The organism is Streptomyces sp. NPDC001380 (assembly GCF_042895785.1).
In the GTDB taxonomy this organism is placed as follows: domain Bacteria; phylum Actinomycetota; class Actinomycetes; order Streptomycetales; family Streptomycetaceae; genus Peterkaempfera.
Genome location: NZ_JBIAWP010000026.1, coordinates 1 through 56,261, shown reverse-complemented (window position 1 = coordinate 56,261; position 56,261 = coordinate 1). Strand labels below are relative to the sequence as shown.

At 74.6% G+C, this 56,261-nt stretch carries 52 protein-coding genes, 1 tRNA gene and 1 pseudogene (1 of these 54 running past the window's edge); 13 read left to right on the top strand and 41 right to left on the bottom strand.

All coding sequences use genetic code 11. From position 1 onward, the window contains the following. From ACFY07_RS25135 to purD, 4 genes are all read right to left on the bottom strand, one after another. Window positions 1-1,664 carry the 5' portion of a peptidoglycan-binding protein gene (locus ACFY07_RS25135; protein ID WP_390871829.1) on the bottom strand. The gene continues 28 nt to the left of window position 1, outside the view, so only the first 1,664 of its 1,692 coding nucleotides appear in the window; its start codon is at window positions 1,662-1,664; the stop codon falls past the left edge of the window. Between the two features lie 154 nt (window positions 1,665-1,818). Then, the gene (locus ACFY07_RS25130; protein ID WP_390871828.1) at window positions 1,819-3,372 is read right to left on the bottom strand and encodes a N,N-dimethylformamidase beta subunit family domain-containing protein; all 1,554 of its coding nucleotides are present in this window, start codon (window positions 3,370-3,372) and stop codon (window positions 1,819-1,821) included. Window positions 3,373-3,657: 285 nt separating this feature from the next. After that, entirely contained in the window at window positions 3,658-5,448 is a 1,791-nt protein-coding gene (locus ACFY07_RS25125; protein WP_390871827.1) for a hypothetical protein, read from the bottom strand. 506 nt (window positions 5,449-5,954) lie between these two features. Beyond that, window positions 5,955-7,247 carry a phosphoribosylamine--glycine ligase gene (gene purD / locus ACFY07_RS25120; RefSeq protein WP_390871826.1) on the bottom strand — a complete coding sequence of 431 codons (1,293 nt, stop codon included), beginning with the start codon at window positions 7,245-7,247 and terminating at the stop codon, window positions 5,955-5,957. A gap of 277 nt (window positions 7,248-7,524) precedes the next feature. Between purD and ACFY07_RS25115 the strand changes: the two genes are divergently transcribed. After that, window positions 7,525-8,313 carry an SLATT domain-containing protein gene (locus ACFY07_RS25115; protein ID WP_390871825.1) on the top strand — a complete coding sequence of 263 codons (789 nt, stop codon included), beginning with the start codon at window positions 7,525-7,527 and terminating at the stop codon, window positions 8,311-8,313. 49 nt (window positions 8,314-8,362) lie between these two features. On the opposite strand, the gene ACFY07_RS25110 is transcribed toward ACFY07_RS25115, so the two are convergent. From ACFY07_RS25110 to ACFY07_RS25090, 5 genes are all read right to left on the bottom strand, one after another. Further along, window positions 8,363-9,010, bottom strand: a complete 648-nt coding sequence (locus ACFY07_RS25110; RefSeq protein ID WP_230746468.1) for a hypothetical protein — start codon at window positions 9,008-9,010, stop codon at window positions 8,363-8,365. Between the two features lie 130 nt (window positions 9,011-9,140). Then, window positions 9,141-9,983 carry a GntR family transcriptional regulator gene (locus tag ACFY07_RS25105; RefSeq protein ID WP_390871824.1) on the bottom strand — a complete coding sequence of 281 codons (843 nt, stop codon included), beginning with the start codon at window positions 9,981-9,983 and terminating at the stop codon, window positions 9,141-9,143. Window positions 9,984-10,333: 350 nt separating this feature from the next. Beyond that, window positions 10,334-11,689: an aspartate aminotransferase family protein gene (locus ACFY07_RS25100; protein ID WP_390871823.1), complete on the bottom strand. Its 1,356-nt coding sequence runs from the start codon at window positions 11,687-11,689 to the stop codon at window positions 10,334-10,336. A gap of 130 nt (window positions 11,690-11,819) precedes the next feature. Further along, window positions 11,820-12,422 carry a GNAT family N-acetyltransferase gene (locus tag ACFY07_RS25095; RefSeq protein WP_390871822.1) on the bottom strand — a complete coding sequence of 201 codons (603 nt, stop codon included), beginning with the start codon at window positions 12,420-12,422 and terminating at the stop codon, window positions 11,820-11,822. Window positions 12,423-12,674: 252 nt separating this feature from the next. After that, on the bottom strand, window positions 12,675-13,958 hold the full coding sequence (locus ACFY07_RS25090; protein WP_230746462.1) for an adenylosuccinate synthase: 1,284 nt from the start codon (window positions 13,956-13,958) through the stop codon (window positions 12,675-12,677). 134 nt (window positions 13,959-14,092) lie between these two features. On the opposite strand from ACFY07_RS25090, the gene ACFY07_RS25085 reads away from it, so the two are divergent. Continuing rightward, window positions 14,093-15,172 (top strand): diacylglycerol kinase, encoded by a 1,080-nt coding sequence (locus ACFY07_RS25085; protein WP_390871821.1) that lies wholly within the window; start codon window positions 14,093-14,095, stop codon window positions 15,170-15,172. A 113-nt stretch (window positions 15,173-15,285) separates the two neighbouring features. Here ACFY07_RS25085 and ACFY07_RS25080 read toward each other — a convergent pair whose 3' ends face one another. From ACFY07_RS25080 to fbaA, 5 genes are all read right to left on the bottom strand, one after another. Next, window positions 15,286-16,512 carry a cytochrome P450 gene (locus tag ACFY07_RS25080; RefSeq protein ID WP_390871820.1) on the bottom strand — a complete coding sequence of 409 codons (1,227 nt, stop codon included), beginning with the start codon at window positions 16,510-16,512 and terminating at the stop codon, window positions 15,286-15,288. Further along, window positions 16,509-17,486: an alpha/beta hydrolase gene (locus ACFY07_RS25075; protein WP_390871819.1), complete on the bottom strand. Its 978-nt coding sequence runs from the start codon at window positions 17,484-17,486 to the stop codon at window positions 16,509-16,511. Before ACFY07_RS25075 ends, ACFY07_RS25080 begins: the two co-directional genes overlap by 4 nt. Continuing rightward, window positions 17,479-18,381, bottom strand: a complete 903-nt coding sequence (locus ACFY07_RS25070; protein WP_390871818.1) for a tryptophan 2,3-dioxygenase — start codon at window positions 18,379-18,381, stop codon at window positions 17,479-17,481. Before ACFY07_RS25070 ends, ACFY07_RS25075 begins: the two co-directional genes overlap by 8 nt. Window positions 18,382-18,462: 81 nt before the next feature. Continuing rightward, window positions 18,463-18,876 (bottom strand): DUF3151 domain-containing protein, encoded by a 414-nt coding sequence (locus ACFY07_RS25065; RefSeq protein WP_390871817.1) that lies wholly within the window; start codon window positions 18,874-18,876, stop codon window positions 18,463-18,465. An 86-nt stretch (window positions 18,877-18,962) separates the two neighbouring features. Then, window positions 18,963-19,991 carry a class II fructose-bisphosphate aldolase gene (gene fbaA / locus ACFY07_RS25060; protein WP_390871844.1) on the bottom strand — a complete coding sequence of 343 codons (1,029 nt, stop codon included), beginning with the start codon at window positions 19,989-19,991 and terminating at the stop codon, window positions 18,963-18,965. Window positions 19,992-20,229: 238 nt separating this feature from the next. On the opposite strand from fbaA, the gene ACFY07_RS25055 reads away from it, so the two are divergent. After that, window positions 20,230-20,967, top strand: a complete 738-nt coding sequence (locus ACFY07_RS25055) for a DedA family protein (RefSeq protein WP_230746441.1) — start codon at window positions 20,230-20,232, stop codon at window positions 20,965-20,967. A gap of 191 nt (window positions 20,968-21,158) precedes the next feature. On the opposite strand, the gene pyrE is transcribed toward ACFY07_RS25055, so the two are convergent. The 9 genes from pyrE to ACFY07_RS25010 form a co-directional block, all read right to left on the bottom strand. Continuing rightward, window positions 21,159-21,698, bottom strand: coding sequence for an orotate phosphoribosyltransferase (pyrE, locus tag ACFY07_RS25050; RefSeq protein WP_230746438.1), 540 nt, complete (start codon window positions 21,696-21,698; stop codon window positions 21,159-21,161). A gap of 35 nt (window positions 21,699-21,733) precedes the next feature. Next, a complete protein-coding gene (locus ACFY07_RS25045; RefSeq protein WP_390871816.1) occupies window positions 21,734-22,609 on the bottom strand; it encodes an aldose 1-epimerase in 876 nt (291 codons plus the stop codon). A gap of 148 nt (window positions 22,610-22,757) precedes the next feature. Next, window positions 22,758-23,825, bottom strand: a complete 1,068-nt coding sequence (locus ACFY07_RS25040) for a hypothetical protein (RefSeq protein ID WP_390871815.1) — start codon at window positions 23,823-23,825, stop codon at window positions 22,758-22,760. Window positions 23,826-24,064: 239 nt separating this feature from the next. Further along, entirely contained in the window at window positions 24,065-25,642 is a 1,578-nt protein-coding gene (locus ACFY07_RS25035; protein ID WP_390871814.1) for a fused MFS/spermidine synthase, read from the bottom strand. Window positions 25,643-25,734: 92 nt separating this feature from the next. Next, the gene (locus tag ACFY07_RS25030) at window positions 25,735-26,259 is read right to left on the bottom strand and encodes a DUF2617 family protein (RefSeq protein WP_390871813.1); all 525 of its coding nucleotides are present in this window, start codon (window positions 26,257-26,259) and stop codon (window positions 25,735-25,737) included. 133 nt (window positions 26,260-26,392) lie between these two features. Beyond that, window positions 26,393-26,641, bottom strand: a complete 249-nt coding sequence (locus ACFY07_RS25025) for a hypothetical protein (RefSeq protein ID WP_390871812.1) — start codon at window positions 26,639-26,641, stop codon at window positions 26,393-26,395. 158 nt (window positions 26,642-26,799) lie between these two features. Further along, window positions 26,800-27,348 (bottom strand): YbjN domain-containing protein, encoded by a 549-nt coding sequence (locus tag ACFY07_RS25020; protein WP_230746427.1) that lies wholly within the window; start codon window positions 27,346-27,348, stop codon window positions 26,800-26,802. 345 nt (window positions 27,349-27,693) lie between these two features. Continuing rightward, window positions 27,694-30,318, bottom strand: a complete 2,625-nt coding sequence (clpB, locus tag ACFY07_RS25015; RefSeq protein WP_390871811.1) for an ATP-dependent chaperone ClpB — start codon at window positions 30,316-30,318, stop codon at window positions 27,694-27,696. A gap of 387 nt (window positions 30,319-30,705) precedes the next feature. Further along, window positions 30,706-31,296 (bottom strand): hypothetical protein, encoded by a 591-nt coding sequence (locus ACFY07_RS25010; protein ID WP_230746418.1) that lies wholly within the window; start codon window positions 31,294-31,296, stop codon window positions 30,706-30,708. Between the two features lie 720 nt (window positions 31,297-32,016). On the opposite strand from ACFY07_RS25010, the gene ACFY07_RS25005 reads away from it, so the two are divergent. Next, a complete protein-coding gene (locus tag ACFY07_RS25005; RefSeq protein ID WP_390871810.1) occupies window positions 32,017-32,208 on the top strand; it encodes a hypothetical protein in 192 nt (63 codons plus the stop codon). Between the two features lie 46 nt (window positions 32,209-32,254). Here ACFY07_RS25005 and ACFY07_RS25000 read toward each other — a convergent pair whose 3' ends face one another. Beyond that, window positions 32,255-33,301: a helix-turn-helix domain-containing protein gene (locus ACFY07_RS25000; RefSeq protein WP_390871809.1), complete on the bottom strand. Its 1,047-nt coding sequence runs from the start codon at window positions 33,299-33,301 to the stop codon at window positions 32,255-32,257. 116 nt (window positions 33,302-33,417) lie between these two features. Here ACFY07_RS25000 and ACFY07_RS24995 point away from each other — a divergent pair, with 116 nt between their 5' ends. Further along, window positions 33,418-34,434 (top strand): LuxR C-terminal-related transcriptional regulator, encoded by a 1,017-nt coding sequence (locus ACFY07_RS24995; RefSeq protein ID WP_390871807.1) that lies wholly within the window; start codon window positions 33,418-33,420, stop codon window positions 34,432-34,434. A 134-nt stretch (window positions 34,435-34,568) separates the two neighbouring features. On the opposite strand, the gene ACFY07_RS24990 is transcribed toward ACFY07_RS24995, so the two are convergent. The 4 genes from ACFY07_RS24990 to dnaK all read right to left on the bottom strand — a co-directional run bounded on the left by ACFY07_RS24990 (window position 34,569) and on the right by dnaK (window position 38,873). After that, complete coding sequence (locus tag ACFY07_RS24990; protein WP_390871805.1) at window positions 34,569-35,087, bottom strand: heat shock protein transcriptional repressor HspR; 519 nt, start codon at window positions 35,085-35,087, stop codon at window positions 34,569-34,571. 4 nt (window positions 35,088-35,091) lie between these two features. Then, the gene (gene dnaJ, locus ACFY07_RS24985; protein ID WP_230746402.1) at window positions 35,092-36,258 is read right to left on the bottom strand and encodes a molecular chaperone DnaJ; all 1,167 of its coding nucleotides are present in this window, start codon (window positions 36,256-36,258) and stop codon (window positions 35,092-35,094) included. Window positions 36,259-36,387: 129 nt separating this feature from the next. Continuing rightward, entirely contained in the window at window positions 36,388-37,029 is a 642-nt protein-coding gene (grpE, locus tag ACFY07_RS24980; RefSeq protein ID WP_230746392.1) for a nucleotide exchange factor GrpE, read from the bottom strand. Next, window positions 37,026-38,873, bottom strand: a complete 1,848-nt coding sequence (dnaK, locus tag ACFY07_RS24975) for a molecular chaperone DnaK (RefSeq protein WP_230746390.1) — start codon at window positions 38,871-38,873, stop codon at window positions 37,026-37,028. Before dnaK ends, grpE begins: the two co-directional genes overlap by 4 nt. Window positions 38,874-39,274: 401 nt before the next feature. Here dnaK and ACFY07_RS24970 point away from each other — a divergent pair. The 4 genes and pseudogenes from ACFY07_RS24970 to ACFY07_RS24955 all read left to right on the top strand — a co-directional run. Then, window positions 39,275-41,494: pseudogene (locus ACFY07_RS24970) on the top strand (heterodisulfide reductase-related iron-sulfur binding cluster); the annotation flags it as partial. Between the two features lie 561 nt (window positions 41,495-42,055). Next, complete coding sequence (locus ACFY07_RS24965) at window positions 42,056-43,027, top strand: Yip1 family protein (protein ID WP_390871802.1); 972 nt, start codon at window positions 42,056-42,058, stop codon at window positions 43,025-43,027. A gap of 266 nt (window positions 43,028-43,293) precedes the next feature. Next, a complete protein-coding gene (locus tag ACFY07_RS24960) occupies window positions 43,294-44,223 on the top strand; it encodes a metal-dependent hydrolase (protein WP_390871800.1) in 930 nt (309 codons plus the stop codon). 221 nt (window positions 44,224-44,444) lie between these two features. Beyond that, on the top strand, window positions 44,445-44,900 hold the full coding sequence (locus ACFY07_RS24955; RefSeq protein WP_390871798.1) for a hypothetical protein: 456 nt from the start codon (window positions 44,445-44,447) through the stop codon (window positions 44,898-44,900). A gap of 12 nt (window positions 44,901-44,912) precedes the next feature. On the opposite strand, the gene dcd is transcribed toward ACFY07_RS24955, so the two are convergent. Then, entirely contained in the window at window positions 44,913-45,488 is a 576-nt protein-coding gene (gene dcd, locus ACFY07_RS24950; RefSeq protein WP_390871796.1) for a dCTP deaminase, read from the bottom strand. Window positions 45,489-45,559: 71 nt separating this feature from the next. Then, window positions 45,560-45,781 carry a hypothetical protein gene (locus ACFY07_RS24945; protein ID WP_230746379.1) on the bottom strand — a complete coding sequence of 74 codons (222 nt, stop codon included), beginning with the start codon at window positions 45,779-45,781 and terminating at the stop codon, window positions 45,560-45,562. A 294-nt stretch (window positions 45,782-46,075) separates the two neighbouring features. Between ACFY07_RS24945 and ACFY07_RS24940 the strand changes: the two genes are divergently transcribed. Then, window positions 46,076-46,149: transfer RNA gene (locus tag ACFY07_RS24940), tRNA-Gly, on the top strand. A gap of 63 nt (window positions 46,150-46,212) precedes the next feature. Here the strand turns inward: ACFY07_RS24940 and ACFY07_RS24935 are convergent. From ACFY07_RS24935 to ACFY07_RS24890, 10 genes are all read right to left on the bottom strand, one after another. After that, complete coding sequence (locus ACFY07_RS24935; RefSeq protein ID WP_390871794.1) at window positions 46,213-47,376, bottom strand: tyrosine-type recombinase/integrase; 1,164 nt, start codon at window positions 47,374-47,376, stop codon at window positions 46,213-46,215. Continuing rightward, entirely contained in the window at window positions 47,376-47,588 is a 213-nt protein-coding gene (locus ACFY07_RS24930; protein WP_230746375.1) for an excisionase family DNA-binding protein, read from the bottom strand. Before ACFY07_RS24930 ends, ACFY07_RS24935 begins: the two co-directional genes overlap by 1 nt. Beyond that, window positions 47,581-48,945: a replication initiator gene (locus ACFY07_RS24925; protein ID WP_390871792.1), complete on the bottom strand. Its 1,365-nt coding sequence runs from the start codon at window positions 48,943-48,945 to the stop codon at window positions 47,581-47,583. The genes ACFY07_RS24930 and ACFY07_RS24925 overlap by 8 nt, the downstream gene beginning before the upstream one ends. Next, window positions 48,945-49,220 carry a SpdD protein gene (locus ACFY07_RS24920; protein WP_390871790.1) on the bottom strand — a complete coding sequence of 92 codons (276 nt, stop codon included), beginning with the start codon at window positions 49,218-49,220 and terminating at the stop codon, window positions 48,945-48,947. The genes ACFY07_RS24925 and ACFY07_RS24920 overlap by 1 nt, the downstream gene beginning before the upstream one ends. Window positions 49,221-49,240: 20 nt before the next feature. Next, window positions 49,241-49,435, bottom strand: a complete 195-nt coding sequence (locus tag ACFY07_RS24915) for a hypothetical protein (RefSeq protein WP_230746371.1) — start codon at window positions 49,433-49,435, stop codon at window positions 49,241-49,243. Window positions 49,436-49,451: 16 nt separating this feature from the next. Then, entirely contained in the window at window positions 49,452-49,640 is a 189-nt protein-coding gene (locus ACFY07_RS24910) for a mobile element transfer protein (RefSeq protein WP_230746369.1), read from the bottom strand. Between the two features lie 14 nt (window positions 49,641-49,654). Beyond that, on the bottom strand, window positions 49,655-50,311 hold the full coding sequence (locus tag ACFY07_RS24905; protein WP_390871788.1) for a DUF2637 domain-containing protein: 657 nt from the start codon (window positions 50,309-50,311) through the stop codon (window positions 49,655-49,657). A gap of 89 nt (window positions 50,312-50,400) precedes the next feature. Further along, window positions 50,401-51,777: an FtsK/SpoIIIE domain-containing protein gene (locus ACFY07_RS24900; protein WP_390871786.1), complete on the bottom strand. Its 1,377-nt coding sequence runs from the start codon at window positions 51,775-51,777 to the stop codon at window positions 50,401-50,403. Window positions 51,778-51,782: 5 nt separating this feature from the next. Then, window positions 51,783-52,133 (bottom strand): hypothetical protein, encoded by a 351-nt coding sequence (locus tag ACFY07_RS24895; protein WP_390871785.1) that lies wholly within the window; start codon window positions 52,131-52,133, stop codon window positions 51,783-51,785. Between the two features lie 217 nt (window positions 52,134-52,350). Then, on the bottom strand, window positions 52,351-53,139 hold the full coding sequence (locus ACFY07_RS24890) for a GntR family transcriptional regulator (RefSeq protein WP_390871783.1): 789 nt from the start codon (window positions 53,137-53,139) through the stop codon (window positions 52,351-52,353). Between the two features lie 108 nt (window positions 53,140-53,247). Here ACFY07_RS24890 and ACFY07_RS24885 point away from each other — a divergent pair, with 108 nt between their 5' ends. Both ACFY07_RS24885 and ACFY07_RS24880 read left to right on the top strand, forming a co-directional pair. Further along, complete coding sequence (locus ACFY07_RS24885) at window positions 53,248-53,655, top strand: NUDIX hydrolase (protein ID WP_230746532.1); 408 nt, start codon at window positions 53,248-53,250, stop codon at window positions 53,653-53,655. A gap of 50 nt (window positions 53,656-53,705) precedes the next feature. Then, window positions 53,706-54,152 (top strand): ATP-binding protein, encoded by a 447-nt coding sequence (locus ACFY07_RS24880; protein WP_390871781.1) that lies wholly within the window; start codon window positions 53,706-53,708, stop codon window positions 54,150-54,152. 576 nt (window positions 54,153-54,728) lie between these two features. Here the strand turns inward: ACFY07_RS24880 and ACFY07_RS24875 are convergent. Continuing rightward, window positions 54,729-55,385 carry a DUF3800 domain-containing protein gene (locus tag ACFY07_RS24875; RefSeq protein ID WP_390871780.1) on the bottom strand — a complete coding sequence of 219 codons (657 nt, stop codon included), beginning with the start codon at window positions 55,383-55,385 and terminating at the stop codon, window positions 54,729-54,731. 143 nt (window positions 55,386-55,528) lie between these two features. On the opposite strand from ACFY07_RS24875, the gene ACFY07_RS24870 reads away from it, so the two are divergent. Beyond that, window positions 55,529-56,122: a hypothetical protein gene (locus ACFY07_RS24870; RefSeq protein WP_390871778.1), complete on the top strand. Its 594-nt coding sequence runs from the start codon at window positions 55,529-55,531 to the stop codon at window positions 56,120-56,122. Window positions 56,123-56,261: the final 139 nt, after the last annotated feature.

Below are 56,261 nucleotides of genomic sequence, written 5' to 3'. Positions count from 1 at the left end.
GGTCGGGCCGCCGGGGTCCCCGGCGTGAGGACGGCCGCGGGCGGCCCCGGCCGCCGGCCCGCCGAGGCCGGTCCCGGGGCCGCCGGGGAAGGGGCCGGGAACGGCGCGGCCGTGGCGGGGCCGGTGCCCGTCCGGTCCGCCCCGTCCAGGACCACCCGGTCCCCCTCCCGCACCGCGCCGTCGTCGAGGGGCCGGATCTCGGTCCAGCCGCCGCCGGAGGCGCCGGGGACGACCTCCACGGTGCGCTCCCGGTGCTTCCGGTACACCGTCACCACCGCGCGCCCGTCGCCGCCGGTGCGGATCGCCGGTGCGGGCACCGCCAGCACGCTGCCGCGGGACGGCGGGGCCTGGACCGACAGGAGGACCTGCTGGGCCTCCATGCCCGGGTCCAGTTGGTGGTCGGGGCGCACCACGACCGGGCAGGCGGCGGGGTCCGCCGCGGGCGCGACCCGGCCGGAGTCCTGCACGGGGCGGCCCGGTACCGCCCCCTGCCGCATCGACCCGTCCTGGGCCGGGCCGTCCTGCGCCGACCCGTCCTGGGCCGAGCCGTCCTGGGCCGCGACGGCCGCCTGCTGCCGGACCGGCACGTCCGCCACCGACACGACGGTGCCCCCGGCGCTGACCCGGCCGGCCTCGGAGACGATCCGCACCGGCTGGCCCGGCCGGACCACTGCCCGCTGGTAGGCGGGGAGCCCCCCGCAGACGACCATGCCGTCCGCGGAGACGGTCATGGCGCTGCCGGTGACCAGTCCGCCGACCGCCACCGGGACCGCGTCCACCACGGCCGGGAAGCCCTGGAGGTACTGCACCTCGGAGACGGGCAGCAGGGGCCCGTCCGCCGCCTTCTCCGCCGTCAGCAGGCCCCGGGCGTCCGCGAGGTCGGCGTCGGCGCTCCTGACCCGGCGCCGCGCCTCGGCGACCGCCTGGCCGGCGGCCGTCCGGTCCGCCGCGGAGGCGCCGCCGGGCAGGGCGGCCCTGCGGTCGCGGGCGTCGGCCAGCGCGTCCGCGGCGTCCTGGCGCGCCCGGCGGGCGGCGGCCACCGCGTTGCGGACCTCCGCGAGCCGGGTGTCGCCGTCCGGGCGGGCGGGCAGCGGGGTGTAGCCGCGGGAGGCGTAGAAGGCGGTGAGCGCGGCCGCGGTGCCGGGGCCGAACACGCCCGCGCGGTCCCGGCCGGTGCGGAGGCCGAGGCCGCGCAGGGCCTTCTGCAGCTGGGTGACGTCCGCGCCGCGGTCGCCCGGGCGCAGGTCGCGGTAGGCGGGCAGGGCGCCGGGCAGCGCGAAGACGGGGCGGCCGGAGATCTCCACCAGCACCCGTCCGGCGGCGACCGTCTGGCCCGTCCGCACCGGGAGCCCGGTGACCACCGCCCGGACGGCTCCTCCGGCCCCCGGGGCGGGCGCCGTCACCTGGACGGTCTGAGCCGTGGTCACCGTGCCGCGGACCAGCACCGAACCGTCCAGCGCCCGCCGCTCCACCCGGGCGGTCGGCACGTCCGGCCGCGGGTCGCCGACCGTGAGCCAGGCCGCCCCCGCGCCGCCCGCCAGCAGGACCGCGCCGGCCAGCAGGCCCGCCAGCACCTGGTGCTCGGAGACCCACCGCCACCGCGACGGCGGGGTCCCGCCGCGCACCGGTCCGGACGCCGTCTCCTGATCGTCACTGCCGGACATGCACGGCCCCTCTCCGTTCCGCGAGCGTCTGCCGCGGGCGGACGGGACCGGACCAATCCGGCATACCGTCATATTCCGCCCACCTCAGGTGGATATCACCCGGGCCGGGCTTTCCCGGGCACCCACGCCGGGCCGCGGCGGACGGCCCGCCGGGTCACCCCCGTTTGCAGATCCGGTCCAGCAGGTTGGCGGTGGCGCGCTGGATGCGGTCGTCGGTGTGGCCGGGGCGGTCCAGCGCCGGGGACCAGGCGAAGGTGCCGGAGGCGAAGACCCAGGCGCCGCTCGGCGCCCGGTAGAGCGAGGTCTCGTGGTGGCGGCGCACGCCGGCCGCGTCCGTGTACGGGGAGTGGGCCAGCAGGACGCGCTCGGAGTGCTCGGGCAGGGCGACCCGGGGGAAGTACCGGTCCGCCTCCCCGGCCACCAGGTCCGGCACCGGGTCCTCCTCCCGCAGCCCGGTGCCCTCCCAGAGCCAGTGGTGCGCGTTGCGCACGACCAGCGGGGCGGGCTCGGGGACCCGCCCGGCGTACTGGACGCCCAGCAGCCCCTGCTCCGGCTCGCCGGCGTCCCGCCACAGCGCGGTGCGGGCGCCGGCCGGCCCCTGGAAGGGGACGCCCGGGCCGGGGCGGCGGCGCTTGCGGCAGCTGACCAGCCGGTCGGGCTCCCCGGCCGGGGAGGGCGACAGCTCGACCCGCCAGTACATGGTGTTGGCCGAGAGGAAGACCAGCGAGGTGCCCGCGTCCCGGGCCCGCTCCGCGGCCCGCCGCATGGGCGCGGACCAGTACTCGTCGTGGCCCGGGAAGACCAGGCCGCGGTAGCGGGCGGGGTCGACCGCGCCGGCGTGCAGGTCGGTGGCGGTGGCGTACGCGAGGTCGTAGCCGTAGCGCTCCGCCCAGCGCACGAAGTCGTAGGCGTGGCCGACGTGCAGCGGCAGGCCGGCCCCGGCGTACGGGCGGTCGAAGGAGACGGTCACCGCGGCGTCCTGCTCGCCGAGCAGCCTGCCCTCCTCGTCCCAGGCGTGGTACAGGCTGGCGCCGGTGTGCCCGTCCTCCGGGAAGAGGTTGTAGGCCTGCCAGGTGACGTCCGGGAGGAGCAGCAGCAGGTCGGCGGGGCGGTCGTCGCGGACGGTGAAGGGGATGTGGGTGCGGTCCAGGCTGTCGACGGTGGTGAGGACCGCGACGTACGCGCCCGGCTGCCAGTGCGTGGGGATGTGCAGCCGCCAGGAGAGCCACCAGTGGTGGCAGGAGACCGTGCGCCCCGCCACCAGCGGGGCCGGCTGCCGCAGGCCGCTGACGCCGGGCCCGGAGGTCATGTGGCGGGCGCCGTCGCCGCCGTAGTGCCCGATGCGGTAGACGTCGACGGTGAACTCGCGGGGCGGGTCGACGGTCACCCGGAGGTCCACGGAGCCGCCGGGGCGGACCGTCCCGGCGGAGGCGAAGCCCTTGATCCGGCAGTCCACGTCGTCGGAGTTGCGGGGCGCGCCCCCCGGCCCGGCGCGGTCGGGCACCCGCCTGGTCCCGGGCAGCAGCTGCTGCCCGGGGGCGGCGAGGTCGACGTACCAGGGGAGCACGGTCCCGGCGGCGTCGGGGCCGGAGCCCTCGACGTAGGTGTCGGCGCCGCGCAGCCAGGGCAGCGGGCCCAGCCCGAAGGGGTCGGTCACGGCGTGCGCGAGCGCACCCGACTCCCAGCGGCGGATCTGATCCGTCCCCACGGTGTCCCTCCTGCCCCGACGCGGACGCGGGAGAGTGCGGCGGCCGTCCGGACCGCCCGCGCCCGGCGCACGTCCAGCACATCACATCCTGCCACCGTTGCGTCACCCCGTGTGGGTACGAATATGACAAATGTTCTTGCCGATCATCCTCGGCGGGCCCTCCGGGAGGGCGTCCTCGGGGGCGTCCCCGGCCGGTGGCACCGCGGGCGCCGCCGCCGGGGCGGGTGGCGCACGGGCGCACACGCCGCCGGACGGACGCCCGGAAGGACGGACGCCGGGCGGACGTCAGGCGAGCCGGACCGGCTTCTCCAGCCGCACACCGACGGCGTCCAGCCAGTCGCGCAGCGGGCCGTCGTCGCCCTGCTCGACCGCGCGGACGACGGGGGCGGCCAGGTCGGTCCGGCGGGTGCCTCGGACCAGCAGCGCCGGGCCGTCCAGCCAGTCGAGGCCGGGCACGGCGCCGGCGGTGTCCACGGCGGCGCAACACACCATCGCGGCCACGTGGTCGGCGAGGAGGTCCCGCCCGGTGCGCGGCGGCACCGGCAGGAGCGCCTGGCCGGGCTCGGGCTGCCCCGCGGGCTCCCAGGCCCCGGACGGTCCGCCGGACCCGCCGGGCTCACCGGACCCGCCCGCCCCGTCGGACGCGCGGCCCGGCCGGGGGGCCAGCTCGGCGGCCAGCCGGTCGGCGTCGCCGGCCCGCAGCCGCTCCAGCACCCGGGCCAGCGTCGGGCCGGTGCCGGCCGCGGCGTCGTCCCGGGCGCCCCGGCCGCCCCGGGCCCCCGGGCCGGTCCCGGGGCGGGTCCGCCGCGGCGGGCGCCGGACGGCGTCCGGCCCCCGGCCCGGACCGGCCGGGCCCCCGGGGGCGGTGCGGTCGACGGCGGCGTGCAGGGCGGCGGCCTGGGAGCGCCAGATGCGGTCGACCACCGCCGCCGGGTACTCCTCCCAGCCGACCCGGCCCCAGCCGCGGGCGCCCTTCCCCGCGTCGCGGGGGACGCCGTGGAAGAGGCGGGCGGCGAGCAGCGAGACGGCCTCGTCGACGGATCCGGGCTCCTCCAGCAGGTCGCAGGCGGGGCGGTCGCCGAGGCGCCGCTCGAAGCCCTCGGCGAGCCGGTCGCGGCGGGAGAGCTCGGTCAGCGCGGCGACCACCCCGGCGTTCAGGTGGGTGGGGAGGCAGGCGATGCGCCAGGCGGGCAGGGCCACGCGGGTCAGCAGGCGGTCCCACCCCGCGTAGGCGAGGCCGACCTGCTCCTGGGCCGCGATGCGCAGCCCGTAGTCGACGGCGAGGGCCTGTTCCGAGGCCCAGGCGGCCACCGCCCGCTCCAGCTCGGCCGCGTGGCCGCGGCAGGCGCGCAGCAGGGTGCGGGTGATCCGGTCGAGGACCGCCAGGGCGGCCCGGTGCAGCAGGCGCAGGAGGGAGGGGGTGCCGGAGGGCGGTCCGCCGCGGCCGCGGCGGACGGTGGCGGAGGCGGCGTCCAGGCCGCGGACGAAGCGGCGGGCGGCGGCGATGTCCGGGTCGGCGGAGGCGGCGGTACCCGCCACCACGGGGGCGAGGAGGGCGCGCAGCTCGGGGACGCGCATCCACCACAGGAAGGGCGAGCCTATGACGAGCACCGGGGCGGGGGGCTCCGGGCGGCGGCCGGGCAGGTGCGGCAGCGGGGGGCCGGGCGCGGGGGTGCCGGCGTCCTCCAGCCAGCTGTCGCAGTCGGGGGTGAGGGCGATCGCGGACGGGGCCGGCACCTCCATCCGGGCGGCGAGGTCGCGGATCAGCCGGTGGAGTTCGGGTGCCTCGCGCTCGCGGACCGCCACCGAGGGGGTCTGCGGGGGCCGGGCGCGGGTGAGGACCGCGGCCACGGCGGCGCCCAGCAGCAGGGTCGCGGCGGCCACGGCGCAGGCGGCCCAGCGGGCCGCGTCCCAGGCCGCCGCGTCGGGCGACCCGGGGGCGCCGAGCCTGCCGGTCGCCCGCCCGGCGAGAAGGACGACGGCGACGGCCGCAGGGAGCGCGGCGGCCGCCACGGCCAGGCCGCGGACCCGCAGGACCGCATGGGCACGGGCTCGCGCCGCGTCGACACCTGCCACCTTCCGTCACACCCCCTGCCGCCGCCTCACCCGTCCGCCGGTCCTGCTCCGACGGCGGGCGCTGCGACCCGGTCCGAAGAGTCCGAGAATCCACAGTGGAACGGTGGAGAACCGCTGCGATCCGGTCATGGACCGGACGCTCTCCGCAGCGCCTCTGTCACGTCTGACGTGCGTGCACGGGCCGCCGTTCCGGGTTCCGCCTCCTTCCCCCGAAAGAGGCGGCTGGTCCCGAACCGCAGCATCCCCCTGCGCGGCCCCGGTCACCCGGCGGGACTCCCCCCGGTACGACGAGCCGGATCCGCGGTCCTGGGCACCATACGGCCACCTCCCTTCCGGCGTCAGCCGGATACCGCCCGCTTCACCCGAAGGACTGGCCGGGCGGCGCCGTTCGGCACCGGGCCGCCCCACGGCGGCGGACCCGGAAAACAGTCCGGGGCCTTGGGTCCGGTGAGGTGAGGGCACCGCCCGCACGCCACCGGGCCCGAGGCCCCGGACCGCCGCTCCGCCTACCGCGCGCCGTCGTCCTGCCTGCCGTCCCGGCCGGTGTCCTGCCCGCCGGCGGCCCTCAGCGCGATGTCGGTGCGGTGGTGGGAGCCGGCCAGCCGGATCCGCGCCACCGCGTCGTACGCCCGTCGGCGGGCCAGGGCGAGGTCCTCCCCGACCGCGGTGACCGACAGGACGCGGCCGCCGGCCGACAGGACCGCGCCGTCCTCGCCGAGCCGGGTGCCGGCGTGCAGCACGTAGGCGGTGCCGTCGGCCGCCTCGGCCTCGGCCAGGCCCTCGACCGGGTCGCCGGAGCGCGGGGAGGCCGGGTAGCCCTCGGCGGCGACCACCACGGTGACGGCGGCGCCGTCGCTCCAGCGCAGCGGCTCCAGCTCGTCGAGCCGGCCCGTGGCGGCGGCGAGCAGCAGGCCGGCCAGCGGGGTGCGCAGGCGGGCCAGGACCACCTGGGTCTCCGGGTCGCCGAAGCGCGCGTTGAACTCGATGACCCGCACGCCGCGCGAGGTGATCGCCAGGCCGGCGTAGAGCAGGCCGGAGAAGGGGGTGCCGCGGCGGCGCAGCTCGTCGACGGTGGGCTGGAGCACGGTCGCCAGGACCTCGTCCACCAGCTCGGGGCCGGCCCAGGGCAGCGGCGAGTAGGCGCCCATGCCGCCGGTGTTGGGCCCCTCGTCGCCGTCGTGGGCCCGCTTGAAGTCCTGCGCGGGCTGGAGGGGCACGACGGTGGTGCCGTCGGTGACGGCGAAGAGCGAGACCTCGGGGCCGTCGAGGAACTCCTCGATCACCACGCGCCCGCAGGCGGCGGCGTGGGCGAGGGCCTCCTGCAGGTCGGAGGTGACGACGACGCCCTTGCCCGCGGCCAGGCCGTCGTCCTTCACCACGTACGGGGCGCCGAAGGCGTCCAGCGCGTCGGCGGCCTCCTCGGGCGTGGTGCACACGTAGGAGCGGGCGGTGGGCACCCCGGCGGCGGCCATCACGTCCTTGGCGAAGGCCTTGGACCCCTCCAGCAGGGCCGCCTCGCGGGAGGGGCCGAAGACGGGGATGCCGCGGTCGCGCACGGCGTCGGCGACGCCCGCCACCAGCGGGGCCTCCGGGCCGACGACCACCAGGCCGGCGCCGAGGCCGGCGGCCAGGTCGGCCACCGCCGCACCGTCCAGCTGGTCGACCGGGTGCAGCCGGGCCACCTGCGCGATGCCGGCGTTGCCGGGGGCGCAGTGGAGCTCGGTGACGTCGGGGTCGAGGGACAGGGAGCGGCACAGGGCGTGTTCGCGGGCGCCGCCGCCGATGACGAGGACCTTCACGCCTGGCAAGGGTAGTGCCTGGGCCCGGCGGCCCGGGCGGCGGCGGCCCGCCCGCGGTGGGCATTTGTCGATTCCGTCACATTCGGGGCGCGCGGGACACCCACTCTCCCGGGTGAAATCCGCGCCGGTCCGGACCGGCTCCCACCTCGGGGTCCGGGGGCGGCACCCCGGGTGCGTCCCTGCCGAACCGCCCCCGCGGTCAGCCATTTGGCGGTAAGAAGTGCCTTTGGAGAACTGCCGGCACCCGGCCGGTACGGCCGCACAGGGAGTGCCACAGGTGAGCCAGCCGGAAATGCAGCCCGAGGAGGAGAACCCCTGGAGCGGGGAGCCGGGCGAGGAGGACCAGCCCGCCCCGGCCACCGCCGAGGACGGCGCCCGGCCCCGCCGCGCCGACCTGGGGGCCCGCCAGTTCCCCCTGGGCGACTGGGGCGAGCCCGCCGAGCGGCTGGAGGAGCTGTACCGCTGGTCCGAGGAGCGGGCCGTCGAGGCGGTCGACTGGTACCTGCGCGACCGCGCCTGGAAGCGCCGGGCCGCCCGGTCCCTGCGCCTGGTGGCGGCCGTCGCGGCGGCCTGCGGCGCGGGGCTGCCGCTGCTCGGGCTGACCGGCGTGTGGCGGGGGGCGGCGCCCTGGGGCTATGTGCTGTTCGTGCTGGCCGGCGCCTGCGTGGTCGCGGACCGGGCGTTCGGCCTGACCTCCGGGTGGATGCGGGACGTCAGCACGGCGCAGGCGCTGCAGCGCCGCCTGGAGGCGTTCCAGTTCGACTGGGCGTCGGAGTGCGTGCGCGAGGTGCTCGGCCCCACGGAGGGCACCGCGGCCGAGGCGGCGGAGCGCTGCCTGGGCGTGCTGCGCCGGTTCTGCGAGGACGTCTCGGACATGGTCCGCAGCGAGACCGCGGAGTGGATGCTGGAGTTCCGCGCCGCCATGACCCGGCTGCCGACGCAGGCCCCCGGCGTGTGGGGCGGCCGCAGCGAGGCGGGCGGCGGCGCCCAGGTGCGGGTCCTGCCGGGCCCGGGGAACCGGCCGACCATGCCGCGCCAGCGGCCCCCGGAGGGTCCGCTGCGCTGAGCGTCCGTCGTCCCGGCCCGCCCCGCACGGGGCGGGCCGGGACGACGACTCAGGCGAAGACGATCATCGAGCCCTGGCCCAGGCTGCGCACCGCCGCGGCGTGCAGTCCGGCCCAGGCGTGCCGCTCCCGGGCGAACGGGCCCAGGTCGTCGAGCGGGGGGTGGAACGGCTGCTCCAGCTCGGTCGGCCCCAGCGGCCGGGTCGGCGCCGGGGGGGCCGCCGGGTCGATCCCCAGCACCGGCGCCACCGCCTCCAGCTCGCGCAGCAGCCCGTGGACCGAGCCGAGCGGGCCGCCGGCGGCCAGCAGCGACTCGTCCACCAGCGGCGCGGCGAAGTCCACCGGCACGTACGCGCCCGCGTGGTCGAAGTGCCAGACGAGGTGCGACTGCTCCGCCGTGGACTCGAACATCTCCAGCAGCTGCTCGTAGTCGCCGCCCAGCTCGCCCACCGGGGCCACCTCGAAGCCGGTGAGCTGCAGCAGGTAGGCGCGGCGCAGGAAGTGCAGCGAGTCGTAGTCGAAGGCGGCGACGGGTTCGACGTCGCCGCTCAGGCCCGGCATGTAGCGGTACACCGGCACCTCGGGCAGCCCCTGGGCGGCGAGGGCGGCGTTGTAGACGTCGAGGTCGTCCCGGAAGGGGTTCTCCGGAGCGTGGCAGAGGACGTCCACGAGGGGGACGAGCCAGATGTCGCAGGCCACAGGCACTCCTGTGCGCCGGTCAGGCGCGGCGTCGGGGGTGGGGACGGTCCGCTGCACCGTGGCGCTCTGTACTCCGCCCGGGCACGGAACGCTCACCCTACCGGCCGGGGGCGCGGCCCGGACCGGACTGTCAGCCGGGTTCCGGGGACCAGCCGCCGGGGGCGGACCGGTCCCCGGGGGCGGGGCCGCCGCCGGGGGCGGACTGCCGGGGCACGGACGCGGGCGCGGACGCGGGGGCGGCGGGGGGCGGGGCCGCAGGGGCGTCCGGCCCGTCGGGCAGCAGCCCCGGCACCTCGTGCCCGTCCAGCCGCGCCATCAGCTCCACCGCGGCCCGGTTGTACGCGAGGACCATCCGGTGGGCGCCGGCCCGGTCGCGCTCCGCGATCCGGTCGACCAGCTCCACGTGACCGTCCCAGCAGGTCCGGACCAGGTCGGGGCGGCCCCGCAGCCGGGGGGCGGCGTACATCCACGACTGCACCCGCAGCAGGTCGAGGTAGTCGCTGATCCGCGGGTTGCCCAGCAGGCCCCCGGCCTCGCGCCAGAACCGGCGGTCGCAGCCGACCAGGACGTCCAGCTGACCGGCCCGGGCCGCCCGGGTCGCGGCCTCCGCCCGGCGCCGCACGCTGGGCAGCCGGTCCCAGGCGATGCCCGTGGGGCGGCGGCCGAGGTGGCGGAAAACGTTGTCCGCGAGCAGGGTGCGGGCCTCGACGATGTCGAGGAAGTCCTGCCAGTCCAGTGCGGGGACGGCGAAGCCCCGGTGGTGCTCCACCCGCAGCAGCCCCTGCGCCGTGAGGTCGACCAGCGCCTCCCGGGCCGGAGTGGCCGAGACTCCGTAGAGCTCGGCGATCTCCTTGACGGTGAAGCGCGTGCCGGCGGCGAGGCGCCCGGCCATCATCTCCTCGCGCAGGGCGCCCGCGATCTGCTCGCGGAGGCTGCTGCGGCGCACGACGGCGGATCCGCTGCCTGCGGTCATGCGCGCTCTCCTCCCCGGCGGCCGACGACCCGTACACCGTACGCGAAGGGGGCGCCGGGGCGCCGGGGGTCACCGGCGGACGGACGGCGGACGGGCGGACGGCGGGGGCGCGGCCCCGGGGGCGGACGGCCGGCGGGCCGGGTCCGGCTCCCGTGCGGGGGCGCGGCCCCGGGGGCGGACGGCCGGCGGGCCGGGTCCGGCTCCCGTGCGGGGGAGGCGGACCCGGCCCGTCGGCGGCCTGCGGTGGGGCGGCCGGGTGCGTGTGCGGCCCCGGCCGGGTGTCCCCGGGCCGGGTGTCCCCGCCGGGCACGCGGGGGGCGTGCGGGTGGGGCGTGCGGAGGGGCGCCGCGTCAGACGGTGTGCGCGTCGGCGGCGGCGAGCGCCTCGTCCAGGATCGCCAGGCCCTCCTTGGCCTCGCCCTCCGAGACGTTGCACGGCGGCACGACATGGAGGCGGTTCATGTTGACGAACGGCCACAGCCCGCGCTCCTTGCAGGCCGCGGCGAGGTCCGCCATCGGCTTCCCCGCCGCACCCGCCGCGTTGTACGGCACCAGCGGCTCGCGGGTCTCCCGGTCGCGGACCAGCTCCAGCGCCCAGAAGACGCCCGTGCCGCGCACCTCGCCGACCGACGGGTGGCGCTCGGCGAGCTCGCGCAGGCCCGGGCCGAGCACCCGCTCGCCGATCTCGCGGGCGTTCTCCACGACGCCCTCCTCCGCCATCGCGTTGATGGTGGCGACGGCGGAGGCGCAGGCCAGCGGGTGGCCCGAGTAGGTGAGGCCGCCGGGGAAGGGCCGCTCGTCGAAGGTCGCCGCGATCTCGGCGGAGATGGCGACGCCGCCCAGCGGCACGTAGCCGGAGTTGACGCCCTTGGCGAAGGTGAGCAGGTCCGGGGTGACCCCCCAGTGGTCGGCGGCGAACCAGGCGCCGGTCCGGCCGAAGCCCGCCATCACCTCGTCGAGGACGAGGACGATGCCGTACCGGTCGCAGATCTCCCGCACGCCGGCCAGGTAGCCGGGCGGCGGGACCAGGATGCCGGCGGTCCCGACCACGGTCTCCAGGATGACCGCGGCGACCGTCTGCGGGCCCTCGAAGGCGATGACCTGCTCCAGGTGCGCCAGGGCGCGCTCGCACTCCTGCGCCTCGTCGGCGGCGTGGAAGTTCGAGCGGTAGAGGTAGGGGCCCCAGAAGTGGACGACGCCGGAGGTGCCGGTCTCGTTGGGCCAGCGGCGCGGGTCGCCGGTGAGGGCGATCGCGTTGGCGGTGGCGCCGTGGTACGAGCGGTAGGTGGCGAGCACCTTCTGCCGGCCGGTGTGCAGGCGGGCCAGGCGGACGGCGTTCTCGTTGGCCTCGGCGCCGCCGTTGGTGAAGAAGATCTTGTCGAGGTCGCCGGGGGTGCGCTCGGCGATCAGCCGGGCGGCCTCGCTGCGGACGTCGATGGCGAAGGCGGGGGCGAAGGTGCAGAGCTTCGCCGCCTGCTCCTGGATGGCCGCGACGACCTTGGGGTGCTGGTGGCCGATGTTGGTGTTGACCAGCTGGGAGGAGAAGTCGAGGTACTTCCGGCCGTCGTAGTCCCAGAAGGAGGAGCCCTCGGCGCCGGCCACGGCCAGCGGGTCGATCAGGCCCTGGGCGGACCACGAGTGGAAGACGTGCGCGCGGTCCGCGGCCTTGACGGCCTGCCCCGCGGAAGGGTCGGCAGCGATGCTCATACCGGACACCCTAGGAAGCGCCGCCCGCCGCGGGCAGCTGCACCCTGTCTGCCGTTGCCCCCGGCGGGCGACACCCTGTCAGCCGGCGCGGCCCGCGGGCCCGCCGGACGGCGCCGCTCGGGCCCGCCGGTCAGCCCCGGGCGAGGCGCGCGGTGAGCCGGGCCTTCGCGGCGGGCCACTCGTCGGCCAGCATCGAGAAGTACACGCTGTCGCGCCAGCTGCCGTCGGGGTACCGGCGGTGGCGGCGCAGGACGCCCTCCTGGACGGCGCCGAGGCGGGCGATGGCGGCGCGGGAGCGCTCGTTGCGGTGGTGGGTCTTCCACTGCACGCGCCCGTAGCCGAGGTCCTCGAAGGCGTGGGCGAGCAGCAGCAGCTTGGACTCGGTGTTGACGGCGGTGCGCCAGACGGCGCGGCCGTACCAGGTCCAGCCGATCTCCAGCCGCTCGTCCTCCTCCACGACCTCCAGGTAGGCGGTCCAGCCGACGGCCCGGCCGGTGGTGCGGTCCACGACCGCGAAGGGGACGCAGAGGCCCCGGCCGGCGTCGGCGAGCAGCTGTCCGGCGAGGACGCGCAGCTCGTCCTCGGTGCGGGGGGTGCGGTGGGGGAGCCAGCGCCACACCTCGTCGTCCCCGCCACCCGCGGCGAACAGGTCGGGCAGGTGGGCGGGGGCCAGCGGCTCCAGGCGGACGCGGCCGCCCTCCAGGACGGTGGGCACGGGTGTGGCGGCGGGCATGGACGGGACTGTAGCGGCCGATTGCACTAGAGGCAACGGGGTTCTGCACCAGTGCAATAGGGTCCGGACACGGCGGTGGGGGGGGGGGGGGGGCCGCGGCGGGGCCCCCCCCCCCCCCCCCCCCCCGGGGGGGGGGGGGGGGGGGCGCCGCCGGCGCGGATCCGCCGGCGGCACCGCCGCCGCCCCGGCCCGCGGGGGCCGGGGCGGCGGTCACCGGACCCGGGTCGCAGGACCCGTGTCACGGGACCCGCGTCACAGGAAGGAGTTGATCTCGATCGTCTCGGTGCGGCCCGGGCCGACGCCCACGGCCGAGATCGGGGCGCCCGACATCTCCTCCAGCGCCTTCACGTACGCCTGGGCGTTCTTCGGCAGGTCGCCGAAGGTCTTCGCCTTGGTGATGTCCTCCGACCAGCCCGGCAGCATCTCGTAGACCGGCTTGGCGTGGTGGAAGTCCGACTGGTTGTACGGCAGCTCCTCCACCCGGCGGCCGTCGATCTCGTAGGCGACGCAGACCGGGATCTGCTCCCAGCCGGTGAGCACGTCCAGCTTGGTGAGGAAGAAGTCGGTGAGGCCGTTGACCCGGGTCGCGTAGCGGGCGATCACCGCGTCGAACCAGCCGCAGCGCCGGTCGCGGCCGGTGGTCACGCCCCGCTCGCCGCCGATGCGGCGCAGCGCCTCGCCGTCCTCGTCGAAGAGCTCGGTCGGGAACGGACCGGAGCCCACGCGGGTGGTGTACGCCTTGAGGATGCCGATGACCCGGTCGATGCGGGTGGGCCCGATGCCGGAGCCGGTGCAGGCGCCGCCCGACGTCGGGTTGGACGAGGTCACGAAGGGGTACGTCCCGTGGTCCACGTCCAGCAGGGTGCCCTGGCCGCCCTCGAGCAGCACGACCTTGCCGGCGTCGAGCGCCTGGTTGAGGACGAGCGTGGTGTCGGCGAGGTACGGGCGGATCTTCTCGGCGTAGCCGAGGTACTCCTGGACGACCAGCTCGGCCGGCATCGCGCGGCGGTTGTAGAGCTTGACCAGGATCTGGTTCTTGTCGTGGAGGGCGGCCTCCACCTTCTGCTGCAGGATCGACTCGTCGAAGAGGTCCTGCACCCGGATGCCCACGCGGTTGATCTTGTCCGCGTAGGCGGGCCCGATGCCGCGCCCGGTGGTGCCGATCCGCCGCTTGCCCAGGAAGCGCTCGGTGACCTTGTCGATCGTCCGGTGGTACGGCGTGATCAGGTGCGCGTTGCCGGAGATCAGCAGCTTGGAGGTGTCGATGCCCCGCTGCTCCAGACCCGACAGCTCGGAGAGCAGCACGCCCGGGTCGATCACGACGCCGTTGCCGATCACCGGGGTGCAGTTGGGGCTGAGGATGCCGGAGGGGAGGAGGTGGAGGGCGTACTTCTGGTCGCCGACGACCACCGTGTGGCCGGCGTTGTTGCCGCCCTGGTAGCGGACCACGTAGTCCACGGAGCCGCCGAGGAGGTCGGTGGCCTTCCCCTTGCCCTCGTCACCCCACTGAGCCCCGACGAGCACGAGTGCGGGCACAGGCGTACACCCCTTCCGGGCGGGGCATCCTGGCGGCGGAAGGCCGCCGGATTCGGCCCCGAGATAGACGAAGCCCCTGGCGCAACAGCGCAAGGGGCTCTTGCACCGAGAGATTACCTGAGGAAGGACCGCTGGTGTCGTCCGAGCACACGGCAGGGCAGCCGCTGCTGGTGGTCATCGACCCCGCCGCCCGGCGGGCGGACGGGGAGTCGGTGCGGATCGCCGGGGACGTGCTCCGCGGCGCCGCCGCGGTGAAGGTCGCGGTGCCGGAGACGGCGGCGGAGCTCGACCGGGTGCTCGCCCACCGGGGCCGCAAGCGGCCGGTGGTGGTGGGCGACGACCGGGCGCTGCAGCGGGTGGTGCAGACCCTGCACCGGCAGCGGGAACTGGGCGCCGGCGCGGTGGGCCTCATACCGGTGGGCGGCACCCCCTCCACCGCGCTGGCCAGGGCTTTGGGCGTCCCGACGGAGCCGGTGGCGGCGGCCCGGGCGGTCCTGGGCGGCGGCGAGCGGAGCCTGGACCTGCTGGTGGACGACAGCGGCGGGGTGGTGCTCGGCGGCCTGTGCATCCCGGGGCGTCCGCCGCTGCGGCCGGGCGTCCGCGGCAGCGGGGAGAACCGGCCGGCGGCGGACGCCGGGCCGCACCCCGGGGCGCCGGGGGCCGACGGCCCGCCGGACGGGTGGCCGACGGCCGTCCGGGCGTACGAGGACGGGGAAGGCCCTCCGTGCTGTTCGCTCTCGGCGAAATCCGCTGCGGCCGGGCAGACGACCCCGGCGAAGTCCGGCTGGCGCTCCCTGCTGGTGCCGGCGCGGCTCGGCCGTACGGCCCGCAGCCTCGCCCGCGCGGTGCTCGCCGGACCGGCGGCCGCGCACGACGGACCCGGCCAGCGGCTGCGGATCGAGGCCGACGGCACCCTCCTCGCCGACACCGACCGGCCGGTGCACCTGGTGGCCGTCCGGCTCGCCGCCCTCGCCGCGCTCCACGGGGAGGCGGTCTGGCGGCCCGGGCCGGCCGACGGCGCGGTGGAGGTGCTGGTCCGCTCCCCCTCGGCGGCCGGCCACGGCCTGCGGGTCCGGGCCCGCACCGTCACGGTCTCCGGACGCGGCTTCAGCTACGAGGCGGACAGCGGGTTCGCCGGGCCCGTCCGCTTCCGCACCTGGACCGTCCGGCCCGCGGCCTGGCGGCTCACGGTGCCCTCCGCGCGGCATTCCTGACGCACCGCCATGAACGGGCGGCGGCCCCGGCCGGGCGGCGCCGGCCGGAGGCACCGGCGGGCCGGGGCCGGGGCCGCCGGGCCCCGGCCGGCCGCCTCCCGCAGGCCGGTCCGTCACACCTCGACGGGCAGCTCCGCCAGGCCGCGGATGACGTAGCCGGGCCGCCACTGCGGCTCCCGCACCGGCGACAGCCGCGGCGCGGCCCGCAGCACCGCGCCGAAGGACTCGGCGAGCTCCAGCCGCGCCAGCGGGGCGCCCAGGCAGAAGTGGATGCCCGCGCCGAAGCTGATGTGGGGGTTGTCGGCCCGGGCCAGGTCCAGCCGGTCCGGGTCCGCGAACCGCGCCGGGTCCCGGTTGGCGGAGCCGAACAGCAGCGCCACCTCCGAGCCGCGCGGGATCCGCACCCCGGCGACCTCGATGTCGTCCAGCACCCACCGCTCGAACATCTGCAGCGGCGTGTCGTACCGCATCAGCTCCTCGACCGCGGTGGGCAGCAGCCGCTCCGGGTCGGCCCGCAGCTGCGCGAGCCGGTCCGGGTGGCGCAGCAGCGCCCACCAGCCGTTGGCCGTGGTGTTCACGGTCGCCTCGTGGCCGGCGTTGAGCAGCAGCACGCAGGTGGAGACCAGCTCCTGCTCGCTGAGCCGGTCCCCCTCGTCGTGGGCGGCGACCAGGGCCGAGACCAGGTCGCCGCCGGGGTTGCGGCGGCGCTCGGCGGCCAGGGCCCGCAGGTAGTCCGAGAACTCCGTGGAGGCCCGCACCGCGCGGGCCGCCGCCTCCTCGGAGGGGTTCAGCTCGAACATGCCGGTGATCGCCTCCGACCAGGGCCGCAGCAGGCCGCGGTCCGCCTCCGGGACGCCCAGCATCTCGGCGATCACCGCGACCGGCAGCGGCTCGGCGACCCGGGCCACCAGGTCGCCCCCGCCGTCCGCGACCAGGCCGGCCGCCAGCTCCTCCGCGAGCCGCCGCACGGTGGGGCGCAGCGACTCCACCATGCGCGGGGTGAAGGCCTTGGACACCAGGCGGCGGATGCGGGTGTGGTCGGGCGGCTCCAGGTCGAGCAGCCCGTGCCCGTTGAGGGTGTGGAAGGGCTCGTGCTCGGGCGGCGGCGGGGTGCGGCCGAACTCCTCGTGGCCGAAGCGGTGCAGGTAGGTGCGGCCCAGACGGCGGTCCCGCAGCAGCGCCGAGACGTCCGCGTGGCGGGAGACCAGCCACTGGCCGGTGGGCTCGTAGCGGGCCACCGGGGCCTGCTCCCGCAGCCGGGCGTACACGTCGTAGGGGTGCGCCACGAAGGCGGGCGACCAGGGGTCGAAGCCGAGGGCCTCGGCGGACGGCGCGTTCACCGGCCTCCCTCCTCCGGGGCCTCCGGGGCGCCGTCCGCGGGCGGGGCCGCCGGGGCCGCCGTGGCCGCGTCCAGGGCGCGCAGGGCGTCCAGCAGCACCCCGCACGCCGCCGTGCCGGGGTCCACGGGCGCGAAGTGGCCCACCCCGGGCAGCGGGAGCATCCGCACCGCCGGGTCGGCCGCCGCGTACGCCCGGGAGCGGGCGACCGGGACGTCCGGGTCGTCCTCGCCGTGCACCACGACGGTGGGGACCCCGGTCGGCCCGAGGGCCGCCGGGTCCGCGTACGGCAGACGCTCCGCGACCCGGTCGGCACCGCCGAGGAAGGCGGCCGCGGCACCGCCGCCGCTGCCGTCCGCGACGGCGGCGGCGAGGTCGGCCACCGGGGCGACGGCGAGCACGCCGCGCGGCCGCCGCCCGCCGCGCCACGGCGCGTCGGACGGGAGGAGGTGCCGGGCCGCCGCCCACAGCGCCAGGTGCCCGCCGGCCGAGTGGCCGAGCAGCAGCGGCGCCCTCCCCGAGGACGGCACGTCGGCCGCCAGGGTGCCGGACGCCGCGGCGTCGACCAGCGCGGCGGTGTCGTCCAGGGTCCCCGGCCAGCCCCCGGCGCCCCCCACCCGCCGGTACTCCGCCAGCACGGCGTGGAAGCCGGAGGCGGCCAGGTGGGCGGCGAGCGGCGAGAGGTGGCGCCGGTCGTACTGCTGCTTCCAGAACCCGCCGTGGAGCAGCAGCACCGTGGGGGCGTCCGGGTCGGCGGCCCGCCACAGGTCGCAGACCTGGTCCGGGTGGCCGCCGTAGCGCAGGGTCCGCGGCGGCTCCGCCGGCGGCCTGCCCAGGGCCCGGCGCTCCTCCTCGGCGGGGCCGCAGGCGGCGGCGGTCGGCGGGGCCGCGGCGGTCGGCGGGGCGGCGGCGGACACGGCGGGGCGGGCGGCCGGGGCGGCGCGGTGCGGTCCGCCGCCCAGCAGGGCGTCAGACATGGCTGCGGGCCGTCCACAGCTCCGGGAAGACCGAGCGCGCGGCCCGCTTCTCCAGCCACGCCACGCCCGGCGACCCGCCGCTGCCCGCCTTGGCGCCCATGGCGCGGCGGGTGGCCAGCAGGTGGTCGCTGCGCCAGCGCCACACCAGTTCGCCGACGTCGGTGAGCACCTCGCCGAGGGCGACCGGCGGGCTGCCCTGGGGGCCGGCGTAGACCTGCCGCCACACCTCCTCGACGCCGGGGTGCGGGGTCCAGCGCTGCGTCACGTCGCGGTCCAGCACCTCCCGGGGCACCGGCAGGCCCTGCCGGTGCAGGTGGTCCATCACCGCGTCGTAGAGGCACGGCTCGGCGAGGGCCGCCTCCAGCTCCGCGTACACCCGGGGGTGGCCCCGGTGGGGGCGGAGCAGCGACAGCGACTTGTCGCCCAGCAGGAACTCCACCTGCCGGTACATCGCCGACTGGAAGCCCGAGGCCTCGCCCAGCGCGGTGCGGTAGGCGTTGAACTGCGCCGGGGTGAGGGCGGCGATGGGCCGCCAGGAGTCGTTGAGCGCCCGGTGCGCGGTGAGGCTGCGGCGCAGCGCCTCCATCGCCCGTTCGGTGTCGTCCTTGAACAGGGCGTCCCGGGCGGTGCGCCACTCGTGGACGAGCAGGGTGAACCACAGCTCCATGACCTGGGTGGTGACCAGGAAGGCCATCTCGCCCGGATCGTCGGAGAGCGGCTGCTGGAGGCCCGTGAGCACGGAGGCGTGCACGTAGTCCTCGTACGGGGTCGTCCCCTCGAACTCCAGGGTGGGTGTGCCCTGCGCGGAGTCTCCGGTGACGGCGGCGGGATTGGTGTCGGGGTCGTTCACAGGGGTCTCCTCATCGGCTCCGCGAACCGTTGTGATCCCTATCATGTGCCCCGGTCCGGGGGGAAGGGCCGCCGGTGTGCGCCCCCGGCGCCGCCGCGGCGGGCGGCGCCAGGGGCGGGGCGGCCGTCAGCCGAGGGTGTCCGCCGCGGTGGGCGAGCTGTCGCGCAGGAACTGGGCGCAGCGCTCGGCCTCGGGCTTCTCGCCGATCGCGTCGGCGGCGCGGGCCAGGGCGTGCAGGGCGCGCAGGAAACCGCGGTTGGGCTCGTGCTCCCACGGCACCGGGCCGTGGCCCTTCCAGCCGCTGCGGCGCAGCGCGTCCAGGCCGCGGTGGTAGCCGGTGCGGGCGTAGGCGTAGGACTCGACCACCCGGCCGCCGGCGAAGGCGTCGTCGGCGAGCTGCGCCCAGGCCAGGGAGGAGGTGGGGTGCGCGGCGGCCACCTCGGCCGGGGAGGCGCCGGAGGCCAGCAGCTCCGCCGGCTCGGGCTCGGCGGGCAGGTGCGTCGGGGGCGGGCCCCCGAGCAGGTTCTCGTGGAGGTTCATGGCACCAGTCTGACGGGTGGGCCCGACGGGTGCGGGCACGCCGGTGCCCCGGCGCGGGAGTCCGCGCCGGGGCGCCGGGGTGACGCCTACTTGAGCTTCGCGCCGGCGGAGCGCAGGCTCTGCGCGGCCTCGACGACGCGGGAGGCCATGCCGGCCTCGGCGAGCTTGCCCCAGGTCCGCGGGTCGTAGGTGGACTTCCGGCCGACCTCGCCGTCGACCTTCAGGACGCCGTCGTAGTTGCGGAACATGTGATCCACGACCGGGCGGGTGAAGGCGTACTGGGTGTCGGTGTCGATGTTCATCTTGACGACGCCGTGCTCCAGGGCGGTGGAGATCTCCTCGGCGGTGGAGCCGGAGCCGCCGTGGAAGACGAAGTAGAACGGGTCCTTCCGGCCGAACTTCGCACCCACGCCGTCCTGCAGCTCGCGCAGCAGCTCCGGCTTGAGGACGACGTTGCCCGGCTTGTAGACGCCGTGGACGTTGCCGAAGGAGGCGGCCAGCAGGTACCGGCCCTTCTCCCCCAGGCCGAGGGCCTCGGCGGTGCGGACCGCGTCGGCGACGGAGGTGTACAGCTCGTCGTTGATCTCGTGGGAGACGCCGTCCTCCTCGCCGCCGGTCGGGGTGATCTCGACCTCGAGGACGATCTTCGCCTTGGCGGCCTCGGCGAGCAGCTCCTGGGCGATCTCCAGGTTGTCGGCGAGGGTCTCGGCGGAGCCGTCCCACATGTGGGACTGGAAGAGGGGGTTGCGGCCCTGGGCGACGCGGTCCTGCGACACCTTGATCAGCGGGCGGACGTAGCCGTCCAGCTTGTCCTTGGGGCAGTGGTCGGTGTGCAGCGCCACGGTGACCGGGTACTTCTCGGCCACGATGTGCGCGAACTCGGCCAGCGCCACGGCGCCGGTCACCATGTCCTTGCTGTACTGGCCGCCCAGGAACTCGGCGCCCCCGGTGGAGATCTGGATGATGCCGTCGCTCTCCGCCTCGGCGAACCCGCGCAGCGCGGCGTGCAGGGTCTGCGACGAGGTGACGTTGATGGCCGGGTAGGCGAACTTGCCCGCCTTGGCCCGGTCCAGCATCTCGGAGTAGACCTCGGGAGTTGCGATGGGCATGCGAATCCGCTCCTGTCGGTGTGCGGTGTACGTACGGTGAACGCCTGTGCCATCCTCCCAGAAGAGGCCCTGGGCTTCACCTTCCTGCCCGTCAGGCGGGACGGCGGGCGCGTCGGCGCCGGACGGGCCGCGGCGGGGGAGGGTCCGGAGGCGGGGGACGGCGGGCGCCCGGGCCCCGGGTGCGGCGCGGCCGCCGCAGGGGCGGACTCGTGGTCGCCGGAGGCCGTCCCGCTACTCTGCACCGGTGGACACGACGACGCTCGCGCTCAACCTCCTCGACGCCAAGTCGCTGATCTCCTCGCTCGGCGCGATCGGGATCCTCGCGATCATCTTCGCCGAGACGGGCCTGCTGATCGGCTTCTTCTTCCCCGGCGACTCCCTGCTGATCCTGGCCGGCGTGGCCGCCTCCGGCGCCGCCGCCAAGGTCTTCGGCGAGGGCGTCCAGATGCCCATCGCGGCCCTCCTGCTGGGCGCCCCCCTGGCGGCCGTCGCGGGGGCGCAGCTGGGCCACCTCATCGGCGCCAAGGTCGGCCCGCGGATGTTCGACAAACCCGAGTCGAAGGTCTTCCGGCGGGAGTACGTGGAGAAGGCCGAGTACTACTTCGGCAAGTTCGGGCCGGCCAAGGCCGTGGTCATGGCCCGCTTCATCCCCATCGTGCGGACCTTCCTCAACCCGGTGGCGGGCACCCTGGAGATGCCGGCCCGCACCTTCTTCGTCTGGAACGTCGTCGGCGGCGTGCTGTGGACCGAGTCCATGCTGCTCATCGGCTACCTCACCGGCGACCAGCTGGCCGGTGTGATCGACAAGTACCTCATCCCGGCCATGGCGCTCATCGTGCTGCTGTCGGTCTCGCCGATCCTGGTCGAGGTGTGGCGCGAGCGGCGGAAGAAGAAGGCGGGCCTCGACCTCGAGCCGGAGGTCGACGCCCCGTACGCCCGGGACACGGCCGGGCAGGGCGGCGGGCGGCACCGCCGGCGCTGAGCGGTCCGGTACACGGCCGGGGGGGGGGGGGGCCCGCGGGGCCGGCGCCCCCCGGCCCCGCGCCGGGCCCGGGGGGCGCCCCCCCGGGCGCGGTGCGGTCGGTTACACGGCCGAGGGCGGATGTTCCACGTGGAACATCCGCCCTCGGCCGTGTACCGGACCGGTCCGGCCCCCGCCGTCCGGGGAGGCGGTCAGTCCAGGCCGAGGTCGCCGGGGACGTAGGCGGTGTAGTAGGGCAGGCCCGCCTCCTTGACGGCCGGGGCGGCGCCGCGCTCCACGATCACCGCGACGCCGACCACCTCGGCGCCCGCCTCGCGCAGCGCCTCCACCGCGGTCAGGACCGAGCCGCCGGTGGTGGAGGTGTCCTCCACGGCCAGCACCCGGCGGCCCCGGACGTCCGGGCCCTCGATCCGGCGCTGGAGGCCGTGCGCCTTGCCGGTCTTGCGGACGACGAAGGCGTCCAGGCGGCGGCCGCGGGCCGCGGCGGCGTGCAGCATCGCGGCGGCGACCGGGTCGGCACCCAGGGTCAGGCCGCCGACGGCGTCGTACGGCAGGTCGGCGGTGAGGTCCAGCATCACACGGCCCACCAGCGGGGCGGCCTCGCCGTCGAGCGTGATGCGGCGCAGGTCGACGTAGTAGTCGGCCTCCTTGCCGGAGGAGAGGGTGACCCTGCCGTGGACGACGGCCTTGTCCTTGATCTGCGCCAGCAGGGCGTCACGGTCGTTGCTCATGGACCACCAGCCTAGTTCGCCCGGCGGCCGGCGCCTCACGGGCGCTCCCACCGCCAGACCGTCTCCGCCTCCAGGGGGTCGATCGGGGTGACCATGCGGGGCCGGGTGTTGAGGCCGTTGGGCGGCCCGCTCTGCGGCTCGAAGCAGAGGGCGTCGCCCAGCTGGTCGAAGACCACCGCCCAGCGGCAGTCGCTGGTGACGGTCATCCGCAGCAGGTCCGGCCAGTCCAGGACGGCCCGGACGCCGTCCGGCATGCCGAAGCAGTCGTCCCAGGGGCCCGGCTGCGGCTCGATGCGCCGGCCGGTGGGCAGGTGGTCGGCGCCGCGCTCCTCCTGCCACGCGGGCGCGAAGTCCACCTGGAGCGGCCGGCTGCCCTCCGGCGCGCCGAGGGGGTGCCGCAGGAACCAGGGGTGCCAGCCGACCTGTGCCGGGAAGGAGTCACCGCGCGTCTCCACCTCCAGGGTGGTGCGCAGCTCGTCCGGCCCGAGCACGAAGCGCTGGGTGACCCGTCCGGGGTAGGGCCACGGGTCCGCCAGGTCGTGGACGAAGACGGCCTCCCGGTCGGTCGGCGGCGCTGCGAGCCGCCAGGCCCCGGTCAGCGCCGTGCCGTGGATCGCGTGCGGCGGCAGCACGTCGGTGGGCAGCCGGTGCCGCACCGGGCCGTTGTTGAAGACCCCGCGGTCCACCCGGCCGGCCCAGGGGACCATCGGGAAGCTGCCCCAGCCGAAGAGCCGGTCCGAGGGTGCGGCGTCGGGCTCCGCCGGGGGCCGGCGGAGGAGTTCCAGGCCGCCGATGCGCAGGCTGCCGAGGCGGCAGCCCGCGTCGGGCAGCACCGTCAGCGCGGCCTCGCCGGCGGTGAGGCGGACGGCGGACGGGGTGTCCGGGAGGAGGTCGGCGGCAGCGCTGGTCAAGGGGGCTCCGTCTTCGTTGCGGCGGGCGGGCGGGGTGGCGGGGCGGGAGGCGGACGGGCGGGGAGGTCGCACGGGACGGGGCGGAGGGGCGGAGAGGCAGGGCGGAGGGGCGGGGCGGAGGGGCGGGCGGCGGGCCCGGCCGCCCCGGTCAGCGCCTGCGCAGGACGCGGGCCAGCGCGACCGCACCGCCCACCACGGCCGCCCCGCCCCCGATCACCCAGGGCAGCAGGCTGCGGTCGGCGTCCGGCGCGGCCACCGGCGTGGCCGGTCCGCGGTCGGCGCCGGGCCTGCGGGCCGCCACCCTGCCGCGGGCGCCGCGGGCGGGCAGCGCCGGCGCGTACCGGCCGCGGGGCGGGGCGTGGTCGACCTCCTCCGCGGAGCGGCCCACGATGGAGCGGCGGACCGGCCCGTCGAGCGGGTCCGCGCCGTCGGCGCCCCCGGCCGCGGCCCGGCCGCCGGGGAGCGGGTCGCCGGGGAGCGGGAGGGCGCCGTGGTCCGGGAGGGGGGCGGCCCCGGGGGCGTCCGGGTCCTCCAGTCCCTCCAGCTCCTCCAGGCGGGCGTCGACCGTCCCGGCGGCCTCGGCGGGCACCTCCGGTCCGTCCGCCGCCGGGTCGTCGATGTCCCCGGCGTCACCGGTCCGGTCCTCGGGGGCGGCGGCCCCGGCGGAGCCGTCCCCGGCGGGGTCGCCGGCGGCGTGCTCCGCGGCGAGCGCGGCGGCCGTCCGCTCCAGCAGACGCTGTCCGGCTGCGGCGGCCGCCGCCGGATCGGCCTCGGCCAGGCGGCCCTGGACGGCGACCTTGCCGGTGACCACCAGCACCGCCGTGCCGGAGCCGGCGGGCCCCTCCTCGACGGCGACGCGCAGGGCCAGGGACACCTGCCCGGCGCCGCGCACCTCGCGGGCCTCGGCGGTGACCGAGACGGCGCCGTCCCCGCCGTCGCCGTCCCCACCGTCACCGTCCCCGCCGTCGCCGTCCGGGGCGACGGCGAACTCGCCGCGGTAGGTGATGCTGGCGCCGCCGACCCGCAGGCGCAGCCGCCCGGAGACGGTGCCGTCCGCCCGGTCCGGCCCGCCGGAACCCGGTCCGTCCGGCTGCGGCACTCCGGGTTCAGGACCGTCGACGGTCAGCCCCGGGACGCACCGGGCCAGCAGGCCGGGTTCGCGGAGCGCCTGCCGGACGAGCCGGGCCGGAAGCGGGACGGGGACCTGATGCTCCATGTGGGGAGCCTACCCACCTGCCGCGGTCGCGAAGGGCCTTGCGCCGTGGACGCGCGGACCCCGGCCCGCCGACCCTCCCGCCGCAGGTCCGCAGGCCCCGGCACAGCCCCTGGACGGCCCCGGCGGCGGTCGGCGCGCGGAGCGCAAGGGGGGCGTGCGGCGTGAGCCGGGAGCGGGCGGCAGGGCGGGCGGCAGGGACGGGCGGTGAGCGGTACGGGCGGCGGTGCTCCGGGGTGTCCTCACCGCAGCGGCCGGAGGAGGGTCTCCGGGGGCGGGAGCGGACCGGTGCCGGAGGCCGCGGGGACGGCGGGGGGAACCGGACGCGCAAGCGCCCCGCCCCCGGGCGGCGCGGCGAGGAGGAACCCCTGGTCCGCCGTGCTCCCGCAGCCGGACGCGGCCTGGCGCACGGTGTACGCGGCGGTCCGCAGCGGCACGGCGCGCAGCGTCGCCTCCACGGTCCTGAACCGGCCCCGGTCGGCGGTCCCGGACCCCGCCCCGAACGGCCCGGCCGCCACGGCGAGCCGGCCGCGGGGGGCGAGCAGGCGTGCGGCCAGTCCGTAGAACTCCTCCGTCCGGAGGTCCGCGCCGTGCGCGCCCCCGGGCCCGGGCGGGTCGACGAGGACGACGTCGAACGGGGGTTCGGCGGCCGCCGCGCCGCGCAGCCAGACCAGGGGGTCGGCCGCGGCGACCAGGACCCGGGGATCGTCCAGCGCGTGCCCGTTGAGCGCGGTCAGTGCCGGGTCGGTGCGGGCGAGCCGGGTGACGTCGGGGTCGGGCTGCACGGCCACGACCCGGCGCACGCCCGGGTGCCGCAGCACCTCCCGGACGACGAGGCCGCCGCCCCCGCCGAGGACCAGCACCCGGCGGTGCGGGCCGGCCATGGCCGGCCGCGTCAGGGCCTGCGGGAGGCGGTCCCGGTCGGCGGCGCACAGGACGGGCCGTCCGTCGAGGTAGAGCCGCAGTCCGGCGCCGGAGGCCGTCCCGGTGAGGACGACCTCCTGGTGGAGGCCCTGTTCGGCGAGGCGCACCCGGTCCCCGTAGAGCGTCCGCCGGGCGGCGCGCTCCACGGCGGGGGTGCCGCACGCCGCCGCGGCGAGCGCGGCCAGCACCAGGCCGCAGCCCGCCCGGAGCAGCAGGCGGGTGCGCGGCGGCGACTCGTCGCGGAAGAGCCACAGGGCGACCGCGCCGCCCGCGACCGCGTTGACCGCGCCGGCCAGTATCGCCCCGGCGGCCTGGCCGAGGGCCGGGAGCAGGAGGAAGGGGAAGGCGAGGCCGCCGACGAGGGCGCCCACGTAGTCGGCGGCGAAGAGGTCGGCGACGGCGTGGCCCGCGTCCTCCCGGCGGATGCGCTGGACGAGGGTCATCAGCAGCGGGATCTCGGTACCGACGAGCACCCCGATCAGGGCGGCGAGGCCCACGGTGGCGGTCCGGCACCCCCCCAGCCAGGCCCAGCAGGCGTACAGGGCGAGGCCGGAGAGGCCGCCGGTCAGGGCCAGCAGCGACTCCACGACGGCGAAGGCCGCGGCCGGGCGCCGGGTGAGGCGCTTGGCGAGCAGTGAGCCCAGGCCCATGGCGAAGACCATCACCGAGAGGACGAGGGAGGTCTGGGTGACCGGGTCGCCGATCAGCCGCCCGCCGAGGGCGACCAGCTCCAGTTCGTAGACCAGCCCGCAGGCCGCGCAGACGAAGGCGGCGAGCAGCACGAGCAGCCGTGCCGGCCCGGACGGTGCCCGGGTGCGGGCGCGGGTGCGGTGCGGGGCGGCAGGCGGGTCGCCGACGGGCCGGCGGACGGCCGTTCCGGTGGACTGGTCGATCACGAACAAACGCTAGGGGAAGACCGCGGGAATTCTCGTCACCCGACCGGGGGACACCGATGCGGAATTCCACGGCCGTTCGACCGGAAAAGCGATTACCGAACAGATTCCGCATGGGCCGGCGCGACCAGCGCGGACCGGGTGCAGACCAGGGTCCCCTCCTGCGGGTAGGCGTGCCAGGTGCGCCAGCGCAGCCGCCGCCCGTCGCCCGCCGCCACCAGGGCGGTGAAGGCGCTGGGGTCCCCGGGGAAGACCCCGGCCAGCCCGCTCGGATGCCCCTCCACCAGCTCGATCAGCTCCTGGGCCCGGGCGGCGAAGGCGGCCGGGGCCAGGGTCTCCACCCTGGCCGCGAAGTCGTACTCCCAGCCCTGGACGTGCTCGGCGACGCGGGCCGGCAGCGGCGCGCGCCGCCCGGGGAGGCAGGCCACCGTCTCCGAGCGGATGCCCTGCCCGGCGGCCAGCACGACCTGGTGCGACGCGCCGAGCAGGCGCAGCTGCAGGGCCACCGGGCCGAACTGGAGGTCGAGCACCGCGAGCGCCGGGAGCGGGCCGCTGCCGAGGCACCAGGCCAGCTCCCCGGCGCGGGTGTCGGTGTAGGAGGTCTGCAGTGTGGTGAGCATTCTCCGCTCCGCGTGCCCGCCGGCGCGGCCGGCCGTGGCGGTAAAGATCGTCCGGTGACTCAGAGAGGAAAGCACGAATTCCGCCCGCCCGTGGGGGATTTACCCGTACGAGCGAGGAATCACCAGGGGCCTTTCAGCTGGAGCCGCACCCCGATCCGCAGCCCGACCCGCAGCCGTGGCCGCCCCCGCAGGAGTGGCCCCCGCCGCAGGAGTGGTGGCCGCCGCCGGAGCTCCCGCCGGAGTCCCCGCCGGCCCACCACGAGGAGGAGGAGTCCGATCCGGTCCTGCGGCCCTTCCGGCGGCCGCCCCCGCGGCTCCTCCCCGACGCGGCGGCGACGGCCGCCACGGCCAGGACGACGGCGGCGACGATGACGAAGCCCATGGTGTCCCCCTTTGTTCCCGCGCATCCGTGCGCGTGCCGCGTATGTGCCCTCCGCGCGATGCGGCCAAAGCGGACTTGAGCAAGTCCAGAGGTACCCGGCACGGCGGAAGGGCCCGCCCCCGGCAGGGGGGCGGGCCCTTCGTCGCGGACGGGGAGGCTCAGGCCTCGTCGGAGCCGGGCTCGGACTCGCCGTCCTCGCCGTCGACCTCCTTCTGCAGGCCCAGGCGCTCGGCCATCCACTGCTCGAAGCCGACGGCGGCGTTGGTCCAGTTCGCGGTGGTGGTCACGAAGTACTCCAGGTTGACCCCCATGCCGACGATCATCTGCGACTCACCGATGAGGCGGACGACGCCGTCCTCGTGGGTGTGCGTGTAGACCTTCGGCCACAGGGTGTCGCGGTTCCACTCGTCGACCAGGTCGAGGATCTCGCCCTTCTGCTCGATCGGGTAGGCCCGGTCGTAGAAGGAGCGGACGGCGAAGAGCTCGTTCTCCTCGCCACGGAACATGTAGTAGACGCGGAAGCCCTCCCACGGCGCGGTGAGGTCGCCCTCCTCGTCCACGACGTGCTTGAGCTGCATCTGGTCCAGCAGCTGCTTGACCAGCTCCTGGTCCGGCACCACCACCGGCGGTGCGGGGTTCGGCTGACCGCCGCCCGGCTGCTGCGGGGGCATGCCGAAGGACGGGATGGAGGACGGGTCGATGCTCACGGCTGGTCCCTTCGAGACGGTTCGGCTGCCATCCTCCCCCATGGCGCCGCCGTGGCGCAGCGCCCGCCCGGAGCCCGGCGGCGGGGCGGTCCGGACGCGGTGCCGCGGGGCGGGGCGGCGGGCTCCCGGCCGCGGGGCCGGGGGTCCGGAGGACGGCCGGCGGCGGCTCGGGCCCGGACGCTGCCGCCGCCTCCCCTCAGCCTGCCCCGCGGGCCTCCCCCGACACGCCCGGGACCCGCCGGGACCGCGGGACGCGCCGGCCGGGCACGGCCCCGCGGGACGTCCCGCCCGCCGCGCGGGCGCGCGGCGGGCGGGACGTCCACGGGCCTGCCGGGCGACGCGCGGTCAGAGGGTCTCGGCCGGCGACGGCCGCTCCCCCGCCGGTCCCACCGTGAGCCGGTCGACGGCCTCGTCGCGGTCGACGGCGACGGTGTCGCCGTCGTGCACCCGCCCGGACAGGATGGCCCGGGCGAGCTGGTCGCCGATGGCGGACTGCACCAGGCGCCGCAGCGGCCGGGCCCCGTACGCGGGGTCGAACCCGGTGAGCGCCAGCCAGTCGCGGGCTGCGGGGGTGACCTCCAGCGTGAGGCGGCGGTCGCGGAGCCGGTCGGCGAGCCGGGCGACCTGGAGGTCGACGATCCGGGTGAGCTCCTCGGTGCCGAGGGCGTCGAAGACCACGATGTCGTCCAGCCGGTTGAGGAACTCCGGCTTGAAGGCGGCGCGCACGCTCTCCAGCACCAGCTCCTTCTTGCGCTCCTCCGGCGTCGCCGGGTCCACCAGGAACTGCGAGCCGAGGTTGGAGGTGAGAATGAGGATGGTGTTGCGGAAGTCCACCGTCCGGCCCTGGCCGTCGGTGAGGCGGCCGTCGTCCAGCACCTGCAGCAGCACGTCGAAGACCTCGGGGTGGGCCTTCTCCACCTCGTCCAGCAGCACCACGCTGTACGGGCGCCGCCGCACGGCCTCGGTGAGCTGGCCGCCCTCCTCGTAGCCGACGTACCCGGGCGGGGCGCCGACCAGCCGGGAGACCGAGTGCTTCTCGCCGTACTCGCTCATGTCGATGCGGACCATCGCCCGCTCGTCGTCGAAGAGGAAGTCGGCGAGGGCCTTGGCCAGCTCGGTCTTGCCGACGCCGGTCGGGCCGAGGAAGAGGAACGAGCCGGTGGGCCGGTCCGGGTCGGCGATGCCGGAGCGGGAGCGCCGCACCGCGTCGGAGACGGCCTGGACGGCGGCGGCCTGGCCGATCAGGCGGCGGCCCAGCTCCTCCTCCATGCGCAGCAGCTTCGCGGTCTCGCCCTCCATCAGCCGCCCGGCGGGGATGCCGGTCCAGGAGGAGACCACGTCGGCGACGTCGTCCGGGCCGACCTCCTCCTTGACCATGGAGGAGGTGGCGGAGTCCTCGTCCGCGGCGCGGGCCTGCGCCTCCGCCAGCTCCTGCTCGGCGGCCGGCACCTCGGCGTACATCAGCCGGGAGGCGGTCTCGAAGTCGCCGTCGCGCTGGGCGCGCTCCAGCTGGCCCTGGAGGCCGTCGAGGCGCTCCTTGAGCTCGCCGACCCGGTTGAGGCTCCGCTTCTCCTGCTCCCAGCGGGCGGTCAGGCCCGACAGCTGCTCCTGCCGGTCGGCGAGGTCGCGGCGGAGCTTCTCCAGCCGGGCGACGGACGCCGGGTCGGACTCCTTCTCCAGCGCCATCTCCTCCATCCGCAGCCGGTCGACGGAGCGCTGCAGCTCGTCGATCTCCACCGGCGAGGAGTCGATCTCCATCCGCAGCCGGGACGCCGACTCGTCGACCAGGTCGATGGCCTTGTCCGGGAGGAAGCGGGAGGTGATGTAGCGGTTCGACAGGGTCGCGGCGGCCACCAGGGCGGCGTCGGCGATCTGCACCTTGTGGTGCGCCTCGTAGCGGCCCTTGAGGCCGCGCAGGATGGCGATGGTGTCCTCGACCGTGGGCTCGCCCACGAAGACCTGCTGGAAGCGGCGCTCCAGCGCCGGGTCCTTCTCGATCCGCTCGCGGTACTCGTCCAGGGTGGTGGCGCCGACCATCCGCAGCTCGCCGCGGGCCAGCATCGGCTTGAGCATGTTGCCGGCGTCCATCGCCGAGTCGCCCCCGGCCCCCGCGCCGACGACGGTGTGCAGCTCGTCGATGAAGGTGATCACCTGGCCGTCGCTGGACCTGATGTCGTTCAGGACGGCCTTCAGCCGCTCCTCGAACTCGCCCCGGTACTTCGCGCCCGCGACCATCGCGCCCAGGTCGAGCGCCACCAGGCGCTTGCCGCGCAGCGACTCGGGCACGTCGCCGGCCACGATGCGCTGCGCCAGCCCCTCGACGACCGCGGTCTTGCCGACGCCGGGCTCGCCGATGAGGACGGGGTTGTTCTTGGTGCGGCGGGAGAGGACCTGGACGACCCGGCGGATCTCCTGGTCGCGGCCGATCACCGGGTCCAGGCGGCCGGAGCGGGCGGCCTCGGTGAGGTCGGTCCCGTACTTCTCCAGCGCCTTGTACGTGCCCTCGGGGTCGGGGCTGGTCACCCGGGCGCTGCCGCGGACCTCCCGGAACGCCTCCAGCAGGGCCTTCGGGGTGGCGCCCTCGGACGCCAGCACGTCGGCGATCTGGCCGCCCTGCGCGGCGACGCCGACCAGCAGGTGCTCGGTGGAGACGTAGGCGTCGTCCAGCTCGGACGCCCGCTTCCCGGCGTCGGTGACGACCGCCATGGTCTCCCGGGCCAGCTGCGGGGCGGCCACGGTGGAGCCCTGGGCGCTGGGCAGCGCCTCGGCCAGCCGCCGCGCGGCGGCGCCGACCCGCTGCGGGTCGGCGCCGACCGCCTCCAGCAGGGGGCGGGCGGTGCCCTCGGGCTGCTCCAGCAGGGCGAGCAGCACGTGCACCGGCGCGACGTCGGGGTTGCCCGCGTTCGCCGCCTGCCGGATCGCGGCCGACAGGGCTTCCTGGGTCTTGGTGGTGAACTTGCTCGCGTCCACTGCTCGCGCTTCCTCCGTGTCGCCGGGTGGCGGTCGGCGGCACCGACCTGCCTCGTCCAACGTGAGACAAGTTGAGTCTAACCCGCTCAACGTGGCATGGCGAGCCCTTCCGGGGCGCGTCCCGGCCCTTCCGGGCCCCGTACCCTGCCGCGGCGTCCCGGCCACCCGTACGCGCGCCGGCCCTCCCGCCGCTCACGGGCGGCGGGGCGGCAGGGCCGGACCGCAGGGCTGGCGGGCTGCCGGGCTGCCGGACCGGATGACGGCAGGACGGCGCCCGCCGCGGGCGCGACCGGCCCGCGGCGGGCAGCAGCGGCGAACGGCGGACGGCCGGCTGCTTCCGCAGCCGGCCGTCCGCCGTCGTGTGGGGTCCCGCGCGCCGCGGGCGGTTCAGCCCTCGCCGACCGCCGCCCGGTGCAGGCTGTACAGGTCGTCCTGGGGGGCGGTCCAGAAGCCCTCGGCGTTGGACAGCGCCATGCCCGCCCAGTCCAGGGCGGTCTCCACGGTGTGCGCCAGGGCGTCGGGGGACCAGGTGTCGTCGAACACCAGGGGCAGCACCGGGGCGACCTGCTCGATGGTGGCGATCAGCGGGTTGTAGGTGACCGCCTCCTCCACCAGCAGCACCACGGGCTTGCGCAGCGCCGACGCCCAGCCGAGCTCGAGGCTGACGCCGGCCGAGAGGGGGGCGCCCACGTAGGCGAAGACCAGGTCCGCGGACTGCATCGCCCGGTAGTCCGAGGGGACCCTCGGCTCGGGCACCCGCCCGGCCACCGTCCACGCGTCGCTGTGGTGCGCGCTGAAGACGGCGGCGCCCGAGCGGAGCAGCGCGGCGCGGAGCGCGGTCAGCCGGGTACGGCTGGCCAGCGTCACCACACTGTCCGCGGGGCCGGTGAGCCGCATCAGCGGTGCGGCGAGGAACACCCTGGCCCGACGCGGGGTGTGCATGCGATGGGCGCCGGGGCGCATGAAGACATCACTCATTGTCGACTCCGGGGGAACGGCCGACCGGGGGGAGTGCCAAGCCCCTGGTGACGGTGCGGTATGCGGGGGACGAACGGCGGCCGGGCCCGGCGCCTTGAGGGGGTAGCACCGATCGTCCACTGGGCACACACCGGGCGTCCACTGGCACCGGGTGTCATCTCGCCGCCTGGCATCGACATGACGCACCACCCCCGCCGACCGGCGGGGGTCCCCGCCGATCGGCGGGCGCACGGTGGGACGCGCGCCGGCCGCGGACGGTTCCGCGCTGGTCGGAGGGCTGCATGTCCGTGCAAACGCACCAAGATGACCTCCGGCCGGCCTTGTCCCCGGAGGCTCGCCCGCGAAAGCGTGGAGTCGCACCGGAGGCGGGGCGTGCGGCCCCGGGGAGCCTCCTGTGCCGGCAGCCGTGCGCCACCGCCGGACGCCCCGTCCCCTCGGGGGAGGGACGGGGTCGTGACGTCGCACGGCCGCCGGGGGTTGCGGCCGGTGCAGCGAACACCGGTCGCAGCCCGGGCTTCCGGCGGCAGGGATCGAACGGGAAACGTCAGGATCCGACATTCCGGAAAATTGCGGAAATCGGTATCCGCTGTCGCGAATAGGGAACTCGTGGTGGAGCGGTGACACGCGGCCACGCAATGCGTCATCATGAGTGCATACGTTCGCCCTGCGGTGCCGAGATCGAGGAGCCGTCGGGGGCCTGATCCCGAAAGGAGGGGAACCGTGCGCAGATTGCGCCGCATCGTCGTCCCCGCAGTGTTCCTCGGCGTGGTTCTGGCCACAGGAGCCGCACCGGCCATAGCCTCCGACCTCGTCTGGGACACCGGATCGATGCGCGACACCCAGGCCGGCGCCCTTTCCGTCCAGACCGTCAAGCTGGTTCCGACGTCGGCGAACGACCTGGTGTGGGACTGATCCGGACAGCTCCGGAGACCGCTCGGGTCTCCTGCGCGGCCGCAGGTCAGAGTGAGGGGTCGAGGGCGAACTCGCCGCCTGGTCCGTCCAGCAGGTAGGGATCCTGCGCCATCTTCCAACCGAGCTGGAAGAGGGTCTCGACCCCGAAGTCCTCGCGGAGCTCGGCGATGTGACGCGCCAGTGTCCGCTCGCTCAGGCCCAGGTTCCGGGCGATCACCCGGTGGTTGATCCCCTGCATCATGAGACGGACGATCTTCATCCGCAGATGGGACACCACCTCGCGGGGGACGTCCGCACTCCCGGCGAAGGGTATGGAGCGTTCCCAGAGCCCCTCGAAGGTGCTGATGAGGTAGCCGATGACAGCCTCGTCCCGCACGAAGGCGGCCCGGCTGGTGTCGGCGCCCACCGGGATCAGCGCGACGCTGCGGTCGATGACGATCAGGCGGACGAAGGATTCGGCCAGCGTTCTGAACTGGGCTCCCTCCTTCGTCATGAGCTCCACGTACTGCCGGGTGGGCGCGGAGTACCGCGCGCTCGGCTGGTAGATGGTGCGCCGGGAGACGCCCCGGCGGAGCACCATGATGTCGCGGTCGATCGCCGTCTTCATCGTGCCGGACCCCCTGCCGCCTCCGGGCTGGGCGGCGAGCACCTCCTTGGAGCACTCCTCGAGGAGGGACACCAGACGCTGGTTGATCTCCACCTTCCCCTCGACGTACTCGATGGGGCCGCCCGCCTCCGGGGCCCTGCCCACCCCCTCGTACGCCTCACTGAGCTCGTGCAGGTCGGCAGGCAGCGCGACGGACCTCGCCAGGAGGTCCAGCGCCTGCCTCTGCCAGGAGGAGGTCAGATGCACCGTGAGGCGCTGGGGGTCGACGGCCGTGAGGGCGTCGGGATCGTCGAGGTCGGGCACCAGCAGCCCCAGGTCCTCGAGCTCGCGGCAGGCGTCCGGCCCTCCCGGGAGGTCCCCCGTGCGGACGAGTCTCCTCGGCAGGCGCCCCCCGGCGCCGAGGACGTACAGGTAGAGCGAACGCGCCTCAGCGGAGAGCATTCCGCCGGGCCCGTTCACCGGACCGGCCTCCCCTGCAGCGCCCACCCCAGGCTCCCTCGTCCTCGTCCTCCGCGGAAATTCAGAGTACGCGCCGTTCCGATACCGTGTGTTCCCGTTCGGCGGTGGTGCGATCGCACGGATGCATCCACAAGGAACATTACATGAACACGTCAGAATTCCCGTTCGCCGACCCCTCCGGCCCTGTCCTCGGTGAAGCCGCCCTCGCCTTGTACCGCTCCCTTCTTGCGGAAGGCCCACGCGTCAGGGAACGCGTATGGTCCGGGGCCGAACGGACCGCACTGCGCCAGCTCATCGGGATCGGCCTGGTCGCCCCCCAGCCCGTCGACAACGACGAGTACGTCCTGGTGGACCCGCTCACCGTCAGGGCCCGCTGGGGCGAGGCCCTGCATGCCCACGCGGGGCACCTGCTGGAGTACGCGGCCGGCCTTCCCCGCCTCCTCCAGGACTTCTCCGACGCCTTCCACCAGCGGGCCGAGCCGGTCGTCGATGCGGGACGCACGGAGTACATCGAGGGCAAGCCCCTGATCCGCCGCCGCATCTCGCAGTTGATCTCAGCCAGCACGCGGGAGGTCGTCACGGCGCAGCCCGGCCATCGTGCACCCGCATCGCTCGAGGCCGCGCTGAAGCAGGACCTGCCCATGCTGGGGCGAGGGGTCGCCAGGCGGACGCTCTACCAGTCCTCCGTGCGCCACACACCCACGGTCCGCAACTTCATCCGGGAGCTCAGCCGGGCCGGCGGGGAGGTCCGGACGCTGGAGGAGCCCTTCGAGAGGGTCTTCATCTTCGACCGGCGGACCGTGGTCATGCCGGTGAACGGGGAACACGACGTCGCGGCCACCACGGACGACCCCGCCACGGTGTCCTACGTCCTCTCCGTCTTCGAACGCGACTGGACGCGGGCGGACCCGTTCGACGACTACATGCCGCACCCGGCCGACCCTCTGGGCAGGACGCAGCGCGTCATCGTGCGGCTGCTCGCCGAGGGGCTGGGCCAGCAGGCGATCGCGAGCCGGCTGAGCCTCAGCCAGCGCACCGTCGCCGCCCACATCGCGAAGGTCCGCGAGCAGTACGGGGCGGACACCCTGTTCCAGCTGGCGTGGCGGATGGGGCGGGAGGAGGGGCGCAGGCAGGGCGGGGAGGCGGCGGACACCCCGTGAGCGCACCGCCTGTCCGGCGGAGCGGCCCGAGGGGCCCGCGGATCCGTCCGGCGGACCGTCCCGGCCACGCACCGGACCGGACACGCCTCGGGCGGCCGCCCGACGGCTCAGGGAGTCCGTCCACGCGAGCGGTCCTACTGCCCCGGACGCCTGGCCTTGGGCCGCCAGACCACCAGCGCGCTGGACTGCTGCACCTGCTGGTAGGGCACCAGGTCGCGGCGGTAGGAGGCGTGCACGGCCGCCTCGCGCTGCTGCATCGCGGCCGCCGCGCCCTCCACGGCGTCGAGCAGCTCGGTCACCCGCGACTGCAGGGCGGCCACCTGGTTCTCCAGCTCGATGATCCGCTTGATGCCGGCGAGGTTGATGCCCTCCTCCTGGGAGAGGCGCTGCACCTCGCGCAGCTGCTCGATGTCGCGGGCCGAGTAGCGCCGGCCGCGGCCGGCCGCGCGGTCCGGGGAGACCAGGCCCAGCCGGTCGTACTGCCGCAGCGTCTGCGGGTGCAGCCCGGAGAGCTGGGCGGCCACCGAGATGACGTAGACCGGGGTGTCCTCGGTGAGCTGGTAGGGGGCGGCCGCCGACCGGGACGGGCGGGGGCCGCCGGGGAGGCCGTCCCCCACACCCGGGCCGATGCCGCCGGTGCCTCGCGGGTCCATCAGGTCACGCTCCCTCCGCCGCCTTGAAGAGCGCGGCACGCGGGTCGTCCGAGGCGGTGGCCTCGCGGTACTGCTCCAGCGCCGCCAGGGCCTCGCCGGCCAGCTGGTGCGGCACCACGACCTCCACGGTGACCAGCAGGTCGCCGCGGGTGCCGTCCTTGCGGGTGGCGCCCTTGCCACGGGCCCGCAGGGTCCGCCCGTTGGCGGTCCCGGCGGGAAGCTTCAGCTTCACGGGCGGGCCGCCGAGGGTCGGCACGTCGATGGTGCCGCCCAGCGCCGCCTCGGGGAAGGAGACCGGCACGGTGACCGTCAGGTTGTCGCCCTTGCGCCCGAAGACCGGGTGGGGGTGGACGTTGACGGTGATGTAGAGGTCTCCGGGCTGGCCGCCGCGCTCGCCCTGGGCGCCCTTGCCCTTGAGGCGGATGCGCTGCCCGTCCTGCACCCCGGCCGGGATGCGGACCTGCATGGTGCGCGCCGAGGTGGCCCGGCCGCTGCCGTGGCAGACGTCGCAGGGGTCGTCGACGATGAGTCCGCGGCCCTTGCAGTCGCGGCACGGCTCGGAGAGCGCGAACGCCCCCTGGCCCCGGCTGACGTGGCCGGAGCCCACGCAGGTGGGGCAGACCCGGGGGGTGGTGCCCGCCCGGGCGCCGGTGCCGGAGCACGCCTTGCAGGCGGCCTGGCTGGTCATCCGGATCGGGACGGTGGCGCCGTCCACGGCCTCGTCGAAGTCGAGGGTGACCTCGGACTCGACGTCGGCGCCCCGCCGGGGCGCCTGGCGGCCGCCGCCGCGGTTGAAGAGGCCGCCGAAGACGTCGCCGATGCCGCCGCCCCCGAAGCCCCCGGCACCGCCGCCGCCCTGCTGGCCGTTGAAGAGGTCGCCGAGGTCGAAGCCGAAGCCGGCCCCGCCCGCGCCGCCCGCGCCGCGGAACCCGCCGGCGAAGAGCGAGCGCGCCTCGTCGTACTCCTTGCGGCGCGCCGGGTCGGACAGCACGTCGTTGGCCTCGGAGATCTCCTTGAAGCGCTCCTCGGCCTTGGCGTCGCCCTTGTTGGCGTCGGGGTGGAACTCCCGCGCCAGCTTCCGGTACGCCTTCTTGATCTCCGCCGTGGAGGCGTCCTTGGGCACGCCGAGGACCTTGTAGTAGTCCTTCTCCACGTAGTCCTTGGTGCTCAACGGAAACTCCTCCTCCCGACCGTTCTCGGGCTCGTCACGGACGCCGGGCCTGCCGCGGCCGCGACGGTCGCGGCGCCGCGGAACCGTGCACCGGTGCACCCGGGGCACGGCTCCGCGACGCACGCACCGTCAGCTCTCCCCGTCACCTTCGCCCTCGGCGTCCTCCCCGTCGGGGGCGGACGTGGACTGGGTGCCGGGCTGCGGCTCGGCCACGGCGACCATCGCCGGGCGGATGGTCCGCTCGCCGATGCGGTAGCCGGGCTGCAGGATCTGCACGCAGGTGGTCTCGGTGACCTCGGACGAGTAGCTGTGCATCAGCGCCTCGTGCACGGTCGGGTCGAAGGCCTCGCCCTCCTTGCCGAACTGCTGCAGCCCCAGCTTGGCGACCACGGTCTCCAGCGACTCGCCGACCTGCTTGAAGCCGCCGACCAGCTCGCCGTGCTCGCGGGCCCGGCCGATGTCGTCCAGGACCGGGATGAGGCTCTCCAGGACGTTGGAGACGGCGATCTCACGCACCGTCATCCGGTCCCGCTCGACCCGCTTGCGGTAGTTCTGGTACTCGGCCTGCAGGCGCTGCAGGTCGGCCGTGCGCTCGGACAGCTGCCGGCTGACCGTGGCGAGCTCGTCGGACGAGCCGCCCTTGCCGGTCCCGGCGCCGGACTCCGCGGCGGGCGCCTCCGGCGCCGCCTGGTCGGCGGCGCCGGAGCCCTGCCCTGCCTCGGAGGCGTCGCCGGGCTCCTGAGCGAAGCCCTGCGGTTCCTCCGTCGTCACGCGGCACCACCCTCGCGCTTCTCGTCGTCGACGATCTCGGCGTCGACGACGTCGTCGTCGGCCTTGGCCTCGCCGGCGCCCGCGGCACCGGCCGCACCGGCGGCGTCCGCACCGGCGTTGGCGTAGAGCGCCTGGCCGAGCTTCTGCGCGGTGGTGGAGACCTTCTCGGTGGCCTCGCGGATCGCGGCGACGTCCTCGCCCTTGAGCTTCTCCTTGAGGTCCGCGACCGCCGTCTCGACCTCGGACTTCACGTCCGCGGGCACCTTGTCCTCGTTGTCCTTGAGGAACTTCTCGGTGGTGTAGACGAGCTGCTCGGCCTGGTTGCGGGTCTCCGCGGCCTCGCGGCGGCGGTGGTCCTCGTCGGCGTACTGCTCGGCCTCGCGCATCATGCGCTCGATGTCGTCCTTCGGCAGCGCGGAGCCGCCGGTGACGGTCATGCGCTGCTCCTTGCCGGTACCGAGGTCCTTGGCGGAGACGTGCATGATGCCGTTGGCGTCGATGTCGAAGGTGACCTCGATCTGCGGGACGCCGCGGGGCGCCGGCGGCAGGCCGGTCAGCTCGAACATGCCGAGCTTCTTGTTGTACGCCGCGATCTCGCGCTCACCCTGGTAGACCTGGATCTGCACCGACGGCTGGTTGTCCTCGGCCGTGGTGAAGATCTCCGAGCGCTTGGTCGGGATCGTGGTGTTGCGCTCGATGAGCTTGGTCATGATGCCGCCCTTGGTCTCGATGCCGAGGGACAGCGGGGTGACGTCGAGGAGCAGGACGTCCTTGACCTCGCCCTTGAGGACGCCGGCCTGCAGGGCGGCGCCGATGGCGACGACCTCGTCCGGGTTGACGCCCTTGTTGGGCTCCTTGCCGCCGGTCAGCTCGCGGACGAGCTCGGCGACGGCGGGCATGCGGGTCGAGCCGCCGACCAGGACCACGTGGTCGATCTCGGACAGCGCGATGCCGGCGTCCTTGATGACGTTGTGGAACGGGGTCTTGCAGCGCTCGATGAGGTCCGCGGTCAGCTGCTGGAACTGGGCGCGGGTGAGCTTCTCGTCCAGGTGCAGCGGGCCCTCGGCCGAGGCCGTGATGTAGGGCAGGTTGATCGAGGTCTCGGTCGAGGAGGACAGCTCGATCTTGGCCTTCTCCGCGGCCTCGCGGAGGCGCTGGAGGGCCATCTTGTCCTTGGACAGGTCGACACCGTGGCCGGCCTGGAAGGTCTTCACCAGGTGGTCGACGACGCGCTGGTCCCAGTCGTCGCCGCCGAGGTGGTTGTCGCCGTTGGTGGCCTTGACCTCGACCACGCCGTCGCCGATCTCCAGCAGCGACACGTCGAAGGTGCCGCCGCCGAGGTCGAAGACCAGGATGGTCTGGTCGTCCTTCTCCAGGCCGTAGGCGAGGGCGGCGGCGGTGGGCTCGTTGACGATGCGCAGGACGTTGAGGCCCGCGATCTCACCGGCCTCCTTGGTGGCCTGCCGCTCGGAGTCGTTGAAGTACGCCGGGACGGTGATGACGGCGTCGGTGACCTTCTCGCCCAGGTAGGCCTCGGCGTCCCGCTTGAGCTTCTGCAGGATGAAGGCGCTGATCTGCTGGGGGTTGAAGTCCTTGCCGTCGATGCCCACCTTCCAGCCGGTGCCCATGTGGCGCTTGACCGACCGGATGGTGCGGTCGACGTTGGTGACCGCCTGACGCTTGGCGACCTCGCCGACCAGCACCTCGCCGTTCTTGGCGAAGGCGACGACGGACGGCGTGGTCCGGGCGCCCTCGGCGTTGGTGATGACGGTGGGCTCACCGCCTTCGAGGACGCTGACGACGGAGTTCGTCGTACCGAGGTCGATACCGACCGCGCGAGCCATCGCTGAATACCTCCACCGGAAGTTGAGCAGAACAGACTCAAGCGTGCCTCACGGCGGGGCCGGTGTCAACGGAGGTGAGCGCCGGGCGCTCAACTTTCCTGCCGGACCCCGCGCGGCGGCACGGCGGGCGGGCGGACGGGCGGGCGGCGGCACGGAGGCGCAAGCGGCGGCGGCACGGCCGACGGGTGCACGGCGGACGGGTGGCGGCGGCGGCGCGGGCGGGTGAGTGTTGCCTTACGTGACCGCGGCCATAGGCGCCGCGCCTTATGGACGGGCCGCGGCGCGCAGTAGTGTCCGACCCGCTCCGCCCTCTTTAAGTTACTCATGGGTACACTCCGAGGGAGGGGAGCCCTGTATCCCCGTACCACCCACCCCCACCGCCGGAGGAGACGGAGCAGCCGATGCAGCTCGCAGCGATCGTCATCTCGCTGGTCACCAGCGTGATCGGCATCGCGCTCGCCGCCCGCGCGGCCGCGTACATCTACAAGGTCGTCAAGGTCGGACAGCCCGACGACACCCGTACCGGCAACCCGGCGCAGCGCACCAAGACCGTGGCCAAGGAGTTCCTCGGCCACACCCGCATGAACCGCTGGGGCGTCGTCGGCGTCGCGCACTGGTTCGTGGCCGTCGGCTTCTTCTCGCTGGTGCTCACCCTGGTGAACGCCTTCGGGCAGCTCTTCGACGCCGAGTGGGTGCTCCCCGTCCTCGGCCACTGGACCCCCTTCGAGGTCTTCACCGAGCTGATCGGGACCCTCACCACCCTCGGCATCCTGGTGCTGATGGCGATCCGCCTAATGAGCCTGCCCTCCCGGGCCGGCCGCAAGTCCCGGTTCGCCGGGTCGATCGCCTGGCAGGCCTTCTACGTCGAGTACACGATCCTCGGCATCGGCCTGTGCATCCTGGTGCTCCGCGGCCTGGAGGGCGCCCTCGCCGGCGTCGACTCCTACGAGCCCGCCCACCTGGTCAGCTACCCGCTGGCGCAGGCCTTCGGCGGCCTCTCCCACGGCGCGCTCGCGAACCTGGTCTACCTCGTCGCGATGCTGAAGATCTGCATCTCCTTCGCGTGGGCGATCACCATCGGGATCAACCCCTCCATGGGTGTGGCCTGGCACCGCTTCCTCGCCTTCTTCAACATCTTCTTCAAGCGCGAGGAGGACGGCTCCACCGCCCTCGGCGGACTGCGGCCGATGACCTCCGGCGGCAAGCCGATCGACTTCGAGGACCCGGCCGACGACGCCGTCTTCGGCGTCTCCCAGGTCGAGCACTTCTCCTGGAAGGGCATCCTCGACTTCTCCACCTGCACCGAGTGCGGCCGCTGCCAGTCGCAGTGCCCCGCCTGGAACACCGGCAAGCCCCTCTCCCCCAAGCTGCTGATCATGAACCTGCGGGAGCACGCCTTCGCCAAGGCGCCCTACCTGCTCGCGGGCGGCGGCAAGGACATGGAGGGCGAGGAGCAGGCCACCGCCGAGCAGCTGGCCGGCGTCCCCGCCGCCGCCCTCGCCGAGGCCGAGCGCCCCCTGATCGGCACCGCCGAGGAGAACGGCGTCATCGACCCGGACGTGCTGTGGTCCTGCACCACCTGCGGCGCCTGCGTCGAGCAGTGCCCCGTCGACATCGAGCACATCGACCACATCGTCGACATGCGCCGCTACCAGGTGATGATCGAGTCGTCGTTCCCGACCGAGGCCGGGACGATGCTCAAGAACCTGGAGAACAAGGGCAACCCGTGGGGCATGGCCACCAAGGCCCGCCTGGACTGGGTGAAGGAGCTGAAGAAGGAGACCGGCATCGAGGTCCCCGTCATCGGCGAGGACATCGACCCGGCCGAGGTCGAGTACCTGTACTGGGTCGGCTGCGCCGGCGCCCTGGAGGACCGCGCCAAGAAGACCACCAAGGCCTTCGCGGAGCTGCTGCACACCGCGGGCGTGTCGTTCGCGATCCTCGGCAAGGAGGAGTCCTGCACCGGCGACTCCGCCCGCCGCCTGGGCAACGAGTTCCTCTTCCAGATGCTCGGCGCGCAGAACGTCGAGACCCTGAACACCGTGCTGGAGGACGCCCCGGTCAAGCGGATCGTGGCCACCTGCCCGCACTGCTTCAACACCATCGCCAACGAGTACCCGCAGCTGGGCGGCCACTTCGAGGTCATCCACCACACCCAGCTGCTGCAGCACCTCATCGACGAGGGCAGGCTCGTCCCGGTCAACCCGGTCGAGGGCCTCATCACCTACCACGACCCGTGCTACCTGGGCCGCCACAACAAGGTCTACACGCCGCCGCGCGAGATCATCGGCAGGGTGCCCGGCCTGCGCAACGAGGAGATGCACCGCCACAAGGAGCGGGGCTTCTGCTGCGGCGCCGGCGGCGCGCGGATGTGGATGGAGGAGCGCATCGGCAAGCGGATCAACGTCGAGCGCGTGGACGAGGCCCTCTCCCTGGACCCGGACATCGTCTCCACCGCCTGCCCGTTCTGCCTGGTGATGCTGTCGGACTCGGTCAACGGCAAGAAGAACGAGGGCACCGCCAAGGAGCACCTGCGCGTCGTCGACGTCGCCCAGCTGCTGCTCGACTCGGTCAAGGCCCTGCCCGAGCCGGAACCGGAGCCCGCGCCGGAGCCCGCCCTGGTCGGCGCCAGGCCGGTCGAGCAGGCCGCGACGGTGCAGAGCCCGGCCGAGGCGCGGACCACCGACGCCCCGGCGGCGAAGCCGGCGGCCCGGGCCGCGGAGGCGGCTCCCGCTCCCGCGGTGGCCACGGCGAAGGCTGCGGACGCCCCCGCGGCGGAGCCCACCGCCGAGGCCGGGCCCGAGTCGGCCGCCGACGCCGGGCCGGCCGCCGCAGCCGCGGGGAAGCCCACGGAGAAGGCCGCGGAGAAGCCTGCGGAGAAGGCCGCGGAGGCGCCCGTCACCGCCGACAGGGCGGAGACCGAGGCGGAGGCCGAGGCCCCCGGGCAGGGCACCGCGAGGACGCCGGAGGACTCCGGCACCGCCTGACCGGCCCCCGGTCACGCACCCTCCGGCCCGGCCGGCCGCCGCACCCCCCGCGGCGGCCGGCCGGGCCTTCCGCTGTCCGCCCCCGCTCCGCCCCGCCCTCCCCGCCGGCCCGCCGCGTGTCACAACTGGGCTGCAAACAGGGCCCGGAGGCCACCGTTCCGGGGGAGCGGCGACGCGGCCGGGTACCGTCGTGGCGTGGCTGGCAACGGATACGACAACGGTCGCGGCGCTGCTCCCCGGCAGAACGGGGGCCCCGCCCCCCACGAGTACGGCGGGGGCCGCGGCACGCCCCCCGCCCCTCCCGCCGGGGTCTTCGGCAGCTACCGCGGCGAGCAGGGCACCGCAGGCGGGCCGGAGTACTTCGGCGGCCACGGCGGCGGGCAGGACGGACCGCAGTACTTCGGCGACGACGGCGGCCTCCGGGACCCCCGCCCGGGCCCCGCCGGCCCCGCCGGCCCCGGGGCGCACGACCCGTACGCCGCCTACGACGACAATCCCGGCCACACCCAGGCCTTCGGCGTGCAGGACCCGTACCGGGACGCGTACGGCACCCCCGGGGCGCAGGACCAGGACCACGTCGCCGTGTACCGGGCCCGCGGGCAGGCCGGACCGCACACCGCCGGGCCCCGGCTCCACTGGCGCGACCTGCTGTCCGGCATGTACCTCAACCCGTCGCGGACGTTCGAGCAGATGCGCACGCACCAGGTGTGGCTGCCCGCCCTCACGGTCTCCCTGGTCTACGGCGCGCTCGCCGTCCTCGGCTTCGGCGACGCCCGCAGCCAGGTCCTGGACTCCACCTTCTCCGTCGCGCTGTGGACCCTCCTCGGGGGCGCGCTCGGCTTCACCGTCGCCGGGGCCACCCTCGGTGCGGTCACCCACGCCCTGGCCCGGCAGCTGGGCGGCGACGGGATGTGGCAGCCCACCGTGGGCCTCTCCGCGCTGGTCGCGTGGACCACGGACACCCCGCGGCTCCTGCTCGCCCTCTTCCTGCCGGCCGACAACGGCGTGGTGCAGGTCCTCGGCTGGGCCAGCTGGCTGCTGTGCGCCGGGCTGATGACGACCATGGTCCGCCGGGTCCACGACCTGCCGTGGGGGAAGGCGGCGGGTGCGGCGGCGCTCCAGCTCGTCGCGCTGCTCATCCTGATCAAGCTGCCGACGCTGAACTGACGCCCGCGGAAGGGCCGGGGCAACGCCCCGGCCCTTCCGCACGCCCTGCCCCTTCCGCACGCCCCGGCGCCGCCCGGTCGTGCCCGCAGCCGTGCCGTACAGCCGTGCAGCGCGGCCGTACGGCACTCCCGGGCACCTGCGGCACGGCGGTGGGCGGACGGGACGGCGGTGGGCACGCGGCACGGCCGTGCGGCGTGTGCGCGAGGATGGACGGCGGCCCACGAGGCCCGTACCAGTCCAGCACCGCCACCCTCCGGAGTGTCCGCATGCCCCTCCCCACCGCCTCCACCCAGGTCGGCTTCCCGGCCGGCTCCGTCCAGGGACGGTCCGCCGTCGTCGCCGTCCACGACCTGGGCGACGGCCGGTACGGCATCGCCACCGCAGCCACGCCGTTCCACCCGCTCGACCACACCTGGCCCGACCAGCCCGCGGACACCGGGACCCTCACCGTGGGCGGCGCCGAGCTGCCCGTCGTCGACTGCCTCACGGGTGCCGTCGGGCCGGACGCCGGCACCGTCGCCGTGGGCGCCGACATCCCGGTCCGGCGCGGCGACGAGGACTGGGCCTGGCTGGTCCTGCACGTGGTGGAGTCGCTCCCCGCCGGTCTCTCGGCCGGCGACCTGCTCGGGCAGGAGGCCGACCTCCGCGTCGACGCCGAGCGGCGCGCCGAGCTGTCCGCAGCCCACACCGGCTGCCACCTGCTCGCCCTCGCCCTGAACGCCGCCCTGGCGCCCCGCTGGCGCAAGGACCCGGGCCGCAGCGACGCCTTCGGCAACCCCGACTTCGACAGCCTCGCCATGGCGTCGTCCCGGATGACCGTGCCCACCGCCGACGGCGGCAGCACCAGCGTCGACGTGTACCGGCTGGGCAAGTCGCTGCGGAAAAAGGGCTTCACCTCCGACGCCGCCGAGGGCCTCCCCGCGCTCGCCGACGCGCTGCCCGACATCGCCAAGGCCGTCAACGAGCAGCTCGCCGCCTGGGTCGAGGCCGACGCCGCGGTGCGCATCGAGGTCCCGGGACCCGAGCTGACCGCGCGGCGCCGCTGGGCGTGCGACCTGCCGCAGGGCACCGCCGCCATCTTCTGCGGCGGTACCCACCTGCACCGCCTCGGCGAGCTCAGCGCCCTCGGCACCGAACTGAGCCTGTCCGACGACGGCACTGAACTGACCGCCGTCACCACCCCCCGGCGCCGCTGACGGCGCGGGCCGGGAGCCCCGTCCACGGCGAGGCCGGCGGACGGGGCTCCCGGTCCGCGGGCTCCCGCACAGGGCATACGGGTGGATACCGCACCCGCATTGTCACTCCTGGGCAACAAGCCGCCTCAGCGGGCCTCCTGAACCACCTGTGAACCGAATCAACAGATAGCGTGCCGCTGTTCGATCAACACACAGGATCCACGGACCCCGAGGGCATCACCATGACCACTCCCCCCTCCCCCAGCCGACAGACCGAGCAGGTGCCCCCGGCGGCCCCGGAAGCCCCGGAAGCCCCGGAAGCCCCGGAAGCCCCGGAAGCCCCGGCAGGCTTCCACCCCGCGCCCCCGGCCTCCGCCGCCGAGAAGAAGGGCGGCAAGGGGAAGAAGATCCTCGGCATCATCGCCGCCGCCGTGGTGATAGGCGGGATCAAGTTCGGCCTCGGCTACGCCCTCAACAACCCGGTGCACGCCAAGGCCGGCGACTGCGTGAGCGTCACCGGGAGCGAGAACAACCCCGACGTCTCCCTGCTCGACTGCGGCGACGGCAAGGCCAACTACAAGGTCGCCAAGGTCGTCGACAACACCTTCGACACCGACAGGTGCGGCGACAGCTACGCCGCCGCCCTGGCCCAGCAGTGGGACGACGACAAGTTCGTGCTCTGCCTCAACGACAAGTAGCGGCCGGGGCGCTCAGACCCGGGTGCGGTGGAAGTTGAGGTACGACCGCGACGGGGTCGGTCCGCGCTGGCCCTGGTAGCGGGAGCCGTGCCGCTCGGAGCCGTAGGGGTGCTCGGCCGGCGAGGTGAGCCGGAACATGCACAACTGGCCGATCTTCATGCCCGGGTAGAGCTTGATCGGCAGGGTGGCCACGTTCGACAGCTCCAGCGTGACGTGGCCGCTGAAGCCCGGGTCGATGAAGCCCGCCGTGGAGTGCGTCAGCAGGCCCAGCCGGCCGAGGCTGGACTTGCCCTCCAGCCGGGAGGCAATGTCGTCCGGGAGCGTGACGACCTCGTACGTCGAGGCCAGCACGAACTCGCCCGGGTGCAGGATGAACGCGTCGTCCCCCTCCGGCTCCACCAGACGGGTCAGGTCCGGCTGCTCCTCGGAGGGGTCGATGTGCGGGTAGCGGTGGTTCTCGAACACCCGGAAGAAGCGGTCCAGGCGGACGTCGATGCTGGACGGCTGGACCATCGCCGGCTCGTACGGGTCGATGACCACGCGGCCCTTGTCGATCTCGGCCCGGATGTCCTTGTCAGAGAGCAGCACGCAACGAGGTTACGCGGCGCGGCGGGCCCCGGCTAAATCAGCCGGGGCCCGCCGCGGACCGCGGCAGGCCCTCAGGCCAGGAACTCCGCCGCCTCCAGCCGCATCGCCCGGGCCAACTGCCCGCCGGACAGCTCCTGCACGTCCGCCGGCACCGAGCTGCGCAGCCGCCCGCACCGCGGGCAGCGGACCAGCCGCCCGGGACCGAGCCGCCCGGGGCCGAGGTTCTGCAGAGGAAACGTGCTGGTGCTGAACAGGTGCCCTTCGGCACAACGGACGACGGTGCGCTGCTCCATCGATCCCCTTCCGCATCGGACGAGCCCACTGCGGATCACCCGGGCCTCCGTGCCCTGCCGCCGGTATCACATCACGGGACATTCCGGACATGACGCGCCGGACGGCACCACCTGCAGCAGCCCCAGGGATTCGCGGGCCCCACAGTACGCCCGCACCCCCCGCCCCGCACCGCCCCGACACCCCCGAACACCAGCCCGCCCCGCCCCTTTCCCCACCGCCCGGCATCCGTGCGCCCACGGCCGGGGATGCTGTACAGTGACGGAGCAGCGAGACGCCGTCTGACGGCGGATCATGCGGGTGTAGTTTAATGGTAGAACATGAGCTTCCCAAGCTCAGAGCGCGAGTTCGATTCTCGTCACCCGCTCCACAGGAAAAGGCCCAGGCCAGGGAATGGATTCCCGGCCAGGGCCTTTCTGTTGTCCAGACCTTTTCAGGCGTCGCGTGCCAGATCCGTGCCAGAAGGGCCGTCGCCCCTCTGCCTCCCCCGGCCTCGGATCTCCACCACGGCCGCGTCGATCCCCTCGGCGATCCGGCGGTCCCGCTCCGCGGTGGCGTGCTGGTAGACCAGGGCGGCCCGCACCGAGGCGTGGCCCATGCGGGCCATCAGCTCCTTGAGGCTGGCCCCGGTCGCAGCGGCGAGCGTGTTGCCCGTGTGGCGCAGGTCGTAGAAGCGGAAGCCCGGCAGGCCGGCCTTGTCCCGCGCCCTCCGCCAGATCCGCCCGAAGGTCGAGCGGCGGAATGCGCCGCCCTTTTCGCCGACGAAAAGCAGCCCGCCGGGTTCCCGCTCGGCGAACCATTCCAGGTGCCGGCGGATATCCGGCAGGACGACGGCCGGAATGGTGACCGTGCGCCTGCCCGCGTCCGACTTCGGGTCGCCGACCACCCGGCGGCCCGTGGTCAGCTCCGGGGCCGCCATGCGCACCCGGACGGTCCCCGCATCGAGGTCGACGTCCGTTCGGCGCAGCTCCGCCAGCTCTTCCGGGCGAAGGGTGGTGAAGGCCGCCAGGAGGACCAGCGCCCGCCAGCGGGGGCCGACCAGCTCCGCCAGCTCGTAGACCTGCTCGATGGTCGCCGTCCCGCGTTCGGGTGAGGACTCCTTGCCGCCGCCCCGGATCCGGCAGGGGTTCCGCCGGATGAGCTCGTCGTCGGCGGCCGTCGCCAGGATCGAGCTGAGCAGCCGGTAGGCCTTGGCGGCGGTGACCCGCTTCCCCTCCTCCAGAAGACCGGCCCGCCAGGCCCGCACCCGGGGCGCGCTGATCTCGTCCAGGTTCCAGGCCCCGAAGGTCGGGACCAGGTGGATGCGCAGGAGGCGCCGGTACAGCTCCTCCGTGGTCGGGCGGAGATCACGCTCGGCGATCCACGCTTCCGCGTACGCGGTGAAGTTGACCGCCCCGGCATCCGGGTCGCGCCAGTCTCCGCGTGTCATGTCGGCTTCCGTCTGGGTGAGCCAGACCTCCGCGTCGGTCTTGGAGGCGAAGGTCTGGTCCGCCGGCCGGAGGACTCCGTCCGGTCCCGGATAGCGTGCCTGCCATCGGCCGGAGGGAAGCCTGCGCACAGCGCCGAAGCGGCGGCGCCTGCCCTTGCTGTTGGCCATCAGGCAGCCCTCCGGTAGCCCTGCCGCCGAGTGGTGACCGGCTGGACGGTGTTGGTCTGGACGAAGGCCGACAGTGCGCTCTCGGGGATGCGGACGTGCCGCCCCACCCGGACGAAGACGATGCGCCGTTCGGCGATCAGACGGCGGGGAAAGCGCTCCGTGGTGCCGAGGAGTTCGGCGACCTGGGCGACGGTCAGCAGCTGCTCAGGCATGGGTGGGTTCTCCTTCCGTTCCGGGTGCGGGGGTGAGGGCTTGGGCGAGCCAGGTCTCGCCGGGGGTGAGGCCGATGCCGGCGAAGGCCCAGTGGGCGAGAACGAGGGTGGTCTCCTCCTGGTCCTCGACGGGGTCGGGGCGGGTGCCGGCGTGGGCGGCGAGGGCCTGGGCGCGACGCCAGGCGGCGCGGGCGTCGCGCAGGGCGCCAAGGGTGGTGGAGTAGCGGCGGGTCTTGGTCGAGAAGTGGCCGCGGAAGCCGAGCATGTGGGCCCAGGCCCGCAGCCGGAGGTCTTGGAGGTCGGGGCGGGCGCCGAGGTCCCAGCAGGTGCGGATCATGCGGCGGGCGTGGTCGCTGAGGTCGAGGTGTGCCAGCTCCCCGATCAGGCGGACGGGCCGATCGAGGGTCCCCGTCGCGGTCTCGGCGCCCTTGGTGGCGTATTTGGCGATGTAGGCGGCGACGGCGCGTTCGGTGAGGTCGGTGCCGCCGTCGAAGTCCGCTGACCGGATGGTGCGGATGTCGAGCTGGCGGCCGAAGGCGAAGGCGTACGCGCGGCCGTCGACGGTGGGGCCGGGGATGCGGGCGCCAGTGGTGGCGGCGCGGATGGCGTCGGCGAGCAGGTCCGGGGTGGCCCAGCCGGGTGGTGGGGTGGTGCCGCCGTCGGGGCCGTCGAGGCGGATGACGGCGTGGAAGTGGACCAGGCCGCGGCGCTGGTACTCGGCGACCTTGGCGAAGGAGACGCGGGCGTGGTCGCGGAAGGCGCGCTGGGTGAGTCCGGCGCGCTTGGCGACCTCGCGGCGCAGGTAGATGGAGAAGCGCCGCCACAGGACTCCGGCGTGGGCGTTCCACAGGACGGCGCCGCGGTAGTCGTAGGTGTCAGGGTCGAGGGGAGTGCCGAGCTCAGCCGCGTCCTCGCCATGCAGTACCCCGCAGCGGCAGGGGCGGATCTGCCCGGCTGGGCCGGTGGGGCGGTTGTGGACGGGGCCGAAGGAGGGGGCGGTGAAGGTGGCGAAGACCCGCGGGTGGGTGGCGACGTGGTCGGGGGTGCCCTTGCCGCCGCGCAGGCCTGCGGTGATCAGGTGGTAGGTGTCGCGGCGGTAGGTCTCGGCGCAGGCCGGGCAGCGGGTGGCGCGGCGGTTGCCGCAGCGGATGAGGAGGTGGCCGGCGGGGAGGTCGGCGGAGGTGAGGTGGTGCAGGACCTCGCCGGTGCCACCGTGGATCTCGGTGCGGTGGCCGTCGAGGCGGACGGGGTGGGTGCAGCCGCCGAGTCCCTGGAGCTGGCGGAGCAGGGCGGGCATCGTGCCGAGCTGGGCGATCGAGACCAGGTCGGCGAGCGGGGGCGCGGTGGTCGCGGTCATCAGCGGCCCCGGTGGTGGGAGGCGAGCAGGGAGCGCAGGACCACCGCGCAGACGGCGACCGAGACGGCGGTAACGGCGACGGCGGCCAGGAGCGCGGTGAGGACGGCGCCCACCGCGATGACGGCGGCGAGGGCCCCGGCACCGGCGGCAACGTACGGGCCGACAGGCCGTCGGGCGGCGGGGGCGGAAGCGTGCCGGCAGTCGCAGGCCGGAGCGTGCTGCGGGGTGGTGGCGACCAGGTGGGCGGGGGTGTCGGGGAGCTTGGGGCGAAGCATGGCGGGTCTCCTCTCGGGGGTCACTTGCGGTCGCCGTTGACGACCTCGACACCGCTGCGGGTGGTGTGGTCGATGACGGGGGCGGCCCAGGTCTGGGCGAGGTAGAAGCCGAACAGCGCGATGGCGGCGGCGACCCAGAGGCGGACGCCGAGGAAGCGGATGGCCATCCAGGCGAAGGCGCCGAGGACGACGACCAGAGGGAGGGTGACGGTCACGGCAGGGGGCTCCTGGTCAGCGGACGGCACAGCGGTGGGTGCGGGCGGCGAGTTCGGCGGCGGGACGGGAGTCGTAGTCGGCGGAGAAGCCGCAGCGGGGGGCGGTGCAGGCGGCGGTGTGCCGCTCGCGGCCGCGGCCGTCGTAGTAGGTGGCGACCTGGACCGGGCCGATGCGGAGCACGTTGCGGGGGCGGATCGGGGACACGGCGTGACCTCCTGTCAGGCGGGCTGGAGCCGGGCGGCGATGGCGTCGGCGAGCTGGGGCGTGACGCCGAGGCGGGCGCGCAGCGTGGCCGCGTCGATCGGCGTGCCGGTACGGGCGCGGTGGTCGTCGGCGACCTTGCGGGCGTGCTCGACCAGGGCGGCCGGGACCGGCGGCGCGGAGGGGACCGGGGCCGGGGGCAGGGCGGGTGCCGGCGGGGGTGCGACCGGTTCCGGCTCCGGGTCCTGCTCGGCGTAGACGGAGTCCGGGGTGTCGGCAGGCTCCGCCTCGGTGGCGCCGGTGGGGGTGTGGGCGAGGAGGGTGCCGCCGAAGAAGGCGACGGCGGGCCATCCGGCGACGAGGATCCGCAGCCAGGCGGGGACGGCGGCCAGGTCGAGGAGTCCGGCGGTGGCGACGTTGGCGCCGAGGGATGCTGTCAGCGCGGTGGCGAACCAGGTCCAGGCCGAGCGGGCCGGGGCGCCAACCGCGCGCAGGGTGCGCATGCGGCGCCAGGCTGCGACCAGCAGCAGGTCGACGGAGACGGGGTAGGCCCACGCCTTCCAGCCGTGCTGTCCGGCCGCCGCCGCGATGTCGTGGAGGTGGGCGAAGGACAGGGCACCGGCGATGACGGCCTGGACGAGCACGGCGTCCGGGCGGCGGGGCAGACGGGCCACCGTGGGGACTCCTCTCGGGTCGGTTTCGGGCATGGGGCCGGTAGGGACCTGGCGCGGAGGCGGTCGCGCCGACCGATGGGGGCGGGTGGCTACTCGGTGACGGGCAGCGGCGCGGTGCGGGGTGTGTCGGCCGGCTCGCGGGCGGCCGGGACGTACGGGCGGAATGGGTCCAGGGCGGGGACGTCGGGGACCAGGTGCGCGGACTCCCGGCAGACGGCCGCGGCGGCGGCGAGGGTCATCTCGGGGGTGCGGATGCGGGACCAGCCGCCGGAGGAGTCGCCCGCCACGGCGACGCCGGGACGCTCCGGGGGGATGGCGGTGGCGGCGAGCATGGCTTCGGGGGAGATGTCGCCGAGGCCCATCTCGGCGGTCTGCCGGTCGTTGACGCGGTGGACGACGCGGCCGGTGAGCTGGGCGCGGAGCATGGTGGCGCCCTTTCCGAGTTCGGAGCCGAAGCGCTGGCCGCAGATCTCCAGGTAGATCCCGGCGGCGCGGCCAAGCTGGGCGAGGCGGATGAGCTGGGTGACCATCGCGTCGCGCCGTTCCTCGTCCTTGCGGGTGGCGGTGAGGAAGAGTTCGGCGATCTCGTCCACCAGGAGCACGATCGGCACCGGCCGGACCTTGGCCGGCAGGCCCCAGATGTCGGAGGTGATCTCCTCTGCCGCCGTGGCGGGGGCGATGCCCTGCCGTTGCCGGATCAGGTCGTAGCGCTCCTGCATCTCCGCCACCAGGACGTCGAGCAGTTCGGCCGCCTGCTCGGGGTCGGTGGCCAGGGCGGACAGGCGCGGGGCGAAGGGTGCCTGTTCCACTCCGCGCTTGCAGTCGATGCCGACCAGCGCGACCGGTCGCCGGGCGAGCCCGCTGACCAGGTTCCGCAGGTACATGGACTTGCCGGACTGGTTCGCGCCCAGGGTGAGCGCGTGCGGGACGGCGCGGTAGTCGCGGACGAAGGCGGTACCGTCCTCCCGCAGCGCGACCGGGATGAGCATCGGGCCGGACGGGAGGCGGCGCGGCATGCGCACCCGGGTGAGCACGTCGAAGCCGGTCATGCGGAGTTCGACCAGGCCGGGCCGTATCTCGGTGACGTGGACGGCGTGCACGCCCCAGGCGTGGCGGAGGCGTTCGGCCGAGGCGGCCACGTCGGCCGGCTCCTGCCCGGGGGCGAGGCGGAGCCGGACGCGCAGGCCGGTCGTGGTCGGGCGGATGCGCCGCACCTTCGGCGGGACGGGGCGGACCTCGCGCCGGGTGGTGGCGCGGATGAGGGCCGCCCGCAGCCGGGAGGGGGCGACGGTCAGGCCGCAGGCGTCCATCGTGGAGCCGTAGGTGGCGGTGAAGCGGGCGGCGGTGAACGGCAGGCCGACGGCCGACCAGTACACCGCCGGGGCCTTGGCCTTGGTCCAGGCCGCCCCCGCTCCTCCGGCCGCCAGCGGTCCGCCGACCTCCAGCAGGGTCACCAGGTCCGTCACGGCGATCAGCCCTCCGCTCGGACCGGGAAGGCACCCGGGGCGACGGCGGCTGCCCGGTAGGCGATGCCGTGCCGGGCCTGCCCGTTGAAGACGCTCTCCCACGGCCGGGCCACCAGGCCGGGCAGCGAGACCGGCGAGCCGACGGGCAGCCCGTCGGTGACGCCGCTCTGCGGAACGGTGACCGAGAGGAGAGAGGACTCCCCCTCGTCGATGTAGACGACGCCGACCGTCATCAGCGCCTCACCGGTGACAGCGTCCTTGGCGATCTCGCCGGTCTGCCGGTCCCGCAGCTTCGGGGCCGGGGGGTCGGTGAGCAGGATTGTGGCCGAGGAGGTCTCGACTCGGATGGCACGCACAGGATGTCTCCTCTTGCTTCTCGTCATCCCGAGCCCGGCCGACCTCAACACCTAGTCGTCTAGATGAGTTGCGGTCTAGCAGCAGGCAGTGGGAGGCGCACGGGACGGCTGCACTCTCTAGATATCCACTCGTCTAGATGAGTACACCTCTGAGTGTGTACGAGTTGCAGAGGAGCGTCAAGCACATACCTGCGCAGCCCTGGTGACGGGCCGTCGGTCAGGTGGCCGGCAGGCGGTAGGAGAGGATGTAGGCGTCCGCCGCCATGATGGTGTCGCAGACCTCGACCGCCCGGCCGTCGCTGTCGAAGGCGGTGCGGACCAGGTGGATCACCGGGATGCCCGCGGCGAGCTGGAGGACCTTGACCTCCTGCGGCGAGGGCATCCGTACGCGGATCTCCTCCTCGAAGTGGTCCAGGCGGTGGCCCAGCTCCTCCAGCCGGGCGTAGATGCCGCCGGGACCCGGGTTCGGCTGCGCGATCGGGGTGTCCCGGGCGATGTCCAGCGGCAGGTAGGAGGTCGCGAACTCCACCGGCCGCCCGTCCAGCAGGTAGCGGCGGCGGCGGGCGAGGACCCGGTGCGGCGAGCCTAGGCGGGTGGCGACCTCCGGGGCCGGCCGCTCCTCCTTCACCTCCAGGCTGTCCACCGTCGGGTGGCTGCCCGCGGCGTCCGCCTCCACGATGAACGCGGACTTGCCCTGCTCGCGGTGGCGCCGGGCGAAGCGGTCCGAGGCCAGCCGCCGCACCGGGGGCCGGGGCCGCACGTAGACCCCGCGCCCGTGCTCGGAGACGACCAGGCCCTCCCCCTGGAGCAGCTGGAGCGCGTTGCGCACGGTCATCCGCGAGACGCCGAAGTACTCGATCAGCTCCGTCTCGGAGGGGAGCTTGTCGCCCTCCCGGAAGGTGCCGCGGTCGATGGCCTCACGGATGCGGTCGGCGATCTGCCGGAAAACGGCCCGGTCGCTCATCGGGTCGAGCGAGCCGATGGAGCCGGAGGAGAGAGCAGCCATGGAGTACTCCTTGAGGCATCTAGACGTGTGCACGGCCGGACCGTTGCTACGGTGGAAGCGTAGCCAGCGGAAAGGGCAGCGATCGTGACGAACGACCGACCCCACTCGGTGAGCGTCGCCGGGGTCATCGTGGACGACCACGGACGCGCCCTGCTCATCAAGCGCCGGGACAACGGCCACTGGGAGCCGCCCGGCGGTGTGCTGGAGGCCGGCGAGACCATCCCCGACGCGCTCGCGCGCGAGGTCTACGAGGAGACCGGACTCAAGATCCAGACCCCGGCCGTCCTCACCGGCGTCTACAAGAACATGACCCGCCTGATCGTTGCGATGGTCTTCCGCTGCGAAGCCGTCGAGGGATCACTGACCACCGGCGACGAGACCCATGCCCTGCGCTGGGCCACCCGCGACGAGGTCACCGACCTCTGCGACGAGGCCTACGCGATCCGGGTCCTCGACGCGCTCGACGCCCCCTCCCCTCCCGCCGTCCGAGCTCACGACGGCGTGAGACTCATCTAGCAACCGGCCTCGCCACACAGAGGCCCACCAGCAGCGAAGGACTTGTACGGATGAGTAGACGAGAAGCTTACCGCGTCTGGCACCTCACCTGTCCAGGGGAGGCACAGGAAGTCGGCCGGGTCCGCCGCTGGATCAGAGACGTCTGTCGCGGCTACCCGTGCGCCGACGAGGCCGAACTCATCGCCTCCGAGCTGAGCACCAACGCCATCACCCACACCCACAGCGGCCGGCCCGGCGGACTCTTCACCGTCATGCTCACCTGGACACCGGGCCTGTTCGTCATGGCCGTCTCCGACAATGGCGGAGCCCTCGGCATCCCCCACGCCCGCCAGGCCGGCAACAGCTCCACCAGCGGCCGAGGCCTCGCCCTGGTCGAAGCCCTCTCCAGTCGCATGGACGTGCTCAGCCATATGAACGGTCGGACCGTCAGGGTGGCACTGCGCTACGACGAGACGACCCGAACGCACGAGCCGGAACCGGCATCCATGAGGGGATGAGTAACAACCTTCTCTACGGGTTCAAGCGGCTCGCTCCGCTCGCCGAGCGCGGTCCGGCTCCCCGCCGGGCCGCGCTCCTGTCTCCGCCCCGCTTCGGCCCGGCGTCCGCCGACCGCGCCACGGAAGCGCGATGGACTTGGGGCTCCGCCCCAAACCCCGGCCCTCCCTCGGAGGGGTCCGGTCGGCATTCGAGTGCACCACAGTTGTGATGAACGACGAGGGCGCGAGCCTGATCCCTCCTCGGCCAGCCACCCAAGGGCGTACCCGGAACCTCCGGGAGCCGCCAAGGCCAAGCGCAAGCGTCACGTAGTGAGCCTTGGCGGCCCCCGGAGAACCCGGGTGCGGCGAAGCTGCCCGACCGAGGAGGGAGCCCTCACTAGCAGGCCGCAGGGTACGCACCGCACGGCAGGTTACGGCGAAGGCCACCCCCGCGAGTGTTTCGATCACTTGTTCGGGGAACAATGGTGTTAAGGATGCTGTCCCGCTTGACGCTGCACGCGCCATCGGGTTGCATAGCTACTGGCCAGTGACAAGGGGTCCAGGGGACCTCTTCCCAAGATCGGGATAGCTGGCCCCTTATTTTGCCCTTCCCCACGGCATGAAGGTAGTGGCCAGGGTCGGCTTCACGCTGGACTCATACCACGAGCACTTGCGATCTTCCAGGATCCGATGCACCGCCCAAAGGCCGTAGTCCGCAACCTGGACTCCCCACGAAGTCGCTGCGTTCCAGACGCACAGGACTATCTCGCGATCAGTGGCAAGCTGCTGACAGACGTCCTGAAGCGCCAGACGCGCACTCCCCTCCTTCTTGTTGGTCGTCAGGTGGGCTGCGATCACGTAGACCGTGTCTCCGGGTGAGCTGACTCGCCGCACTATCTCCTTGAAGTGCAGGTACCAGGCCAACTTGTAGAGACGCATCGGGCCGGCCGCGCGGATGTAGCTGTACGCGTTCGCCTTCAGCAGGAAGGTCGTGTCGAAGCGAGGTGCCTGCGACTCGATGAGCTGGAAGACCTCGCCACGAGTCGCGTGCGAGTCATCCTTTGCATGCAACCCCCTTGGCAGCGAAATGCCCCTCCGCTCCAACTGGCAGCGGAGCTGGAGCCCCTCCCACAGCGAGTGGCCATGATCGCCTTCGAAGACAGCAGTGCCGAAGCCGAAGTACCTACTCGCGCCCTGAGAGCCCGACATGTCCATATCGCCCGTCTCATCGGCATACATGTAGATCTCAGCCATGGACCTGCCCCACCCTTCCCAACCCCTGGTCGCACCGGAGCGGCTATCCGACAGCCCAACTCCGTTCACGGGAAGACATGTTGACACGCCCCTTCGACAGATACGTCCTCCGCGCCTGACATCCGTCCACTTAGAGTGGACGGATGAGCGAAGTAGCTGGGAAAGATTCTTTGATCAACAAAACGGCGAAGGCGCGCTTCGACCCCGACAAGCCCTGGCCATGGGTGTCGTACGACGATCCGGCGTGGCCACTGGAGCCCTGGGTTGTCATGAACGATGAAGATCTCGCCGACGCGGCGGTTCGCTTCGCGATCCGGTACCTACGCGACGGGGTAGAAGGGATGACTGCTCTTCGAGCGACAGCCCTGGTGGAAGACGCCGTGCGACGGGTGGTAGGTGACGTTGTCGCAGAGGCTCGCACGCGAAGGTACTCGTGGGGGCGGATAGCTCATGAATTCGAAGTCGGAAGGACTGCAGCCCAAAAACGCTTTGGGAAGCACCCCGACACCTCCAGGTCCATGACACTCGAAGAGCAGTATCAATGGATGGGAGAATATTTGTATGCCGCCGAGCACGACAGCCGTGACGCATACCCCGACCAGGATGCAGTAAAGATCACGCGCGCACGATGCATCCGGAGGAGAAGAGGTCACATTCTTGATCCCTTGGATGCATTGCATAAGGTCGTTCAGCGAAAGCGCAGCCTCAAGAAAAGCGACGAGCCATCAGGTTCTTAGTACCTCCCTGCAGGCGAGGCTCCGATGCACAGGCCAGTTCAGACGGTTGCGTCCAGAGAAGTGGTGTAACGGGTAGCTCCCCGTGAGGGTGGAGCTGCCCCGGGCGGGCGCGTGTCGCCCGCCAAGCAAGACGGCCATC

What these genes read in the sequence shown, in the direction of transcription:
- ACFY07_RS25070 (WP_390871818.1), bottom strand. Translation starts at nt 18,381, where the DNA reads ATGATAGGGATCACAACGGTTCGCGGAGCCGATGAGGAGACCCCTGTG.
- ACFY07_RS25030 (WP_390871813.1), bottom strand. Translation starts at nt 26,259, where the DNA reads ATGCTCACCACACTGCAGACCTCCTACACCGACACCCGCGCCGGGGAG.
- ACFY07_RS25040 (WP_390871815.1), bottom strand. Translation starts at nt 23,825, where the DNA reads ATGGAGCATCAGGTCCCCGTCCCGCTTCCGGCCCGGCTCGTCCGGCAG.
- ACFY07_RS25105 (WP_390871824.1), bottom strand. Translation starts at nt 9,983, where the DNA reads ATGACCGCAGGCAGCGGATCCGCCGTCGTGCGCCGCAGCAGCCTCCGC.
- ACFY07_RS25025 (WP_390871812.1), bottom strand. Translation starts at nt 26,641, where the DNA reads ATGGGCTTCGTCATCGTCGCCGCCGTCGTCCTGGCCGTGGCGGCCGTC.
- ACFY07_RS25075 (WP_390871819.1), bottom strand. Translation starts at nt 17,486, where the DNA reads ATGTCTGACGCCCTGCTGGGCGGCGGACCGCACCGCGCCGCCCCGGCC.
- ACFY07_RS24935 (WP_390871794.1), bottom strand. Translation starts at nt 47,376, where the DNA reads ATGGCCAACAGCAAGGGCAGGCGCCGCCGCTTCGGCGCTGTGCGCAGG.
- ACFY07_RS24960 (WP_390871800.1), top strand. Translation starts at nt 43,294, where the DNA reads ATGCCCCTCCCCACCGCCTCCACCCAGGTCGGCTTCCCGGCCGGCTCC.
- ACFY07_RS24890 (WP_390871783.1), bottom strand. Translation starts at nt 53,139, where the DNA reads ATGGCTGCTCTCTCCTCCGGCTCCATCGGCTCGCTCGACCCGATGAGC.
- ACFY07_RS24955 (WP_390871798.1), top strand. Translation starts at nt 44,445, where the DNA reads ATGACCACTCCCCCCTCCCCCAGCCGACAGACCGAGCAGGTGCCCCCG.
- dnaK (WP_230746390.1), bottom strand. Translation starts at nt 38,873, where the DNA reads ATGGCTCGCGCGGTCGGTATCGACCTCGGTACGACGAACTCCGTCGTC.
- ACFY07_RS25095 (WP_390871822.1), bottom strand. Translation starts at nt 12,422, where the DNA reads ATGCCCGCCGCCACACCCGTGCCCACCGTCCTGGAGGGCGGCCGCGTC.
- ACFY07_RS24925 (WP_390871792.1), bottom strand. Translation starts at nt 48,945, where the DNA reads ATGACCGCGACCACCGCGCCCCCGCTCGCCGACCTGGTCTCGATCGCC.
- ACFY07_RS24920 (WP_390871790.1), bottom strand. Translation starts at nt 49,220, where the DNA reads ATGCTTCGCCCCAAGCTCCCCGACACCCCCGCCCACCTGGTCGCCACC.
- ACFY07_RS25100 (WP_390871823.1), bottom strand. Translation starts at nt 11,689, where the DNA reads ATGAGCATCGCTGCCGACCCTTCCGCGGGGCAGGCCGTCAAGGCCGCG.
- ACFY07_RS24880 (WP_390871781.1), top strand. Translation starts at nt 53,706, where the DNA reads ATGAGTAGACGAGAAGCTTACCGCGTCTGGCACCTCACCTGTCCAGGG.
- ACFY07_RS24875 (WP_390871780.1), bottom strand. Translation starts at nt 55,385, where the DNA reads ATGGCTGAGATCTACATGTATGCCGATGAGACGGGCGATATGGACATG.
- ACFY07_RS24930 (WP_230746375.1), bottom strand. Translation starts at nt 47,588, where the DNA reads ATGCCTGAGCAGCTGCTGACCGTCGCCCAGGTCGCCGAACTCCTCGGC.
- ACFY07_RS25065 (WP_390871817.1), bottom strand. Translation starts at nt 18,876, where the DNA reads ATGAACCTCCACGAGAACCTGCTCGGGGGCCCGCCCCCGACGCACCTG.
- ACFY07_RS25010 (WP_230746418.1), bottom strand. Translation starts at nt 31,296, where the DNA reads ATGAGTGATGTCTTCATGCGCCCCGGCGCCCATCGCATGCACACCCCG.
- ACFY07_RS24995 (WP_390871807.1), top strand. Translation starts at nt 33,418, where the DNA reads ATGAACACGTCAGAATTCCCGTTCGCCGACCCCTCCGGCCCTGTCCTC.
- ACFY07_RS24870 (WP_390871778.1), top strand. Translation starts at nt 55,529, where the DNA reads ATGAGCGAAGTAGCTGGGAAAGATTCTTTGATCAACAAAACGGCGAAG.
- ACFY07_RS24945 (WP_230746379.1), bottom strand. Translation starts at nt 45,781, where the DNA reads ATGGAGCAGCGCACCGTCGTCCGTTGTGCCGAAGGGCACCTGTTCAGC.
- pyrE (WP_230746438.1), bottom strand. Translation starts at nt 21,698, where the DNA reads ATGAGCAACGACCGTGACGCCCTGCTGGCGCAGATCAAGGACAAGGCC.
- ACFY07_RS24990 (WP_390871805.1), bottom strand. Translation starts at nt 35,087, where the DNA reads ATGGACCCGCGAGGCACCGGCGGCATCGGCCCGGGTGTGGGGGACGGC.